This is a genomic window from Photobacterium sagamiensis (genome assembly GCF_050337085.1).
Lineage (GTDB): Bacteria > Pseudomonadota > Gammaproteobacteria > Enterobacterales > Vibrionaceae > Photobacterium > Photobacterium sagamiensis.
Window position 1 is genome coordinate 1 of the sequence record NZ_JAKJSP010000057.1, and the last position, 46,732, is coordinate 46,732.

43 protein-coding genes, 1 pseudogene and 1 riboswitch are annotated in these 46,732 nt (G+C 44.2%); of the genes and pseudogenes, 28 read left to right on the forward strand and 16 right to left on the reverse strand.

Translation table 11 applies throughout. The features are described 5' to 3' along the window. The 7 genes from L4D76_RS23080 to btuD form a co-directional block, all read left to right on the forward strand. Positions 1–181: transposase (locus L4D76_RS23080; RefSeq protein WP_428443217.1), on the forward strand; the 181-nt coding region annotated here is incomplete at its 5' end. Positions 182–767: 586 nt separating this feature from the next. Further along, positions 768–1,751 (forward strand): phenylalanine--tRNA ligase subunit alpha, encoded by a 984-nt coding sequence (gene pheS / locus L4D76_RS23085; protein ID WP_428443218.1) that lies wholly within the window; start codon positions 768–770, stop codon positions 1,749–1,751. Positions 1,752–1,769: 18 nt separating this feature from the next. Beyond that, positions 1,770–4,157, forward strand: coding sequence for a phenylalanine--tRNA ligase subunit beta (pheT, locus tag L4D76_RS23090; RefSeq protein ID WP_428443219.1), 2,388 nt, complete (start codon positions 1,770–1,772; stop codon positions 4,155–4,157). A 510-nt stretch (positions 4,158–4,667) separates the two neighbouring features. Then, positions 4,668–4,964, forward strand: a complete 297-nt coding sequence (gene ihfA, locus L4D76_RS23095) for an integration host factor subunit alpha (protein ID WP_107282389.1) — start codon at positions 4,668–4,670, stop codon at positions 4,962–4,964. 289 nt (positions 4,965–5,253) lie between these two features. Then, positions 5,254–6,300: a succinylglutamate desuccinylase gene (gene astE / locus L4D76_RS23100; protein WP_428443220.1), complete on the forward strand. Its 1,047-nt coding sequence runs from the start codon at positions 5,254–5,256 to the stop codon at positions 6,298–6,300. A gap of 104 nt (positions 6,301–6,404) precedes the next feature. Next, entirely contained in the window at positions 6,405–7,397 is a 993-nt protein-coding gene (btuC, locus tag L4D76_RS23105; protein WP_428443221.1) for a vitamin B12 ABC transporter permease BtuC, read from the forward strand. Positions 7,398–7,412: 15 nt separating this feature from the next. Further along, entirely contained in the window at positions 7,413–8,174 is a 762-nt protein-coding gene (btuD, locus tag L4D76_RS23110; protein ID WP_428443222.1) for a vitamin B12 ABC transporter ATP-binding protein BtuD, read from the forward strand. 82 nt (positions 8,175–8,256) lie between these two features. Here btuD and L4D76_RS23115 read toward each other — a convergent pair whose 3' ends face one another. From L4D76_RS23115 to L4D76_RS23145, 7 genes are all read right to left on the reverse strand, one after another. Further along, positions 8,257–9,945 carry a methyl-accepting chemotaxis protein gene (locus L4D76_RS23115; protein WP_428443223.1) on the reverse strand — a complete coding sequence of 563 codons (1,689 nt, stop codon included), beginning with the start codon at positions 9,943–9,945 and terminating at the stop codon, positions 8,257–8,259. Positions 9,946–10,263: 318 nt separating this feature from the next. Then, positions 10,264–11,922, reverse strand: coding sequence for a putative transporter (locus tag L4D76_RS23120; protein WP_428443224.1), 1,659 nt, complete (start codon positions 11,920–11,922; stop codon positions 10,264–10,266). Between the two features lie 498 nt (positions 11,923–12,420). Next, positions 12,421–12,771: a hypothetical protein gene (locus L4D76_RS23125; RefSeq protein WP_428443225.1), complete on the reverse strand. Its 351-nt coding sequence runs from the start codon at positions 12,769–12,771 to the stop codon at positions 12,421–12,423. 131 nt (positions 12,772–12,902) lie between these two features. Next, complete coding sequence (locus L4D76_RS23130) at positions 12,903–13,592, reverse strand: TSCPD domain-containing protein (RefSeq protein WP_428443226.1); 690 nt, start codon at positions 13,590–13,592, stop codon at positions 12,903–12,905. A 30-nt stretch (positions 13,593–13,622) separates the two neighbouring features. Continuing rightward, the gene (locus L4D76_RS23135) at positions 13,623–15,773 is read right to left on the reverse strand and encodes an adenosylcobalamin-dependent ribonucleoside-diphosphate reductase (RefSeq protein WP_428443227.1); all 2,151 of its coding nucleotides are present in this window, start codon (positions 15,771–15,773) and stop codon (positions 13,623–13,625) included. A 464-nt stretch (positions 15,774–16,237) separates the two neighbouring features. Next, positions 16,238–17,272, reverse strand: coding sequence for a porin (locus L4D76_RS23140; protein ID WP_428443228.1), 1,035 nt, complete (start codon positions 17,270–17,272; stop codon positions 16,238–16,240). A 482-nt stretch (positions 17,273–17,754) separates the two neighbouring features. Next, a complete protein-coding gene (locus L4D76_RS23145; RefSeq protein WP_428443229.1) occupies positions 17,755–18,381 on the reverse strand; it encodes a thiol:disulfide interchange protein DsbA/DsbL in 627 nt (208 codons plus the stop codon). Positions 18,382–18,622: 241 nt separating this feature from the next. Here L4D76_RS23145 and yegD point away from each other — a divergent pair, with 241 nt between their 5' ends. Both yegD and L4D76_RS23155 read left to right on the forward strand, forming a co-directional pair. Next, positions 18,623–19,975 carry a molecular chaperone gene (gene yegD, locus L4D76_RS23150; RefSeq protein WP_428443230.1) on the forward strand — a complete coding sequence of 451 codons (1,353 nt, stop codon included), beginning with the start codon at positions 18,623–18,625 and terminating at the stop codon, positions 19,973–19,975. Positions 19,976–20,323: 348 nt separating this feature from the next. Continuing rightward, positions 20,324–20,734, forward strand: a complete 411-nt coding sequence (locus tag L4D76_RS23155; RefSeq protein WP_428443231.1) for an ester cyclase — start codon at positions 20,324–20,326, stop codon at positions 20,732–20,734. Between the two features lie 58 nt (positions 20,735–20,792). Here L4D76_RS23155 and L4D76_RS23160 read toward each other — a convergent pair whose 3' ends face one another. Next, a complete protein-coding gene (locus tag L4D76_RS23160; protein WP_428443232.1) occupies positions 20,793–22,181 on the reverse strand; it encodes an alanine/glycine:cation symporter family protein in 1,389 nt (462 codons plus the stop codon). An 81-nt stretch (positions 22,182–22,262) separates the two neighbouring features. Next, positions 22,263–22,381, reverse strand: a riboswitch (glycine riboswitch). A gap of 835 nt (positions 22,382–23,216) precedes the next feature. Here L4D76_RS23160 and L4D76_RS23165 point away from each other — a divergent pair. From L4D76_RS23165 to L4D76_RS23175, 3 genes are all read left to right on the forward strand, one after another. Beyond that, complete coding sequence (locus L4D76_RS23165; protein ID WP_428443233.1) at positions 23,217–23,921, forward strand: response regulator transcription factor; 705 nt, start codon at positions 23,217–23,219, stop codon at positions 23,919–23,921. 317 nt (positions 23,922–24,238) lie between these two features. After that, entirely contained in the window at positions 24,239–25,369 is a 1,131-nt protein-coding gene (locus L4D76_RS23170; protein ID WP_428443234.1) for a molecular chaperone DnaJ, read from the forward strand. A 192-nt stretch (positions 25,370–25,561) separates the two neighbouring features. Beyond that, complete coding sequence (locus L4D76_RS23175; protein WP_428443235.1) at positions 25,562–26,227, forward strand: hypothetical protein; 666 nt, start codon at positions 25,562–25,564, stop codon at positions 26,225–26,227. A gap of 171 nt (positions 26,228–26,398) precedes the next feature. Here the strand turns inward: L4D76_RS23175 and ptcA are convergent, their stop codons facing one another. Next, positions 26,399–27,445: a putrescine carbamoyltransferase gene (gene ptcA / locus L4D76_RS23180; RefSeq protein ID WP_428443236.1), complete on the reverse strand. Its 1,047-nt coding sequence runs from the start codon at positions 27,443–27,445 to the stop codon at positions 26,399–26,401. A 556-nt stretch (positions 27,446–28,001) separates the two neighbouring features. After that, positions 28,002–28,637 carry a TetR/AcrR family transcriptional regulator gene (locus L4D76_RS23185; RefSeq protein WP_428443237.1) on the reverse strand — a complete coding sequence of 212 codons (636 nt, stop codon included), beginning with the start codon at positions 28,635–28,637 and terminating at the stop codon, positions 28,002–28,004. Between the two features lie 609 nt (positions 28,638–29,246). On the opposite strand from L4D76_RS23185, the gene L4D76_RS23190 reads away from it, so the two are divergent. The 8 genes from L4D76_RS23190 (at position 29,247) to L4D76_RS23225 (ending at position 37,009) form a co-directional block, all read left to right on the forward strand. Further along, positions 29,247–30,653, forward strand: a complete 1,407-nt coding sequence (locus tag L4D76_RS23190) for an APC family permease (RefSeq protein ID WP_428443238.1) — start codon at positions 29,247–29,249, stop codon at positions 30,651–30,653. A gap of 31 nt (positions 30,654–30,684) precedes the next feature. Then, positions 30,685–31,776, forward strand: a complete 1,092-nt coding sequence (aguA, locus tag L4D76_RS23195; protein WP_428443239.1) for an agmatine deiminase — start codon at positions 30,685–30,687, stop codon at positions 31,774–31,776. Positions 31,777–32,102: 326 nt separating this feature from the next. Further along, positions 32,103–32,888: a transporter substrate-binding domain-containing protein gene (locus L4D76_RS23200; RefSeq protein WP_428443257.1), complete on the forward strand. Its 786-nt coding sequence runs from the start codon at positions 32,103–32,105 to the stop codon at positions 32,886–32,888. 277 nt (positions 32,889–33,165) lie between these two features. Continuing rightward, positions 33,166–33,765 carry an HAD family hydrolase gene (locus L4D76_RS23205; protein ID WP_428443240.1) on the forward strand — a complete coding sequence of 200 codons (600 nt, stop codon included), beginning with the start codon at positions 33,166–33,168 and terminating at the stop codon, positions 33,763–33,765. Positions 33,766–34,035: 270 nt separating this feature from the next. Next, entirely contained in the window at positions 34,036–34,524 is a 489-nt protein-coding gene (locus L4D76_RS23210; RefSeq protein ID WP_428443241.1) for a hypothetical protein, read from the forward strand. Positions 34,525–34,624: 100 nt separating this feature from the next. Continuing rightward, the gene (locus L4D76_RS23215; RefSeq protein WP_428443242.1) at positions 34,625–34,954 is read left to right on the forward strand and encodes a hypothetical protein; all 330 of its coding nucleotides are present in this window, start codon (positions 34,625–34,627) and stop codon (positions 34,952–34,954) included. Positions 34,955–35,228: 274 nt separating this feature from the next. Beyond that, positions 35,229–35,870, forward strand: coding sequence for a class I SAM-dependent methyltransferase (locus L4D76_RS23220; protein WP_428443243.1), 642 nt, complete (start codon positions 35,229–35,231; stop codon positions 35,868–35,870). A gap of 2 nt (positions 35,871–35,872) precedes the next feature. Then, positions 35,873–37,009 (forward strand): HNH endonuclease, encoded by a 1,137-nt coding sequence (locus L4D76_RS23225; protein ID WP_428443258.1) that lies wholly within the window; start codon positions 35,873–35,875, stop codon positions 37,007–37,009. 85 nt (positions 37,010–37,094) lie between these two features. Here L4D76_RS23225 and def read toward each other — a convergent pair whose 3' ends face one another. Next, on the reverse strand, positions 37,095–37,622 hold the full coding sequence (def, locus tag L4D76_RS23230; RefSeq protein WP_428443244.1) for a peptide deformylase: 528 nt from the start codon (positions 37,620–37,622) through the stop codon (positions 37,095–37,097). Positions 37,623–37,755: 133 nt separating this feature from the next. Beyond that, positions 37,756–38,151, reverse strand: coding sequence for a VF530 family protein (locus tag L4D76_RS23235; protein WP_428443245.1), 396 nt, complete (start codon positions 38,149–38,151; stop codon positions 37,756–37,758). Positions 38,152–38,383: 232 nt separating this feature from the next. Here L4D76_RS23235 and L4D76_RS23240 point away from each other — a divergent pair, with 232 nt between their 5' ends. After that, positions 38,384–39,196, forward strand: a complete 813-nt coding sequence (locus L4D76_RS23240) for a tetrahydrofolate dehydrogenase/cyclohydrolase catalytic domain-containing protein (RefSeq protein WP_428443246.1) — start codon at positions 38,384–38,386, stop codon at positions 39,194–39,196. Between the two features lie 142 nt (positions 39,197–39,338). Then, positions 39,339–40,652: a ferredoxin reductase family protein gene (locus L4D76_RS23245; RefSeq protein ID WP_428443247.1), complete on the forward strand. Its 1,314-nt coding sequence runs from the start codon at positions 39,339–39,341 to the stop codon at positions 40,650–40,652. Positions 40,653–40,740: 88 nt separating this feature from the next. Here L4D76_RS23245 and L4D76_RS23250 read toward each other — a convergent pair whose 3' ends face one another. The 4 genes and pseudogenes from L4D76_RS23250 to L4D76_RS23265 form a co-directional block, all read right to left on the reverse strand. Then, positions 40,741–41,235 carry a hypothetical protein gene (locus L4D76_RS23250; protein WP_428443248.1) on the reverse strand — a complete coding sequence of 165 codons (495 nt, stop codon included), beginning with the start codon at positions 41,233–41,235 and terminating at the stop codon, positions 40,741–40,743. A 29-nt stretch (positions 41,236–41,264) separates the two neighbouring features. Next, the gene (locus L4D76_RS23255; protein ID WP_428443249.1) at positions 41,265–41,699 is read right to left on the reverse strand and encodes a MarR family winged helix-turn-helix transcriptional regulator; all 435 of its coding nucleotides are present in this window, start codon (positions 41,697–41,699) and stop codon (positions 41,265–41,267) included. Positions 41,700–41,793: 94 nt separating this feature from the next. Next, the gene (locus tag L4D76_RS23260) at positions 41,794–41,976 is read right to left on the reverse strand and encodes a hypothetical protein (RefSeq protein WP_428443250.1); all 183 of its coding nucleotides are present in this window, start codon (positions 41,974–41,976) and stop codon (positions 41,794–41,796) included. Then, positions 41,973–42,110: pseudogene (locus tag L4D76_RS23265) on the reverse strand (cytochrome b/b6 domain-containing protein); the annotation flags it as partial. The pseudogene L4D76_RS23265 and the gene L4D76_RS23260, both read right to left, overlap by 4 nt. 148 nt (positions 42,111–42,258) lie before the next feature. Here L4D76_RS23265 and L4D76_RS23270 point away from each other — a divergent pair. The 6 genes from L4D76_RS23270 to L4D76_RS23295 all read left to right on the forward strand — a co-directional run bounded on the left by L4D76_RS23270 (position 42,259) and on the right by L4D76_RS23295 (position 46,365). Continuing rightward, a complete protein-coding gene (locus L4D76_RS23270; protein ID WP_428443251.1) occupies positions 42,259–42,738 on the forward strand; it encodes a c-type cytochrome in 480 nt (159 codons plus the stop codon). 39 nt (positions 42,739–42,777) lie between these two features. Then, complete coding sequence (locus L4D76_RS23275; RefSeq protein ID WP_428443252.1) at positions 42,778–43,227, forward strand: hypothetical protein; 450 nt, start codon at positions 42,778–42,780, stop codon at positions 43,225–43,227. 232 nt (positions 43,228–43,459) lie between these two features. After that, a complete protein-coding gene (locus L4D76_RS23280; RefSeq protein WP_428443253.1) occupies positions 43,460–44,005 on the forward strand; it encodes a glutathione peroxidase in 546 nt (181 codons plus the stop codon). An 11-nt stretch (positions 44,006–44,016) separates the two neighbouring features. Continuing rightward, positions 44,017–44,856 carry an alpha/beta hydrolase gene (locus L4D76_RS23285; protein WP_428443254.1) on the forward strand — a complete coding sequence of 280 codons (840 nt, stop codon included), beginning with the start codon at positions 44,017–44,019 and terminating at the stop codon, positions 44,854–44,856. A gap of 214 nt (positions 44,857–45,070) precedes the next feature. Next, entirely contained in the window at positions 45,071–45,691 is a 621-nt protein-coding gene (locus L4D76_RS23290) for a hypothetical protein (RefSeq protein WP_428443255.1), read from the forward strand. A gap of 392 nt (positions 45,692–46,083) precedes the next feature. Next, a complete protein-coding gene (locus tag L4D76_RS23295; protein WP_428443256.1) occupies positions 46,084–46,365 on the forward strand; it encodes a hypothetical protein in 282 nt (93 codons plus the stop codon). The last annotated feature ends 367 nt before the right edge of the window (positions 46,366–46,732 follow it).

A 46,732-nucleotide genomic window follows, 5' to 3' on the forward strand; every position in this document is an offset into this window, starting at 1 on the left:
TTACATGATATTGGTCTATCTTCCGGTATACAGTCCGGAATTGAATCTGATCGAAATCCTTTGGAAACAGGCCAAGTATTACAGACGCCGCTTTATTACTTGGAGTAAAGAAACACTGGAAGCAGAAATCGCTGCCTTGTTAGATGGCTATGGCAACTTATTTGAAATAAGTTTTTCTTAGTTACTTAAGATAAATAGCATTGTGCTCAACGCCGCCGTAAGAGTTAAAAATTCCGTAATGAATGATGAATATTGCCACAATACCCAGTAATTTTAGGCTATCAAATGCGTAAATTCTTTTCATTTTCTCTCCGATAAATAGGTTCATCTAAGTTGTACAGAAAGGTCGATTTGACATTAATTGAGTCCGCATATCCTGACTTGGATCAAACTGACATCGTGATCGTCTGGGCTGGAATAACGATAAATAATGGTCTGTCGTATCTCTGCAGTCTTTGCGGCACAGTCAATAAGGGTGTAGTTTCATATTGTTGGCAATTTCAACATATTGTTGTACATATTCAAGCGTCATATTGACGTTTCATGACATTTCATGACTCCGCGCGAGTGATTACTCGATTACTATTGTGTTATACCCATGAGAGAAGTTTTGGCCGGTTCACAACAACAAAGCGGCATTATTTTTGTTCAATTCCCTCTTTTTATTACGATTCGATTTGGATTTAGACGCGTGTTTCTTTAGTATGTATCGTTACGCGAATTTATATCTCCCGAAAGGACGCCACCTGTGGGTGGATGAGGAAACGATGCAACATCTAGACGAGATTATTGCCAATGCAACGGCAGCTATAGAGCAGGCTGAATCATTAGTCGCTCTGGACGAAGTCCGAGTTCAGTACCTAGGTAAAAAGGGTCACTTAACCCTTCAACTACAACAACTAGGTAAACTACCACCAGAAGAGCGTCGCACTGCGGGTCAAGAGATCAACAAAGCGAAGCAAGCTGTTCAGGCACTACTCGTTGAGCGTAAAGACGCTCTACAGCGTGCTGAGCTAGAAGCGAAGCTTGCAGCAGAAACAATCGACATTTCTCTTCCGGGTCGTCGTATTGAGAACGGTGGTCTACACCCTGTTACCCGTACGATCGAACGTATTGAAAGTTTCTTTGGTGAGCTTGGTTTTACTACTGAAGCTGGCCCAGAAATCGAAGATGCTTTCCACAACTTCGATGCATTGAACATTGCTGAAGATCACCCAGCACGTACGGATCACGATACCTTTTTCTTTAACCCAGATTTGATGCTTCGTACGCACACCTCTGGTGTTCAGATCCGTACTATGGAAGAAAGCCAGCCGCCGCTACGCTTTATCGCGCCTGGCCGTGTTTATCGTAATGACTACGACCAAACACATACGCCAATGTTCCACCAGGTGGAAGGCATGCTAGTTGACGAGAACGTTAACTTTGCACAGCTTAAAGGCATTCTTCACGACTTCCTATGTAACTTCTTTGAAGAAGAAGTGGAAGTGCGCTTCCGTCCATCTTACTTCCCATTCACAGAGCCTTCAGCTGAAGTTGATGTGAAAGGTAAGAACGGTAAGTGGTTGGAAGTACTAGGTTGCGGTATGGTTCACCCGAACGTACTTCGCAGCGTAGGTATTGACCCTGAGAAATACTCTGGCTTTGCATTTGGTATGGGCGTTGAGCGTCTGACTATGCTTCGTTATGGTGTAAACGACTTACGTGCGTTCTTCGAGAACGACCTTCGTTTCCTAAAACAGTTTAAGTAATCCAGAGGTTTAATCACTATGAAATTCAGCGAATCATGGCTTCGTGAGTGGGTTAGCCCTGCGGTTACTACTGACGAACTAACACATCAAATTACAATGGCAGGCCTTGAAGTAGACGACGTTCTACCAGTGGCAGGTTCATTTACTGGCGTTAAAGTGGGTCAAGTTGTTGCTTGTGAACAACACCCAGATGCAGACAAACTGCGCGTAACCAAAGTCGATGTAGGCGCTGAAGAGCTGCTAGACATCGTGTGTGGTGCGTCAAACTGTCGTCTAGGCATCAAAGTGGCTGTTGCTACTGTTGGCGCAGTACTGCCTGGTGATTTCAAAATCAAGAAAGCAAAACTACGTGGTCAACCATCACACGGTATGCTTTGTTCTTTCTCTGAGCTGGGTATTGATGTCGAGTCTGACGGTATCCTAGAGCTAGCAGAAGACGCAGTACTGGGTACTGACTTCCGTGAATTCCTAGGTCTAGATGACGTGACTGTTGATGTTGATCTAACAGCAAACCGTGCTGACTGTTTCAGCATTCGCGGTCTTGCGCGTGAAGTCGGTGTACTAAACCGTGCTGACGTGACCGCGCCTCAGTTTGACCTGGTTGCGCCATCTATCGATGACACTGTATCTATCGAAGTTAAAGTGGCTGATGCATGTCCACGTTACCTTGGCCGTGTGGTTAAGAACGTGAACATTAAAGCTGAAACACCATTATGGATGCAGGAAAAACTGCGCCGTTGTGGTATCCGCTCTATCGATTCTATCGTTGACATCACTAACTACGTGATGCTCGAAATGGGTCAGCCAATGCACGCGTTCGACCTTAACAAGGTTGAAGGTGGAATTGTGGTCCGTATGGCTGAGCAAGATGAGATGATCACGCTGCTTGACGGTACGGAATCTAAACTGAACAGCGATACCTTGGTTGTTGCTGATCACGGCAAAGCGCTGGCCATTGCCGGTATCTTCGGTGGTGAGTTCTCTGGTGTTCACGCAGATACAAAAGACGTACTGCTTGAGTGCGCATTCTTTGCACCTGACGCAATTCGTGGTCGTGCACGTAGCTATGGCCTGCATACAGATTCATCATTACGTTTTGAACGTGGTGTTGATTCAACATTACAAGTCGAAGCAATGGAGCGTGCAACACAGCTTCTAGTTGAAATCTGTGGTGGTGACGTAGCGCCTGTTGTTAGCGTTGAGTCTGAAGCAGATCTGCCTAAGCCAAACACAGTAGCACTACGCCGTACAAAGCTTGATAACCTGCTAGGTCACCACATCGCTGATGCTGATGTTGTTGAAATCCTAGAGCGTCTTGGCCTAACTGTTGAAACAACAGCGGAAGGTTGGATGGCAACGGCACCAACATGGCGTTTTGATATTGCTATCGAGCAAGACTTGATTGAAGAAGTTGGCCGTATTTACGGTTACAACAACATTCCAAATCAGTCGCCAGTTGCTGCGCTAAGCATGAACGACCATAAAGAAGCGAACCTGCCGCTTAAGCGCGTACGTGACCTTCTTGTTGACCGTGGCTACCACGAAGCAATTACTTACAGCTTCGTTGAGCCAGAGCAGCAAAAACTGATTGTTCCAGGTGTTGAGCCGCTAATTCTGCCATTCCCAATTTCTGCAGACATGTCAGCAATGCGTCTTGGTCTTATCCAAGGCCTATTGAACACTGTTGTCCACAACCAGAAGCGCCAGCAGCCACGTGTTCGTTTGTTCGAATATGGTCTACGTTTCATTCCATGTGAATCTGCTGAAAACGGCATGCGTCAAGAGCCAATGCTGGCGGGCGTTATTGCTGGTTCTCGCAGCGAAGAACACTGGGACATCGAAACTAACACGGTTGATTTCTTTGACCTGAAAGGTGACCTGGAAGCGGTACTAGAGCTGACTGCAAACGACGTTGCATTTGGTTTCAAACCAGCGAAACACCCAGCACTACACCCTGGCCAAACAGCAGCAATCGTTGTTGATGGCAAAGAGGTGGGTGTGATCGGTACGGTTCACCCAGAGCTTGAGCGCAAGTTTGGCCTAAATGGTCGCACTATTGTGTTCGAAATTGAATGGAATGCGATCAACACGCGTGTACTACCTGAAGCTGCTCAAGTGTCTAAGTTCCCTGCAAACCGTCGTGATATCGCGATTGTTGTGAACGAAGATGTAGCAGTAGGCGACGTAGTAGAAGTATGCCGTGCAAACGGTGGTGAGCTACTAACAGCTGTTAACCTGTTTGATGTTTACTGCGGTAAAGGTGTGGAAGAAGGCAATAAGAGCCTTGCTATTGCACTGACACTACAATCTGCTGAGCGCACGCTTGAAGAAGCTGATATTGTTGGTGCAGTTGATAGTATTGTTGCAGTTCTTGCTGAGCGTTTTGGTGCAAGCCTGCGCGACTAGCTTCATACTAGAGTAAATACTTGATTTATAACTGAGTAATAAAATAAACATTGTCTTTTTAAGTCTTTGTTTTGAGAAAGCAGCCAGAAATGGCTGCTTTTTTTTGATCTAAATCTAAAAAATTCTAACATTCTGATTGTTAGTGATATTTTCTGAATTATGCGATTACTTTGGAGGGTTGTGCTGTATCTTGCTGTTTTATTAGGGTTTATTATTTGTTCAATTCGATTTCAAGCTCAACCAGGTGCATGGAAATGGGGCCAGCCTCACCCTCTAAATCAATAATTTGACACGAACGTCACTTAAAAAAGTTGGCGGAAATCAGCAAGTTGGCTTAAACTTGTCCTAGTTGAGGTCGAACGGGTATTACCCGAACTTAACTGCATATCATTTTGATGATATGCATGTTTCGGCCCAGCCAAACTAATTCGCAGTGATACGCTAACTTGTACTAATACATATTCGAGTTGTGTGCACTATCCATTCAGCATAGTCTTGAGGGAGTTATCAATGGCGCTCACAAAAGCCGATTTGGCTGAGGACCTGTTTGAGAATGTTGGATTAAGCAAACGGGACGCCAAGGATACGGTGGAAGTCTTCTTTGAAGAAATCAGGAAGGCTCTTGAAAATGGCGAGCAGGTAAAGTTGTCAGGTTTTGGTAACTTCGATCTGCGCGACAAAAACGAGAGGCCGGGACGTAACCCGAAAACGGGTGAAGATATTCCAATTTCTGCACGCCGTGTTGTTACTTTCCGCCCTGGTCAGAAACTTAAAGCTCGCGTAGAAAGTATAGATATCGAAAAATGAGAGCCTTAAGTTAACGCTTAAACCACACAATAAAGACCCAAGCGAAACGTGTAGATTCGCTTGGGTCTTCTTTTTATACTCTTCCCACAGCCCACAGCCCACAGCCCACAGCCCACAGCCAATTTCATAAATTGCGATATCCCGCAGAAAAGCAAGCGTTACAAAGATGTAGCTAGCTTGTATAGTAAATGGGATTGGCATGATAACTCTGGTTGGATTATACCGATTGGTATTAGATAGTTATCTCGATTGGCATAACAATATGATTGGCATGACACGGAGGTTGTAAATGACATTGCTACAGTCGGTGAAAGAGGGGGAGTTCTTAGCGGCAACACTGGATCTTTCCCTACCTTTTGAAGCCAGTGAATGGACGTTGGATTCTGGTGTGCGCTGTTATTTGCCTCATCGAGGTGTGTTGCACATTACACCCGCAGAGTTGAATGATTCTGTTAAGGATATCGTAATTTCTTCTGGTGTTCATGGTGATGAAACAGGGCCGATAGAACTCGTTCAGCAACTGGCACAACAAATTCTGCAGGGGAAAATTGAACCCAAGCATCGGCTATTACTGATCATTGCGCACCCTCAGGCAATTAACGCTCATACACGTTTTATCGACGAGAATATGAACCGTCTTTTCGCTGCTCGAAATGATGACGCTAATGTTGATCGTGTTGTGGCTAATCAGTTACAAGACGCCGTTGATCATTTCTTCGAGCAAACCTCTGCCAGTCATCCAAATCGTTGGCATTTGGATTTACATTGTGCCATCCGGGATTCTGTCCATCATACGTTTGCTGTCAGCCCTTATACTGAGAATAAAACCCGCAACCAGGCGTTGTTTGCTTTCTTACAGCAAGCAGACATTGAGGCGATCTTATTATCTAATTCCCCGTCTCCGACATTCAGCTGGTATAGCGCCGAAAAATTTGCGGCGCAGGCGCTGACGATGGAATTAGGTAAGGTTGCAGCCTTAGGGAAAAATGACTTAAAACAACTTGCGCCTTTTGCTGAGGCCATAAAACAGCTGGTCTGTGAATCAGAGCTTCACAGTGAATGGAAGGCGGGAATACCACGGGTTTATCGTGTTACCAGGACATTAGTGAAGCACACACCGTCTTTTGCCTTTAACTTTCCTGCGCAACAGGCCAATTTCTCATTTTTTGAGCATGGCAAACTATTGGCACATGATGAAGGCGTGGAATACTTCTCTTTAGAAGGGGGAGAAGCCATTGTTTTCCCTAATGCCAATGTCGCGACAGGGCAGCGAGCCTGCTTACTGGTTCAGCAGACGGAAGTTGTTACAGGCGATCAGGTTGTCGCTAAAATCTAAATTGCATCCCAGTTGATGAAAAGAAGACCATTTATCGCTGGTCTTCTTTTCATTTAATCATTGAGAAGGTATTGTTAGCGCAATATTTTTTATCGCGACTTCCAATGCTATTAAACGATCTTATTTTACGTCAGCAAGCGAAATGGAAATTCAGCTTTTGGATTGTTTCGGCCTTATTGTTGGCAACTTGCCTGTTTTCACTTGCTATCGGTGAACTATGGATCCTGCCATGGTCACCAGATGGTGCCCTCGAACAACAACTGTTGCTTCAGTTACGTTTCCCCAGATTGATCGCAGCATTAGCGATTGGTGCCTCTCTTGCTGCTTCTGGTTCAGTATTGCAAGTGTTACTGGGTAACCCTCTGGCAGAACCCGGGGTGCTTGGTATATCCGGTGGCGCGAGCCTGGCATTGGTGATTCTGCTCTTTGCTCTGCCTTTTGCGCCAACCCCGATGTTAACCATGTTCGCTGCGATGGCCGGCGCCTTATTGTTTACTATGGTGTTAGTGGGCTTATCCCGTCGGCGGAAGGTCTCAACAGCACGCCTGTTACTCATAGGTGTTGCATTAGGGATATTATCGGGCTCAGTCGTGACATGGGCGTTTTACTTCAGCGATGATCTGAACTTGCGCCAGCTTATGTACTGGTTGATGGGCAGTGTTGGCGGCGTAAGCTGGTCACAACTGTCTGTATTATTGTTAGTGGTGCCGGTTTTATGCTGGCTCTGTATTCAGGGTAAGAAACTGGATTTACTGATGTTGGGCGAAACCCAGGCCAGGCAGTTAGGACTGGATGTAGCTTCGTTGCGCTGGCGGTTTATTCTTATTGTGTCGTTGCTGGTCGGGGCTTCTGTTGCGCTGGGTGGAGTGATTGGGTTTGTCGGCCTCGTAGTGCCTCACCTGCTGCGCTTAAGCCTTGGTACTGAAAACCGCTACTTGTTACCATTATCGGCACTGTGTGGTGCTTTGTTACTGGCTGTAGCCGATACGTTATCCCGAATTGTGTTACCGTCAGCAGAGCTGCCTGTTGGTGTGCTTACCACCACCATTGGTGCCCCGGTATTTGTCTGGATGTTGCTTCGTTCTCAATTTGATTAAAACTCGGTAGATACCATGATATTAGATGTACAAAATCTGGCGATGCCACCGCGGTTACTTCCGGTTTCCTTTTCGATTGAACCAGGTGAGATCGTTCACTTCATCGGCCCTAATGGCAGCGGTAAAAGTACCGCGATTTCGATGCTTTCCGGATTATATGAAGGGCAGGGGAATATTGAGTTTTTGGGCCAGCCTTTAGCGGATTATGATTTGCCGTCACTTGCCCGGCTACGGTGTTACTTAGCGCAGCAAGATCGCCCGGTGTTCTCTGTTGGGGTGCATCACTATCTGGCGCTCTCATTATCTGCTTTAAATAAGCCGGATGAGTTGAAAGTGCAACAGGCGCTGGATGAAATATGTCATGCACTGAATATCAGCGACAAATTGAACCGGAATATTCAGCAGCTCTCTGGCGGTGAATGGCAACGTGTTCGTCTTGCCGCCGCCTGCCTGCAAGTGTGGCCGAGTATTAACCCTGAAGCGCATCTTTTGTTATTGGATGAACCGGCTGCAGCACTTGATATCGGTCAGGAAGCAGCAATGTATAAGTTGGTGCGGCGCATGGCTGAACAGGGGGTTGCAGTAGTTATGGCAAATCATGATCTCAATCGAACCCTACGCGAAGCAGATAAAGTATTGCTGCTCAATAACGGGTCATGCGTTGCCAAAGGGCACCCGAAAGAGGTAATGACCGTTGAACAGCTTGAAACAACTTTTGCGACTAAGGTACAGCGCATTGAATATGATGGCCGTAGCTGCCTGCTGTTTAATGACTAACAGTTAATATCAGCTGCTAAAACGGCAACTCTTGAGTTGCCGTTTTATCGTTTGCAGGATATGAACTTGGTATTGCTTAGTATTAGCTGGTTTTAAACTGGCCAACTAATTGTTTCAGCTCGCCTCCTGCTTGGTTAAGTTCATTGACGACTTGCTCTGAGGTGCTGCTAGAGTGGATGAGTTCAGAGACAATATCTTGAATGGCAACCATGTTGCGGTTGATTTCATCTGTGACAGAGCTTTGCTCTGTCGCTGCCGTTGCAATATGGCTGGTCATATCGTTAATCGCTTCAACCGCGCCAGTCACAGAAGACAAGCTATCGGTGATGGAGTTAGCAGCATCAACAGCCTCGTGACAGGTTGATTGGCTGTGGTCCATCGACGATACGGCCTGAGCGACCAAGCGATGCAACTCATCCAGCATTTCTTTTATTTCTTTCGTGCTAGATTGCGTGCGGCTTGCAAGCCCGCGAACTTCATCAGCGACAACCGCAAATCCCCGGCCTTGTTCACCAGCACGTGCGGCTTCAATGGCAGCGTTCAGCGCCAGCAGGTTAGTCTGCTCTGCAATTTCACCAATGACCTTCAGCACATTATCAATTTTTTGTGACTGCTGGTTGAGGGAATGAATATGTTGTCCGGCCTGATCCACTTCCTCGACCAGAGCGGTGATAGAGACAACAGAAGTATCAACACGCTGTTGAGCAACCAGAGAATCCTGACTAGCATTGCTGGTGGCGTTTGACACTTCGTTAGCATTCATCGCCACTTCACTGGCAGCAGAGCTCATTTCTGTTACTGCGGTAACAACTTGCTCGGTTTCATTGTTGTGAACCTGCAATTGGCGGGTCAGGGCGATGGTTTGATCGTTAATGTTATTTGCGGCACCAGTGACTTGTTCAGTAACATCAGCAACCTGGCTGATGATACTTTGCAGCTTGGCGGCAAAGCGGTTAAACGCATGACCTAACTGGGCAATTTCATCGTTACCTTTAACGTCTAAACGACGGGTAAGATCACCTTCACCGTCGGCAATATCATTCAGAGTATCGACCATACTCTTCACCGAGCGTGTTATGCGGTTGGCAATAAAAATGATGACGATAATGGTAAGAATACCAAGAATGAAAGAACTGAGCAGAACCAGCTTTAATCGTTCTTGCATTGCTTCCGTTGATAACAGCTGGTACTGCGCAACTTCAGTATCAACATCATCGATATAAATGCCTGTACCAATATACCAGTCGGTACCATTAACCGAAGCGGCATAGCTTAGTTTTGGCTGCGGGGTAGGATTGCCGTTTTTCGGATGAACATAGTTGACGAAACCCCCACCTTGTTGCGCGGCCTGGTATAGCTCCTTAAGAATTTTGACACCGTTCGGATCTGTCATACCCCGATGGTTTTTATCCTGCTTCTCCGGACTAGCGGCATGAACAATGTTGTTGTCATTCTTATCGTAAATAAAAATGTAGCCGGTATTGTTAATAGCAAATCTCAGCGGGAGCAGCAGTTGCCTAATTTGTTGAATCGCCTGATTTTTATCACTATTGGCGGCGAGGATACTCTCAACAGCATGTTTGTTAATATTAACCGCATCTTTCAGCTGGTTTTGACGCTCGCTGATTAACTGTTCTTTAAAGTGAATAACCTCTTCATCTAACGCTTTGTTTTCTAATGTGCTTATGATACCAATAGCGACGCTCATAATAATGAAAAGTGGAACTAAGCTGAGCAATAACAGTTTACTCTTTAAATTGAGTTTATGCATAACAACACATACCTATCTATAGTATTTATAATAATGGCGCGGGCTAGCTGTAGTTATTATATCGGCGAGGGAAGTTATATCTTTAGGTTTACTTGTTAATGACTTGTGGTTGTTAAGTTGTATTTAAATCAAGAAATTAGCGTTTATTTAAAGTTATTGCTCCAATAAATAATAAATTATTTAAGAATATAATCGTTGTTATTAATATAAATATTAAGAGCTAGCGTGCATATTGGAAACTATTGCGCATATTAATAAAAAACCACTGTCCTGAAGGCAGTGGTTTTTTATTGCAGTGCTTTTCTGGCTGCTAATGAATTACATGGTCCAGAGTAGCAGGGCGAGGATCTGGGGCGAGAGAATACGCAGACACATCACTAGGGGATAAACCGTCGCGTATGACAGGGCTGAGGCGCCGCTGGTCGCATGCAAGCCGTTAGCGAAAGCCAATGCCGGTGGATCGGTCATGGAGCCGGCCAGCATGCCGCATATTGTCAGGTAGTTCAATTGTCCGACGATCCGGGCAATAAAGCCAACCGTCAGCAGCGGAAATAAAGTAATCACAATGCCATAACCCATCCAGCTTAAACCATCGCCATTGACCAGGGTATCGACAAAGCCTCCACCGGATTTCAGGCCAACAACAGCCAGGAACAGTACGATACCCATTTCACGCAGGGCAAGGTTGGCACTAGGCGGCATAAACCAGTACATTTTACCGATACTGCCAATACGTGCCAGGATCAGGGCAACCAGTAACGGCCCGCCAGCCAGACCGAGCTTTATTGCGGCTGGAAAGCCGGGAAGATAGAACGGAATAGAGCCTAGTAACACCCCTAAACCAATCCCCACGAACACCGGGAGCATCTGGACCTGCTGCAGTTTTTGATGGGCGTTGCCGACAATGCCACTGACGGCTTCAATGGCTTCATGACGCCCGACCAGATTCAGGATATCGCCAAACTGCAGTGTCGACTGGCTGGTTGGCACCAGTTCAACACCGGCACGGTTTAGACGTGAAACCACCACATCATATTTTTCTTTCAGATCGAGATCGCGGATCTTTTTACCCAGCACAATTTCATTGGTGACCACTAGGCGCTGAACCCGTAACTCCGTTCCTCGTGTGGAAAGCGAAGTATCGACCTCTTCACCAATCACCAGACGGGCTTTTTCGAGGGCGCTTTTGTCGCCGACAAGGTGAAGCAGATCATTAGTTTCGATTCGGGTATCAGGGCGGGGAACATGCAGGGTTTCACCTCGCTTTAAGCGGGAGCAGATGATGTCACCTTCAGTCAAGGCCGGTACAGCCTGTAACTGTAATCCATTGAGGTTAGGGTTACGAATGGCCACGTTCAGTGTATGCAGGCTTTCCTTTTTATGACCGCTGTGGATTTCAAATTCTTCTGCTTCTTTATCAACGTTGACCTTAAACGCTAAACGAAGGATCCACATTGTCAGCAGAATACCGCAGATCCCGAAAGGATAAGCCACCGCATAACCCATACCCGTAAGATCGAGCATACCGTCCTGAGCACCTAATTCCGTTAAGATCTGCTGGCCAGCACCCAATGACGGCGTGTTGGTCACGGCACCTGAGAAGACGCCTAAAATAACAGGAAGCGGGACATCAAAGATCTTGTGCAGGCCGATGGCAACCATACAGCCTAATAAAACGATCAAGGCAGCAAAGCCGTTGAGTTTAAGGCCGGAGCTTCGCAGTGAAGCAAAGAACCCCGGGCCGACCTGGATCCCGATAGTGTACACAAACAGGATCAGGCCGAACTCCTGAATGAAGTGCAAGGTATGTGAATCGAGAGCGATGCCCCATGCGTCGGTAAAGTGACCTACGAAAATGCCGCCAAACAGCACCCCGCCTATCCCTAATCCGACCCCACAGATGCGCCAGTTCCCAATCCATAAGCCCAGCACCGCAACCAGCGCTAATATGCTGATAGATAGTGCAATGTCACTCATGGTGAGTCTCCGTAGTTTTCTTAAATGAAATCGTTTTCATCATAACAGCAGAGATCTGCCGAAAATTCGGTGAAAGATCTGCGTCAGGGGTAGGCTTTGGGACTCAGTAAGGACTGATTTCGCTCTTAGGCGAAAGGAGTGAATAGGGAGTTAATGTCTACAGCTGGTGATGGATCATTTTGGTCACTAAACCCAATCGAATAATCATATAATCACCTGATTATTCAGTTAGCTACTAGTAGGCAGCAATGCTCTGCTATTGTCTTTGTTTCATATTAATAGCGCATTATTATTAATGTTTTAAGCGGGTTTCCCTATAAATGTGCGGTTGCCCACGATAAAGATGTACTGGGATAAGTGCTTGTTAAACAATGAAATGATTTGTAATACAATATGTTTTTGAATTGTTAACGCTGACGTCGGTTAACGATAGAAATGCCAGTACTTCGACTGGCATTGTGATGATAGTGGTTTGGGTATATTGGGTATAAAAGAAAATTACTGACGTTTGGGTTGCTGGTAAGTACGGCCAGCCGCCTGGTAAGTGTCTTTATGCTTTATCTCGAACATAGCGTAGAAGAACCACGCAATAAACTTCAGCATCTCATCGCCATCGTTCATTACCCATTCAACATATTCCTGTTCTTCACCTTGTTCATTCTCTTGGGTGAAAACGTGGTAGATACGTTTCTCACCTTCGATTTCCGCAAGCTGGAATTGGCCGGTTAATGATGCCGCAGCTTCTGCTACCTCCAGCTCTTCTGTGGTTTGAAGTGCTGCTAACACTTGCGGAAGACTTTCTTTCTGGCATAGCGCTTTAACTAAAATTTCAAATTCGTTTTGTTGCATGACTTATCAACTCAATTGTTTAATGCCAGTATTGTATCAGATTGTCTTACTCTGACTATTTTGAATGACTTGGTATAAATATAAAAAGCTGCCGGAAGGCAGCTTTTTTTAGTCACGAACGCTAAGAAGCATTAGCCGCACTTAGATTCGCCGCAGTTAAGACAAGTCTGACAGTTGTCTTTAATAATGACGGCCTTGTTATGGCATTTGTAGCAAAGCGTGGCACTGCGTGGAAAACTTCCTGTGCTTTCTTCGTCAGCGTCATCTTTTTTACCTTCCAGTTCCGCTTTTTTAGCATCTAGAAATGCCTTCTGATGCTCGTCGACCTCGGGTTCTCCCAGCATGCCGATTTTAGTCAGGTGCTGTTCGATGATGTTACCGATCTCTGCGATAAGCGAATGAACATATTTCCCTTTATTCCAGTAGCCACCGCGCGGATCAAACACCGAGCGTAGCTCTTCAACCAGAAAGGTACAGTCGCCGCCTTTACGGAATACCGCAGACATAATGCGGGTTAGCGCAACAATCCACTGATAGTGCTCTAAGCTCTTAGAGTTAATGAACACTTCAAACGGTCGACGTACCTCGTGTTCTGTGCCTTCGTTTAGTACCACATCGTTAATGGTGATAAACAATGAATGCTCAGAAATATGCTCGGGCGTTTTTAGCTTGTAAGTCGTGCCCAGCAGTATATCAGGCCGCGGCATGCCTTCATGCATGTACTCAACCTTCACTTCAGGTTGTGTTGCCTGCTGTGATAGATCTTGTTCCTGGCTTTTAACTTGGAAGCCAACAATTTTGCTGTCAATTTTTTTGACCATGATTCTATGACCTGTCCTGATTGGTATTGCTTAATACTTACCGTAGTAGCCTTCTTTAAGGGCATCGTAAAGGTTTGCCGCAGTGTGGGTTTCACCGTCGTACTCGATCTCTTCGTTGCCTTTAACTTCCAGCGTTGACCCGTCTTCGAGGTTGAAAACGTAAGTGGTATTTTCCAGATCACTCTCTTTGACAAGTACGCCCTGGAACACTTCCGGGTTAAAGCGGAACGTTGTGCAGCCTTTAAGACCTTTATCGTAGGCATCCATATAGATGTCTTTGAAGTCTTCAAACGGGAAGTCGGTTGGTATGTTAGCTGTTTTTGAAATTGAAGAATCAATCCAACGCTGGGCAGCAGCCTGTACATCTACGTGCTGGCTCGGCGTAACATCATCAGCAGTGATGAAGTACTCCGGTAGTTTTGTTTCTGTTTCAGTGCTGTATGGCATGGCTTTGTGGTTGATCAGCTCGCGGTAGGCCAGTAGTTCAAAGCTATACACATCAACATTTTCTTTGGTTTTCTTACCAGTTACGATCACATTACGGCTGTAGTGATGGGCGAAGCTTGGCTCAATACCATTACTTGCATTGTTTGCCAGTGACAATGAAATAGTACCGGTTGGCGCAATAGAACTGTGATGGGTAAAACGTGCACCTGTTTTTGCTAACTGTTCAATCAGTGCTGGTTCAATCTCAGCAACCTGCTGCATGTAACGGCTATATTTAGCGTGCAGCACTTTACCTTTTACTTTATCGCCAATCTTGATGCCATCTTTTGCCATTTCAGGGCGCAGACGCAGCATTTTTTCCGTGATTTCGAATTCTTCATCCATCACCGGGGCAACGCCTTTCTCTTTTGCCAGGCTCAGTGCTTCTTTCCAGCCGGTGATTGCTAATTCCTGGGCGACTTGTTCTGTGAAAGCAACCGAGGTTGCACTGCCGTATTTATGGGTCAGCATAGTGATAGTAGACCCCAATCCTAAGAAGCCCATTCCATGGCGACGCTTATGCGTGATTTCGTGGCGTTGTTTTTCAAGTGGCAGCTGGTTGATTTCAACTACGTTATCCAGCATACGAGTGAAAATAGCGACAACGCGGCGGAAGCCATCCCAGTCAAATGCGGCTTTATTTGTAAAGGGGGCACGTACAAATTTAGTCAGATTGATGGAGCCAAGCAGGCAGGCACCGTAGGGTGGCAGTGGCTGTTCACCACACGGGTTAGTGGCACGGATCTCTTCACAGAACCAATTGTTGTTCATCTGGTTAACTTTATCGATCAGGATAAAGCCAGGTTCAGCGTAGTCATAGGTTGACGTCATAATGACGTTCCATAAGTTGTGAGCAGGTATGGTGCGGTGAACCTTGCATGCAACCCGGCCTTCATGACCTTCAACCAGGTTATCTTTTACAGGCCAGTCAGCCCAGACGATCGTCGGATCGTTATTAAGATCCAAGTTATCCTGTTTTGCTTCTTTTGCGGTGACAGGGAAGATCAATTGCCACTCATCGTCATTTTTGACTGCCTGGATAAATTCTTCAGAAATTAGCAGTGAGAGGTTGAACTGGCGCAGACGACCGTCTTCGCGTTTGGCGCGAATGAATTCGATGATGTCAGGGTGGCGAATATCCATCGTACCCATTTGAGCGCCACGGCGTCCTCCGGCAGAAGAGACGGTAAAACACATCTTGTCATAGATATCCATGAAAGAGAGAGGGCCAGATGTGTAGGCTCCCGCACCTGATACAAAAGCACCACGAGGACGAAGGGTGGTGAAATCATAACCGATACCGCAACCAGCCTTCAGGGTCAGGCCTGCTTCGTGGACTTTGCCTAAAATGTCGTCCATCGAATCATCGATGGTTCCGGAAACGGTACAGTTGATTGTTGATGTCGCAGGTTTATGTTCGAATGCGCCTGCGTTAGACGTGATACGCCCCGCAGGGATTGCGCCATTACGCAATGCCCACAAGAATTCGTTGTACCAGTGTTCTCTGACTGTATCTTTTTCTAAATCGGCTAACGCGCGAGCAACGCGTTTGAAGGTATCATCAAGCGTTTTATCAATAGCTTTTCCATGCTTTGATTTCAGACGATACTTGCTATCCCAAATCTCCATTGAGGTCGATTGGAAGGCAATATCGATTGCTTGAGATACTTCAGAAGCCGTTGGGTTTTTCGCCATTATGAATGCACCTTAATATTTGTCGTAATTCATGCACGATGGAGACAGAACGATAAGCAATCCAGAGCTTAAATCTGTTCCCTGTACCTCGACATTGAAGAGGTACTTGTGGCAGATGATAGATTAAAGCACTACATGTAGTGCTTGGCAAGTGGCCATGCCACAATATCTGCTCTTGTAAGTATGGTGTGAAATGAGATGAGTGACTTGTATATTTCACGTTTTGATAATGTGAGCAGCTGAAGATTATGGATCAGATTACGATAGGAATGATTAGAGGTTGATCAAAATGGCTGAAAATAGTTGCAGTACACAATGAGGAATTGTGACCATTACGCAATGGATCTGACTGTATCAACTTATCACGCGGTAAGTGGGAAGGAATGAGTCAGAGGCCTGAACAAGTGTTTAGCCACTGCAAACAAAGGTGCTCCGAAGAGCACCTGTGACGACCTTTGGTGAGGTTAGAAGTTGTAACGTACCAGCAGGGCTAAGACATCGTCTAGGTCAGCATCAGAGCCGTTGCCATTTTTACTGCTGATATCCATCTTGTATTCAGCCGACAGGATAACAGGGCCGGTTAGGTAGGCCGCTCCAACTGTTGCGTATGCGTATTTAGCTTGTGAGTTGTCATCCTCAAGCTGGTTATAGCCACCTAGAATTTGGAACTGATTGATGTTGTAAGAACCGAACAGTTCTAGGCCTGTTGCTTCTTTAATTGCGCCGTCTGCTGTTGTATCAGCATCTGAGAAATAGCTTTCACCTTGCTGGTGGTTACGAGACTGGTTGTAGTTTGCAGCAAGGTATAAGCCATTGTTCTCATACTTGACGACAGCATTTGCAATTTTAGCATCTTCACGATCGTTGAACTGAGTTTCAGCATATACCGCACTCAGACCGAGGCCGAAATCAAAGTCGTAACCTGCCATGGCCTGGTAGCCGTAGTCACGGTGAAAATCGGAGTTATTATCTTCGAACTGATACTGAACACCAATTTGCAGCCCGCCAAAGTTGTTGCGATATTGCAGTACGTCATCAGCACGACCAGTACCGTGCGGTCCGCCGTCGCTTACAATACCGTCATAGCTACCTGCTGTGTCACCACCGAAGATCCAGAAACGGTCAGTGGCACCAGCTACATCATAGTGAACAGACCAGGCTTTACCCAGAGTAAAGTGACCAATGTTTTCTTTATCAGCAGTGATGTTACCTAATCGGTTGAAGAACAGATTGTCTTTACTGCTGTTAGATAGCGCATCGAATCCCCATTCTGCTTTTGCACCGATATCCCAGCCACCTTCAAGAGCATGCGTGAAACCAAAATTGATACGAGAAGACTGGCTACCGAGACTATTTTCGCCATCAGAAAATTTGGCACTTGCGGCAAGACGACCGCCAACGGAGAGCGTACTGCTGTCATCGTTATAAATTTCTAGTGCCTGAGAAGAAGTTGAAGCTGCCGCTGCTGCAATTGCTAGTGCAATGATTTTCTTGTTCATTTTAATGCATCCTACATTATTCTGTTGTGTAGCATTTTCTATCCGAAATGCTTATTCACTTTCAGGGATATAGGCGGTTCAGCGTTAGTAAAATGTTCTCAATTGATATCACCATGATGATTGATGAGTATATGTGTTTAATATCATGTTGTTACGTATATTTCGTTACAAAATTTACAACTATAAATAGTGCTAAAACGGAATTATTTGCGGCTCAGAGCCTGCTGATAAGAAGGAAAAATATTGTTTTATATCGTTTGTTGATTTGAGTGATTTACCGACTACTTGGCATGTTTTTGGGTAATGCCTTGCGAGGATGTTAGTGGTGTTGAGCCATTCCGAGTTGGTATTTGGGAAGGGTTGCCTGGGTATAGTTATGAAGGGGTAAAAACGCGGTTAAGTAGGGAATTAGCAGGGAATAAGAAGATTAACAATGCTCTGATACCAACATCAAAGCATTGTTGTTGTAGGTTTTGGCAGATTTAGTCGACTTGCGTGTTGAGATAACGGATCGTATTGGCAATATCTTCGAGGCTTTCGTGGGCATCTGTTTGTATCAGGTATTTGCCTTTGACTAAAAATGCAGGAACAGAAGCCACTTCAGCATTTGCTACCAACGTTTCAGCAGCGCTGAGCTGTTGATACACAGTTTTATGTTGCTCTTCGCTGAGTTCATAAGGGCTCAGCAAGTCATATTGCTTAAAGATTTTTTCTAATGATGCTCTCTTTTCTTCAGGTGATAAGTTTTCATCACTGTCTTGAACATAGGCAAACAGATCTTTTACCAGTTGCTCGCTGGGTTTATCGCTAGTTTGAATGGCTGCGGTATAGAAAATATATGCGGCGAGTTGAGCACCTTCATTAAACGTGACATGGACTTTCTCGATATCAACCTTGGCCATCGACTGTAATTCAGGCAGCATCGCTTCCATATTACGGCAGTGGCCACAGCCTAACGAAAAGATCTCAATAACATCTGCTGTGTCAGTCATTGGCGTTGGAATTATGGTGTATTTATCCCCTTCTTGAGGGACGTTGGCATCACTGCAGCCTGTGATGGTGAACAGGGCGATCAGCAGAGCGAAAAATGGTTTAGAAATAGACGTCATCGTTTTTATATCAATCAACAAAATAAAGACTAATTATGAATGCTAATGAACAAAAATACCTAGCATCCCGTCAAAACAATTTATTTTGTTATCAATAAGCGGTTAGTATCAGACTCTTATCTGCTCTGTCAGAGCTTGCATGAAGCAATTGATCAAAATTTGTCATATTGATCAATCGTAAAGGTAGTGCTGGACGTAAAATCAGGATAAAATCGCCGGCTTTTTTATGGGGAGGTTCGGCATGTACATCGGGTTTGATTACGGAACAGCAAACTGCTCTGTGGCAGTGATGGAGCAGGGGCAACCGCGTATGTTGCCGTTAGAAAAGGGTAATCAGTACATCCCTTCCACCTTATGCGCGCCAACCCGTGAAGCTGTCAGTGAACATTTATTTCGCCATATGGGGATTTCACCATCGGACACTGCGGGTGAGCAAGTACTTCGCCGGGCAATCGCGCTAAATCGCGAAGAAGATATAGATGTCGAAAAGGGGGACTTGCAGTTTGGTCAGGCCGCTTTAGATCTTTATCTGGAAGATCCAGAAGAAGTTTACTACGTAAAATCGCCTAAATCGTTTTTGGGTGCGAATGGTTTACGTGACGTGCAAATCAGCTTTTTTGAAGATTTGGTGTGCGCCATGATGGTAAACATCAAGGCCAATGCTGAGTTAGCGACCCAACAGAGTATCACGAGTACTGTGATAGGCCGCCCGGTGAACTTCCAGGGCAGTGGTGGTGATCGTGCCAATCAGCAAGCTGAAATGATTTTAACTCAGGCCGCGAAACGTGCCGGTTTTAATAACATTGAATTTCAATTCGAGCCCGTTGCGGCAGGCTTAGAGTATGAAAGTACCTTAACGGAAAACAAAACCGTGCTGGTGGTCGATATTGGTGGTGGTACGACAGACTGCTCACTGATTGAAATGGGACCGGAATGGCGTGGCCGTACTGATCGTCAAGGCAGTTTACTGGCACACAGCGGTCACCGGGTTGGCGGCAATGATTTAGACATTCATTTAGCGTTTCGTCAGCTGATGCCATTGCTTGGTTTGGGGAGTCAAACGCAAAAAGGCATCGACATGCCAATTAGCCAGTTCTGGAACTCAATCGCCATCAATAATGTCGTGGCACAAACGGATTTTTATAGTGCTTCTAATCTAAGATCGCTGGATCAGCTAAGGCGAGATGCGGCGGAACCTGAAAAGCTGCAACGTCTGATCCAGGCTTATCACGAAACACTGGGATACCAGATAGTTAGAAAAGCAGAAGAAAGTAAAATTGCACTGTCAGAAGCAGCAACGAATAAAGTGCAGCTGAACATGCTTTCTGAGCTGCTTGAAGTGACGATTAGCCAAAATGATATGGCTGAGGCGATTGAATCACCCAAAGAGAAAATGAGTGGTTTGGTAGCAGAGGCCATGGCTCAGAGCGGAAAAAAACCAGATGTGATTTATATGACGGGCGGCACTTCGCGATCGCCAATATTGCGTTCATGTATTGAGCAACAATTACCTGATGTTCAGATAGTGAGTGGCAGTTACTTTGGTTCCGTGACTGCAGGCCTGGCTCGTTGGGCAGAGCACTGCTTCGCGTAACAACACCATTACCAGGCCGTCTTCTCACAGTTAGCCCTCTAATTTTATCTGACCATTTAGAGCGTCTCTCGGAGTCTAGTACTTCATCACAGAAGTTTTGACGAGTTCAGTCACCACACTTCGTCATTCCGTAAAGAGAGGCACGAACTTATACGGAATCTAAGGAGCCCAAAAACAACATTTTAGTGAAAAATGTCGACATTTCCCCAGTTTTTTTGTGATTTTCTGTCTAATCTTGTTCAAGTAGAGGTATCGGTAATTGCGTGCACTTAAACTGCAGGCAACACTCTGAATTGAGCTGAGAATTGTCCCGATTGATATGATCCAAGTGATCTGAGGTATAGGCGTATGAATGAAAATGACAGGGTGAGTTACTGGTTTAATGAAGTGTTAGCCAAAGCGAACGGAAGTGTGCTGGCCGAATGTGCGACAGATCCTTTTAATTTTCATCTCTCTGGTGGCCGCTGTTTGGCGCTGAGCCATGAAGATTACCTTTCCTACTTAGTTATCTGGAATAAAAGGTTTAAAAATGTTCAGTTTACGATTAATCAGATAATTAATGATGAACAGAAAACCGTTGCCGTTTATAAATGCAATGCGACCTACCATGGTGGCTGGCTCAAAATACCGGGGAAAAACCAGAATGTTACAATGACAGGAATGTTGTTGTTTAAGATGAAAGACGGTTTGATGACGGATTGCTGGCTTGAAGACAGTAGCTTCGATTTGTATCAGCAGTTAACACGGTATCTGGAATAGAAAAAGCGGTATCCTCACAATACCGCTTTTAATAAACATATATTTGTATCTTAAAAGATTAAGCTGCTTGTGCTGTGCCCTGAGACGCTGACTTTAGCTGGTCAAAGTAAGCTTTACTTTCAGAGATAACGACTTTACGCAGTAAGACCAGACCGATCAGGTTTGGCACCGCCATCAGGCCGTTGACGATATCTGCGATGAGCCAAATCATATCGAGCTTTAAGAAAGCACCGCCGGCGACCAAAACCAGGAATATAATTTTGTAAGGTAAAATCGCCTTCACACCGAACAGATACGTGATACAACGCTCACCATAGTAGTTCCAGCCAAGAATCGTGGTAAAGGCAAAGAACATCAGGCCAACGGAGACCATCAGCGGGCCCCAGTAGGCAGAATCTAAACCTGCAGCAAACGCATAGGTTGTCATCGCGGCACCGGCATAGTCACTTTGCCATGCACCCGTAACAACCAGAGTTAAACCTGTCATGGTACAGATAATGATGGTATCGAAGAAGGTACCAGTCATTGATGTCAGTCCCTGATGGACGCAAGAGTCGGTTTTCGCCGCTGCTGCAGCCATTGGTGCACTACCCAGGCCAGACTCATTCGAGAACACACCACGCGCAATACCAGATTGAATTGCCAGCATGATACCTGCACCAACAAAACCACCGGTTGCAGCCTGGCCGGTAAAGGCCGAGCTAATAACCAGAGCAACGGCGGCAGGCAGGGCGTCGGCTTGCGATGTCAGTACTAGCAGGCACGCCAGAATATAGAAGCCCGCCATTACCGGAACGACCTTACTGGCAACGTTTGCGATAGATTTAATACCACCCAGAGTGACCGTGGCGACTAAAATTGTCAGTAATACGATGGTGTATTCTTTGGGAACCTCAAAAGACAGGTAGGCGGCATCAACAATTGCATTAACCTGTGGGAAGGTACCAATGCCGAAACAGGCCACGCCCAGAGCAAAAAAGGCAAACATTTTTGCCAGCCATTTGCTGCCAACACCTTTTTCAAGGTAGTACATTGGGCCGCCGATCATCTGGCCGTTTGCATCTTGCTCGCGATATTTTACCGCCAGCAGGCATTCAGCATACTTGGTCGCCATTCCAAATAAAGCGGCGATCCACATCCAGAGAAGGGCGCCTGGTCCGCCAAGTTTAATAGCCGTCGCAACACCAACAATGTTACCGGTACCGATGGTTGCTGACAGGGCAGTGCAGAGTGCCGCAAAACTGGAGATATCTCCCGATCCCTTAGTGCGGTTCTTATTTGAAAATACGTAGCTTAACGCTAATGGTAAATAGCGAATTTGTATAAAACCCAGGCGAAGTGTGAGGTACAAGCCTGTGCCCACCAACAGCAATAGCAGAGGTGGTCCCCAAACGAGGTTATCAATTACTTGAAGTGTATTTTGTAGCGTATCGTGTAGCGGATTCATTATTCCCCCTTTAAACATCAAAGGAAGAGATACAGAACAACAGAAACGTGGGATTGACAGAAAAAAATTCTGGCTGTTGAACTTATCTCCTCTGTCCTTTTGCCTGAGAGTTTCACCTTCCTGCGATGTACAAATAGTGCAACGCGGGTCGGTTTGCTCCTTCGGCGCCCGATTTAACGGGTCTCTCCAGAGGCTCCTCCAACAACAGTCCATACCGTAAAAAACGGTGCCTGAAAGATTAACGTTTTGTGCTTGAACAGTAACAAGCGGGTAAAACGCTTACTTCTTCGGCGGGCTAATTATCTATTTGTTAATAGATAAAGCGCCACTCTCCTGCTGTCTTCATCGGAACTCAATTTTCGAGCCGCAATACTAATTGATAAAAAAGTGATTGTCTGCAAAAAAATACATGCAAAGGCTAAAAAATTCATAATGCTGAAAGCTAAGAGGTTTAGTGCGAATTTGTTGGATATAACGAGTACAGGTTAACGGCAGCAGCGAACAACGGAAGAATTGATGCTCTTGTGAGCATGGTAAAGCGTTAAAAAACTAAGACATAATCTCTTAGTATCACTTTTTTATGATTCAGTCTTTTTTTTACGACTCTATAAATTAGAAAAGTGATAGTTTATTTTGGAATAACAAGTCGAATTCTTTATTCACTTTCGATATATAAGTGTTGTTTTTTAACATATATTGTTCGCTAACTGTTTGATTACAGCAGACTAGCAGAATTTTATTTTTTTATTGCTTAATTTTAAGACACATTTCCCATACTGGATTTATTTGGTTTTTTGACCGTTAATTATTCATATGTAAGGAATTTTTTTGTCGTATATTTCATACATTTACTTATGATTTTCTATACATTCATCGACACGGAGTGTCTATTACAAATAGATTTGCCTAGTACTAAGTTGTGTAGTTCATATTAGTTGCATATCCGGTAAATCAATTTGTAATTAACTTGGTATGTACTTACTTGTCCTTATGGTGAGATGCATGAGTTTATGGCGCTGGTAGTAAGGTGAGATTGTGATTTGGGTTAGTTGTTGTCATCAAGATAAGCAGACTGAAGCGAAAGAAAACCTGAAGCTGTTTCATAGCGTGGTTGATGTTTCGCCTTTTGAACTTTTGTCAACAATGACAGGGCATGAGCTGATTTTTCTTGAGGTGGTGAACTCATCGTCAGAAGGTTTTGAGCTGTTACAAGCCGTTAAAAATCGTTTTCCATCAACAAAAGTGGTAGTGGTTTACCATGACCTGGATGCTGACTTAGCCCTGAATGTGTTACGAGCGGGTGGGGAAGATGTATTGAGTGCAAGAGCAACACGGCAACAGCTGGAAGAATGCTTCAGTCGCATGCATACGCATACGATTGAAATGGGGGACGATGACGACTATGAACATCGCGAGTTATCCATCAAACCAGCACTGAAAATTATTGATGAAAATATAAGCGCCCCACTCAGGGAACAAGATTTAGCCAACGCCTGCCATTATTCTCCCACTTATTTTTCCCGCCTGTTTCATAGCATTATGGGGGTGACCTTAAAGCAGTACATCATTAAGAAAAGGCTTGATTTGGCTTGTGGTTTATTAACCTCAGACAGAGGGAAAATTGCCTCTGTAGCCACTTCTGCAGGCTTTAAAGATGTTTCATATTTCTCTCGGGTTTTTAAAAAGCATATAGGCTGCTCTCCGGGTGAATTCCGGATGAAAAAGCATAATTTGAATTGAGTTAACTGTCTATTGCACCTAGTATTTCATCACAATAGTTTTGACGAGTTCAGTCACCAACTTCGTCATTCCGTAAAGTGAGAAACGAACTTATACGGAATCTAAGGAGTACACAGTTAGAACTGGATCCCGGATATCTCGTCCCTCGATTCCGGGATGACAGGTTTAGGAGCTACAACTATTCATAATTTATGAGAAACAGAGTATTAGTGTATTTGTCCCGTGTTATAACGCTTAAAGTTGTTCGATATATTGTCGATAAAGAATTAGAATATACTCCCTATAGGGACTCATCGGCATTTAATTAGTACGGCAGAATGGCATCTTTCCACGATATTTTAGGCACAGATAACAATACCTCCAGCGATGAAGTAAAGCGTCGTTATAAATTGCTTTCCACTCGCTTTCACCCTGATAAGGGGGGATCGAAGGTGCTCATGCAGCTTGTTTCTCAAGCCTATGATCAGATAGGAAAGGGAAAAGGGCATGAAGAAGCTGTGCACACGATCCATATCCAAGATCCTGCGATAGATAACTACGTGGGGAAAATTCTGCGACTGGAGAGAGATTATAAGCAGCTTAAAGAGTCTAACGACACTCTGAAACAAAAGTTGAAACAAGCTCATCAAGAGAGTCAGCCAAAGTATAGTTCGGATGCAAGGCAATCTAACGCAGAAAGAGAAGAGAAAAAACTGCGTGCAGAAAATGATAAGTTAAAGGAACAACTGGCAGAGGCCCGGCGAGCGCTGAGTGAAAAAAGCCGTGATATCAAGCCATTTAAGTCGGATTCAGTCGACAAATCTGCTGCCGTCTTGTCACAGAAAGTGTCAGCACAAATCCAATCAATCGGGCGGTTTAACGTTCGTCGCTTTGCCGTATTTATGATCTTTCCGGTCATCTTTCTGACGCTGATGTTGATGCTGGGCAAAGAGCCCTGGCTGGCGCTTTACGCCATGATTGAAGAGCCAGCAGACAAGCCGAAAACGTTAGTGACAGTGTTAGATATCAACCCGGATGATTTGGTCTCTCAGCAACTGCCACAGCAAGTCTCAGAGCCGGTAACATTGGCACCGGCCAAGCCGAAGCCAGGCGCAAGGATCAAAATGGCACAAGTAGCGGGCTCTTGGCAGTACCGGCATTTTGAAAATACTCAGCAGTCATATATTTCGGTCAGGAGTGAAAAGGGATCATATATTGTCAAAAGCTGTGAAGGCGGCTTTAAATATTATCGTAACGATAACCTTCGTTCACGTCGTCTGCCTGCCAACATGATTTTTGAGCGTCGAGATCGTCACTTTACGATCTATAAGCTTCCTTATGGTAACGGCTCATCGGTTGCGAATTGGTCTGAAAGTAAAAGCTTGCTGATTAACGAAGAATATTTTCCGAATAAAGGGTTTGCTGATTCTTACTATCAACTGACTAACGCATGTTCATCGACGAGTTAAATTACATTTTATTTGTCTTTTTTTGATCACTGAGCTCTGACATTATACCAATTTGAGCAATTACACTAATTGCTGTTCTTCACACTTTTTGTTGAAAAAATAACCATGTAGATAAACACAGTTTCCCTCAGCGGAAACAGTAAAAGTGGATTTTTCGGTTATCATTTAGCAAATAATTGCGAGGGATTAGCTATGACAATGATGAGCTCAAATGTAAGTAAAAAGAAAGCAGTAGACTTTCAGTTTCAGAGTTTTCAAGGCTGCGATGAGCAATACTTGCTATCGCTGTTTAATGAGCAAAAAGCGACGAAAGAAGAACAAGATGCAGCCTATTACCTGGTCTTCGAACAAAACGTACCGTGCTTTCATTCATTAAAAAAACAGCGCATTCAGCTTGATGATGAAAATCGCTTTCCGATCAAAGAGATTGCCACTGATAGTGCCGTCGCAGAGATCGAAGTCGATTTCCCCTTAGCATTTTATCGCTCGTGTCAGCGTACCGAGATTTTTGATTTGCTGCTGTCGTTAAAAGAGCAGTGCAGTCATTATACTTTCAACCTGCGTTTAAACCTGGATGATATTGCCTCCAATTACGAAGTTAATGACATTGCCAAGCTGTGTATTGTTGCAGGGGCTGACAACTTGACTCTGGCCGTTGACGGCAAACTAACCGAACAAGAAGAATCTTATATTATTTTGATTTCTAACCTTTTGAAGAGTCTTTTTGTTGCCGACAGCTGTGGCCTGATTTATGCGGGTTTGACCGCCCCAAAAGAGATGGACAAATTGGTAGCACTGTCGAAAGAGGTGCTTGGTGAAGCCTGGGTAGCAAATAAACAACTCAGATTTGCGTATTAAATAACAAATAACAAATAACTAATAATTAATAACGAATAAAAAAAGAACGGTGCCCGAGAGCACCGTTTTTTTGTATTTACGTATAACAATCACAATCAAATTTCGTTTCTGATGAGCCCGATTTGATTGGAAGGTGTTTCATCACCATTCATTGATGATCAGAACATGTCGTTATAGGTTATTCAGGAATCCTTCAATTCTTGTTTTGTGTGCCATTACAGTTTCTTCTGATGGCACCTTATTGTGGTGATAAGTCAGGTAAACCAGCAGCGCCATTTGAGCCGTTAGGCGGTTTTCTGCCTCGTCAAAGATAATAGAACGGGGAGATTCCATCACTTCACGGGTACATTCACGTTGGTCATTGGCAGGCAAGCAGTGCATGAACATCGCATCCGGCCCTGCCTTCTCCATCAAATCTTCAGTGACTACATATTCTGGGATGAAAGTCGATAAGCGAATTTCTTTCTCATCTTCCTGGCCGAACCAATAGAAACTATCGGCAACGATAACATCGCAACCGGCAACTTGATCTGTGTCATCTGTAAGTACTAATTTGCCACCCGATGATTCGCAGTTTTCTAAAGCAATATCAACCCATTTTTGCGGCGCTTTGAAACGCTCAGGACAGATATGTTTAAATGTCATACCAAACTTCGTGCAGGCAAACATCAATGACGAAGCGACATTCGTTGCATCACCTACAAAAGCAACAGTCAGATCACCCAATGATTTACCTTCCGGCAAGTGTTCCATCATAGAAAACAGATCGGCCATGATTTGAGTGGGATGCAGCCAGTCACATAATCCGTTAATGACGGGAACGCTTGCATGCTCTGCTAATCCGGCAACGGTACTGTGTTCGTCAACACGCGCCATGATCACATCAACCATTCTTGAAAGAACGCGGCCAGTGTCTTCTAACGACTCTTTTGCACCAAGGTGAATGTCTTTAGGTGATAAGAACAGGGCATGGCCACCCAGCAGCGTTGCAGCCGTCTCAAATGATACGCGAGTACGGGTAGACGGCTGCTCAAAAATCATCGCAACAGATTTGCCTTTGAAAAGCTGAGGAATAGCATTGTCACTACGTGCTTGTTTAAGCATAGCCATCAACTCAAGAATATCGGTCAGATCTTTTTTCGTAAAATCCTGAGTTTTAAGGAAATGACGTAGACCTTCTTTATGTAAATTTGTTGCGCTTGAAGATGGTAGTTTCATAATATATTCCTACTATTGTTTGTTCTCACGAATGTTATTTCAACATTCTGAGCGGGTTGTCTATGATAGTTATTTATTACGGTTGAGATATTTCTGACAGAGTTTTGTATCTCATCCATCGGGGTATGGCGCAATTATCTGTTAGGTGAGCGCTGTTTTCTGAAATCAGAATCACTAATCGGTATAGCGGACACGAACACAATAATATTTTCGTGCTTTCTCACATTTTTATTAATCATCATGACGTGATTGTCGATATTTGATTCTAATGATGACGAAGAAATAAAAACAAAAATAAAGGGCTAAGACCAATCTGATTAGTCAGATTGCTCTTAGCCCTGATAGGATTTTCTTGTTAAGGCGAGGAGACTAGTATTTAATCACAGAAGTTTTGACCAGCTCAGTCACAAAACTTCGTCATTCCGTAAAGTGAGGAACGAACTTATACGGAATCTAAGGCGCACACAGCTAGAGCTGGATCCCGGATATCTCGTTCCTCAATTCCGGGATGACGTGTTTAGGTACTCCAACTATTTACATTTTATGTGAAAGAGTACTAGTGAAGTGAAATATCTTCAGCGATCACTTCTTCAGATTTAGGCAGGTGCTTAGGCAAATAGACACCCAAGTAAGCCTCGGTCAATATTACCGCTTCTCGGGCCATTTCTTTGGGAATATTGCCATTTTCCCGATAATTCATAGAGTAAACTTTATCTGCAACCTGAAGGGCGATTGCGAATATATTCACATCTTCAGGCAACTGAGGCAATTTGAAATATTTACGATAGATACTCTCGACTTGCTCAGCCAGAATCACATCATTTTCAGCATCGGCATGCCTGATTGATGAATATGTGTGCTGACCGAGTAAAATTCTTTGCACTAAAGGGTTGCTGCTGTAATAGTCAACAAATCCTTGTTCAACCATGCGGTTAATATCACTCCAGTGGTGAATGTCTTCTGGCTTTATCGCAGAGGTCAGTACTGACTTGAAATCTTCAAAGATGTCTTCCATTAACCGATAGACTAAGGCTTCCATATTGGGGTAGTGGTGGTACACCGTTGATGTTGCAATTGCAGCTTCCTTGGCAACATCATAAATTGAAATATTATTAATGTCTCGGTTTGATACCAAGGTTGTGACAGCCTTATGTATTCGATCTAAACGCTCTTGAGTGGATTCTTTTTTCATCTTGGCCTCCATAATCTGCGGGCAAATCCATTGCCGTATTTTCAACATGGCTGTAATCACTAAGCTCGAATATGTGTACCCGATGTGTGACCCTTCATGACATACACTACCACCATCGGTCAGTATCATAAAATTTTCTATGCCTGACCAGCATAGCTAAGACGGAGGCGGTGTAGTTCCAGCATCTCTGTCTTTATCTGTGTTGACAAACATACCGCTCTATACGCAGTGAGTAATTTGATCAGAATCAATTTTCTGCTTTGTACGCCATTATGGACGATTTTTTATCTTAGCCATCACGAAGTGAGCGGTGCATTTAAAAGCAATATCGATAAGTGATTTTAATAACAATAAATCAAGATATATTTTGATTAGATAATTACCAGTCGAGCTAATCAATTTATGAAGGATTAATATTTAAATTCAAGTTCATGGTTATTGGTTTTAATGATGGTTCCAATTCAAGTATTGATTAAAGAAATAAAAGTAAATCGTTGCTAATGAAATAAAACTTAATGGATTGCTGAGTATGGTCGTCACAGGTAAATACAGAGACCTGTATTTATGTGGAACCTGATGTACTGGTATACAGCAGATGGAGAAATAGATATGGAAACGCAAACATCTACAGGAAAAATGGGGGTCACAAGCTTAGCGTTATTTAGCCTGTGTGCAGTTATTGTTGTTGACACATTAACAGCCTCTGCGTCAATCGGAGTAAGTTCTATTGGCTGGTGGCTGATCACTTTGTTCGTTTTTGTTATCCCTTATGGATTGATCACCTCAGAGCTTAGTACAACGTACCCAGGTGACGGGGGGATTTATGATTGGGTCAAACAAGCGTTTGGATATAAATGGGCGGTTAGAACAACCTGGTTTTACTGGATAAACGTCGGTTTGTGGATGCCTGCCGTCTATATCATGTTTGCAGGAATGTTTGCAGAATTATTTATGCCAGACCTTTCTTTATTGTGGCAGATTGCCATATGTATCGTCTTAACCTGGTTAACTATTTGGGTCTGTAATGTTTCTGTTGATGTCGGTGTCTGGGTCACCAACATCGGCGCGGTATTGAAGATAACGGTTATTAGCGTTCTGGGTTTTGGTGGCTTTATTTATGCCGCAAAAAACGGGGTAGCCAACGAATTTAGTTTCTCCGCAATCATGCCGACGCTCGACACCGGGGTCGCTTTCCTGCCCGCTTTGGTCTTTAACCTGATGGGTTTCGAATTAGTCGCGACCATGACCAAAGAAATGAAGGATGTGCGTGATCTTCCTAAGTCGATATTCTTAGCTGCAATAATTACGGCATTCCTCTATGTCTTTGGCACTGTCGGTATTTTATTGGCATTGCCTGTTGAAGACATCGGTCTGGTAGCCGGAATTATCGACACCTTGAGGAAACTGTTTGGTGAGGGCGCGTTTGGTCAGTTCATGGTGTACGCCATTGGTACCATGGCCTTATTAACCTTCATTGGTAACATGGTGACATGGACAATGGGAGCTAGCCGGGCAGCCGCAGAAGCCGCCAGCGAAGGAGAGCTACCTGCTGTCGTCGGAAAAATGTCTGAAAAACATGATACCCCAGTTGGAGCCAATACTATTACGGGTATTGTTTCTACTGTCGTGATTATTGCCTACGCCTTGTTTGCTCAAAACAGTGATGAACTGTTCTGGTCAGTGTTTGCATTCTCTAGTTGTATTTTCTTGTTGCCATATCTGTTCATGTTCCCTTCTTATCTGAAATTGCGTATCAGCGATGGCGATCAGGAGCGTCCGTTTAAAGTACCTGGCGGTATAGCGACGCAGTGGAGTCTCAGCATTATCTGCTTCCTTGTTATTGCTCAGGCCGTGTTGCTCTTCATCTTCCCGGATCTCATAACATTGACGGTCGATTGGGTATATAGCGCCCCGGTACTGATTGGAGTCATCGTCACCATCGCGATTGGTGAGTACTTACTAAAGCAGGCAACAGCCAGAAAACAGCAAAGTGAATATCAAGAAGATATTGCGTAGTTATTGGACTGAAATCTAAAGGTGGAAAAAAATGAGTAAGCAATTAAAAACAACACCCAAACAAGATGGATTCCGGATGCCGGCAGAGCATGAACCACAATCCGGCATATGGATGGCATGGCCAGAGCGAACTGATAACTGGCGCTTTGGTGGCAAACCGGCGCAAGTAACCTTTGTTGACGTTGCTACAGCAATTTCAAAAACAACAAAAGTAACCATGGTAGTCAGCGCCGGTCAGTATGAAAATGCGCGTTCAATGCTTCCTGAAAAAATACAACTGCTGGAAATGAGTACTGATGACTCTTGGATGCGCGATATTGGTCCTTCCTATGTGATTAACGACAACGGTAAACGACGCGGTGTTGACTGGCATTTCAATGCTTGGGGCGGCCTAGAGGATGGTCTCTATTTCCCGTGGGATAAAGATGATGCCGTTGCACGTAAAGTCTGTGAGGCTTTAGGTGATGAAAGCTACCGCGCTCCTGTCGTGTTGGAAGGGGGGTCTATTCATGTTGATGGCGAAGGGACGCTGTACACGACCGAGGAGTGCCTGTTGCACCCAAGTCGAAATCCGGATTTATCAAAACAAGAGATTGAAGAAACACTGAAAACGTACTTATCTGTTGAAAAAATCATTTGGATCCCCGAAGGGCTGTATAACGATGAAACCAATGGTCATGTCGATAATTTAATTCATGTGGTTGGTCCGGGTGAAGTCGTTTTGACCTGGTGCGATGATGAGTCTGATCCCCAGTATGAGATTTCTCGTAAAGCGCTGGATGTCTTATCGACGGAAACAGATGCCAAGGGGCGTCAGATCAAGGTGCATAAATTACCAATGCCTGGCCCGCTCTATATTTCTGAATCAGAAGCAAGCGGCGTAGATATTTCAGATGGTATGGAGCGCGTACCAGGTGAACGTCTGGCTGGGTCATATGCAAACTATCTGGTTTCTAACAAGCATGTTATCTACCCGCTACTCGATCCTGAATGTGACGCTGAGGTTAGTGTATTGCTGCAGCAGCTTTATCCCGGCTATGCAATCACAGGTGTTGACGCGCGAGAAATCTTATTGGGAGGTGGCAATATTCACTGTATTACCCAGCAGATCCCAGCAGTATAACTGGTAAGTAAAACGCGCAATCCCTCTCAACGTCATTGTTGGCAATCTTGTTAACGACCCGTTGGGAGGGATTGTTCCGTATGTGTTCTATATAAGCAACGAATCAATTCTTTAAAGTGCTCTCCAGCCTGCAATAGCCTGAAGCTCTCTGCTGACGGGTAACCGAATACAATGCATGTCGTCGTTTAAAACGCATCATTTTCACACTTGCTCAATTGTGACTCTTTTGTTAATGACTGTGGCAATTAACTGCTATGTTTAATTGTATGTACTTGAAAAGTTCATCAGTATTAGCTTGAGAGGTGTATATGAGATCGTGGCATTTCATGAAGGCTTGTTCATTGGTTCTCTTTGTTACCATGTCGATATTCTCACATCACGCATTTGCGGCATCCAGTCGACTGCAACAGGTGCTCGATCGCGGCGTGCTCAAAGTGGGAACCACAGGGGATTGGAACCCGATGACAATTCGCGATCCAGCCACGAACTTTTACAAAGGTTTTGATATCGACGTCACCACCGAGCTCGCAAAAGATCTGGGGGTGGTTGTAGAATACGTTGCTGCAGATTGGAAAAATCTGGTTAATGGTGTCATTACCAAGAAATATGACATCACCGGCAGTGCCTCACTAAACATGCACCGCGCGAAAGTTGCGGGTTATAGTCATCCTTATTTCTACTTAGCTTTTGTACCTGTCGTTCAGGAACAGAATGTCTCTCGTTTTCGTAACTGGAGTGATTTTAATTCCACCTCAGTGACAGTTGCTTCAACATTGGGAACCGTACAAGAAACCATGGTGAAAGAGTTTTTCCCCAAGGCCAAGCATAATGTGATTGAAACCCCGATCCGGGACTATCAGGAATTACTCGCCAATCGGGCAACCGTGATTGTGACCTCGAATGTTGAAGCGGCCACGTTGACCAATAAATTCTCTCAGTTAAAAGTCGCAGAAGTGGCGGTGATGCGTCGCCCGACGCCCATTGCGATGCTGCTTCCTCGCGATGATCAAGTCTGGATCAATTATATTAATCACTGGATCGAGCTTAAACAAACCCAAGGCTTTTTTGATCGCACCGCCAAAAAATGGGGATTAGTGCACTTAGAGAAATGATGCAAAAAAACAAATAAATTCATTATAAAAAAACTTTGCTATATTGCCTTTAGAACCTAGAACTCTTTCACATAAATTATGAATAGTTGAAGCACCTAAACACGTCATCCCGGAATTGAGGAACGAAATATCCGGGATCCAGCTCTAGCCGTGTGCTCTTTAGATTCCGTATAAGTTCGTTCCTCACTTTACGGAATGACGATGTTTGGTAACTAAATCGTCAAAACTTCTGTGATGAAGTACTAGAACCTAGAACCTGCAACTTAAGGAAAAGGGCATGGATTTATCAGCATACAAAGGCATTATTTTCGATATGGACGGCACATTGATCGATTCAATGCCGGTTCATATTTACGCATGGAAGACGACCTGTGAAGAGTTTGGTATCCCCTTTGATTATCATTGGTTTTACAGTCTGGGCGGCATGCCGACGATTAAAACTGCAAGCGCGGTTAATGAAAAATATAAGCTTGATTGTGATCCCACTTTGCTGGCTGAAACCAAAATTTGCTATTTCGATGCAATCGACCATAAAGGCGATATCATTCCGGAAACGTTTGAACTGCTAAAGCAGCACAAAGTCGATAAAAAAATCGCAGTCGGAACGGGATGCCAGAAAAGACATGCCGATGAATTGCTGGAAGTAACCGGCATTCTGCCACTGTTAGATGCGTTGGTAACCTCGAATGATGTCGAGAATCACAAACCCGCCCCAGACACATTCTTAGAAGCAGCCAAGCGAATTGGCCTGGCACCTGTCGATTGTGTGGTCTTTGAAGACACTGATTTAGGGCGATCTGCCGCGCTGGCTGCGGGAATGGATTGCTACCTGGTTGTTGATGGTAAGATCACCGAGTTCACGCCTGCGAAGGCATAGAAAGCGTTAATACTCTTTCACATAAATGATGAATAGTTGAAGCTCCTAAACCTGTCATCCCGGAATCGAGGGACGAGATATCCGGGATCCAGTTCTAATTGTGTGCTCCTTAGATTCCGTATAAGTTCGTCCCTCACTTTACGGAATGACGAAGTTTGGTGATTGAACTCGTCAGAATTACTTTGAAATCGGTCAGCTATTACTCTCATCTCGCAACTTGTCCCTCTATTGGGTATTCTTAGCGGTCTGTACCGACACTCGACTGCCGCAATGAAAAAAACAGATGAAACGCCAGAGTCACAACACACATTTTCTCATTCAGAAAGAAAAGGAAAGGGAGATCGCAAGGGTGAAAAACATCCAATCTCCGAAGCTCGTTTCTGGACGCAAAGATTAAGCAAAACAGGCTTACGTGCACTGCATATCTTAGGCGTTGCAGCGTCTAGTGGCGGAATACTATATGGCGTCGATAAACACCTGTGGGTAGGCTGGTGGATGTTAGCCATGTCGACAGGCCTGATCATGATGACGCTGGAAATAACCCGTTCGCGCCTGTGGATCATTCAGCTAAAGGGCGTGCTGACCTTCGTTAAACTGGGATTGTTAGCCTCGTTCTGGCTGATCCCTCAACACAAGCCTGCGTTATTTATTAGCATTCTCGTTATGTCTGTCTTTATTGCCCATGGTCCGGCGGGATTGCGGCATTATTCCATCTGGCATCGACGCCGTATTGATGAAAAACGTAATATTAACGGCTGAAACTATAAGTATAAAACATAATTTTTTTGCGTAAGCAAAATTCTACTATTACAATGATGTATATAAAACAATAGTTTCTGACACCGACAGGAGATAGTCAGTGAAAGCAATTCTTAGTGTCATTTTTGCAGTTTTAGCTTTATCAGGGTGCTCTAAATCAGTCGACGAGCAAGCGGATGACTACGTTGATGTCAGCTTTTCTTTGTGTGGAACCAAAGTAAAAGCCTATTCGCAAGGAGACGACGGTAAAATCCGTGTGATCTGTGATAACGATAGCTACTTTCTTGTTAAGAGCGAAGAAACCTTAACTTATATGCAAGAGCTGAATGGCGCATACTGCCATGGCAAAGGGTTCTCGTTGTTTAACGAGCGTAAAAATTATTACACCTTTACCTGCGCCGGTGACAAAAACTTCAACATTCCGAAGTAATCGCGATTACAGGCATATACCTTGATTATGAAAAAAGCAGCTTAACGCTGCTTTTTTTATGAGTAACTGAACCTACTTCAGCGATTGTCGGGGGATCCATTTTAGCTGCTGGTAACATGCCAGCGCGGCGCGGGTTTCAATCACCTTCTTGTTATTAACCATCTCGTAATCCAGCCGTTTGAGTTTATAAGAGCAAGGATAAAGTGTGCGTTCGTTAGATAACTTTCTATCTTGTTGATGCAATTAATAATTGTTGGGATTAGAATGAGAGCAATTGCATAAAGTAAGCGCATTTGCTGTGAACCTGAATATAAACTTCTACCATCGAAACGCCTCAAGCCTTGCTGATAGCTATCAGCAGCTTTCCTTTGAGGATGTCCACGCAAGCTGGAAGCCATATTGGCCTGTTGCTGCAGATGGACAACAGCCACACCGAGTATTGGATGTAGGGGCGGGCTGTGGACGAGATGCCAAATGGTTTGCACAACATGGCAGCGAAGTATTTGCGATTGAGCCAGCTAAATCCCTAAGTCATCTAGGGCGCAAACATACCGATGGCCTCGAAGTCACTTGGCTTGATGACACTTTACCCGAATTAAAGAAAGTCATAGATTTGGGTATGCGCTTTGATTTCATTCTTGCTTCGGCAGTTTGGATGCATATCGCCAAATCAGAGCGCAAGCGTGCTTTCCGAAAGCTGGCGAATCTACTAGCTCCTAATGGCAAACTGGTTATTTCTCTGCGTCATGGCAGTTTTAGTGATGGTCGAATAAACCATGGTGTTTCAGTCGAAGAACTAGAGCTGCTGGCTAAAGATCATGCCCTACATGTTTGTCATAAATCGGAGAGTTCCCCAGATGCCATGGGCCGAGAGGATGTGCAGTGGCAGACGGTAGTGATAGGGCTCGGGAAATAGTTATGTCGCTTTCTTATTACGTAGAAAAATTTAAAGCTCTCAATACAGATCGTTCAAGTGGTCACAGTAAACCGCATAAAGTGTGTATGTTATTAGCTGTTATAGATCTAATTGAAGTAGGGCATTTTCATTCAAATAAAATTTATTTCAGTGATCAACTGAAAAGTAGATTTAGTTATTACTTCGAGCAGTTCAAGCAGGGTGATGATAAAGACACACCAGAGAATCCTTTTTACTTTCTTCGCTCTGAAGGCTTCTGGTACCACAAAGGAAAGCTAACAACAGAAACACTAGTACTTAAATCAGTATCTAAAAAATCAATTAAAGGAAATATTGATTACGTTTATCTTGATGATGAGCTTTTTGATTATATGAAAAGCACCATTGTAAATGGTGAACTTAAAACTGCATTGACTGTAAATCTCGACAACTTAGCTGATTTATATGCAAGGTGGGCAGCAACACTTGGAAAATCAGATAAGACTGTAAAAAATTACCTTGGTGCATTGAGAGGAAGTATTTCCAATTGGATGGCTGATGAAGGACTATTAAATCAACCACTTACCAAAGTTAATAGTTTTCATGAATATAAACGTTTAACAATGCAAGCAATGCAGCTAGAAGAATTTAAGAAAAAAGATGCGAAAGGAAAAGGTATGTACAGTGCTGCAATCAAATCCTATGGCACCTTTTTAGCTGATGTCGGACAAGTCGATATAAAATCAGATGTTCAACATATCCTCGAAGATACGGCATTGAATGAAACGGAAAAGTCGATCATGATCAGTACCAGAGTAGGACAAGGTCGTTTCCGTGAACAGTTGATTGATTATTGGCATGGGTGCGCACTTACCCGTTATCCAAAGTTGCCTATGCTGGTGGCCTCACATATTAAGCCATGGTCGAAGGCAAAAAACACAGAACGTTTAGACCCTTTTAATGGCTTGTTGCTGCTCGCCAATATTGATAAAGCGTTTGATCTTGGATTTATATCATTTAATGATAAAGGCCGTATTTTAATTTCAGAAGCTTTAGAAGATCATGATGTTTTAGGAATTAATGGAGATATGTCTTTCATTATTGATAGCAGACATAAGCACTACCTTGCTTACCATCGTGAAAATTTGTACATCAACTAAAAAAACAAAAAGGACATAAGTGAAAGAGAGAGCTTTTTTCAATCTTGCCCCGAACACTACCCAGTAATGCCAAAGAACTCTGCCTTTACTGGCTAATCCCCATCAGCTTCTGAAACTCACTCTCAGTCACTACATCGAGTTTTTCTGCTTTGTCGAGGAAGACAATACCGTTAAGGTGGTCGAGTTCGTGCTGGAAAATTCGCGCAATAAAGCCGTCGAACTCCGTTTCAATCACTCTGCCTGATTCGGTTTGATAGCGAACCTGTATACGTTTGTGGCGGTTCACTTTGGCTCTTATTCCCGGAATGCTCAGGCAGCCTTCCCAGTCCTTTTCCATCTCATCGCTTTGCCAAAGCAGCTCGGGATTGAGCATCACTGTTGGCTCCATCAGTGGGGCATGGGGGTAGCGTTCGTTAGGGCGTGAGGCCACAATAAAAGCGCGTATAGACTGGCCAACTTGAGGGGCGGCAATACCGACCCCCTGATATTTGCGCATGATCTGTTTAAGCGATTCAAGGAAGGGAGTAGATAGTTCGATCTGCACAGACGTCAGGGCTGCTGCCTGTGCTCTTAAGACAGGGTTGCCGAGTTGGATAATGTCTAAAGATGGCATTGTCTTATCCCTATCATTGAAGAACTAACGTTAATACTAGGCGATAGTGGTGTGGGCGAGATATCAAAAGCAGCCTCGCTGTTAGTGGAATATCCTCTAATCGCCTGATTTCTTCATGCACAGAGTGAAGCGTCTATCGACGTCGAGGGTGTCTGTGTGATGATCTTTCTTTATGGGCAGAAGCCGCTTTTGCCTGAGAAAGCAGAATTGACTCAACGGTTAGTACCATCGGTTCACGTGGCACGACACCGACCGGAAAAGTACGCTTACGAGGTGGTAATGCAAAGTCTTCTTCGCTTGCTCTTGGCATGCGCTTAAAACGGGATAAATAAAACGCTTCTAATTTTTCGCGTGCCCACTCTGTTTTGCGAAAAAACTTAAGGCTGCCTGCAATGGTGGGGTTCGTATTAAAACAGTTGAGACGCATAGCCGTGTCGAGGATATCCCAGCCATAAAAATCGACAAGTTCTGTGAGTAAAGTTTCTAATTTAAGGCCGTGTAACGGGTTGTTTTGTTGTTCTTCTAGCATTGCTGTTCCGGGTATATTGCGGGATCTACACACATTATACTGCTTACTGATACGTAATGGATACTCTTTACTCCACTATAGCGTTGAGGGGCTAAGCACCGGTAAGATAAACAAGCGTATGTGTTACTAAATATTGATATGTGACCCGAAACACACTTTCATTGTTCTAACGCATAGTGTTATAAAAATCAGTTGGTTATAAAGTCATAATCAGCCACAAGTGTGAATAACAATGAAATCAGTAATCAATACAATCTATGAATCAAAAATGGAAGAGCTTAAAAGTAAAATCACGACTTTAAGCGTGCCTGTTCAACTGACTATCGTTACTGTCGGTGACGATCCCGCCAGTAAAGTCTATGTCCGCAATAAAATTCGTCTTTTTGATGAACTCGGCCTTGAATGCCATCACCTCACACTGGCGGAAGAGACAACTGTCCAGGCGGATCTTGATGCACTTGCAGCAAATGCGGATCATCCTATTTTATTCCAGCTGCCATTGCCGAACGGACTCACAGCCCCCGATCTACCTGCCGACATCGATGTGGATGGATTTGGCTCTGAGTCACTAGGTCTGCTGGTACTGGGCCAGAACACCGTCCTTCCTTGTACCGTGCAAGCGACGATAGATATTATTTCGGCCCATTGTGGCGAACATAATTTTGCCGGCTTGAAGGTGGCTGTGGTCGGTCGCAGCAATATCGTTGGCAAGCCTTTGGCTATTGAGCTTATTAACCGTCAAAGTACGGTCGGCAGCTTTAACAGCCGTTCAGATCTCGCTGTGGTAGATTGGAATAAATATGATGTCATCGTAGTTGCAACCGGTGCTCACGGTATTTTGGATAACTCACAGTTTATCGAAGGCCAGCTTATCATTGATGTTGGTATCAATCGCGTAGACGGAAAGTTGGTCGGCGATATTAAGCACCATCATGGCATGGTAACGGCGGCATCAATTACCCCGGTTCCCGGTGGTGTAGGTCGACTTACCTGCCTGCATGTTCTGGGCAATGCCGTGAAGCTGATTGAGTCTTATCAGGAATGATGGCCTTTAGGCTGGCTATGTAAAGGAGCGTAAACTTGTTTGAAGCTAAGTAAAGCCGCTTCTATCCCTCGCGAGAGGGAATATTATATCTCTCATAGATTTTTTATTACTGATATTAATATTCCAGCGAGAAGCTACCGCTATGTTGAGATTTACACTGATACTTGTACTGTTATGGTCTCCGGCCTTATTGATGGGCTATGACGAAATGGGAGACTTCTTCTTCTGGCGTCATCAGCTCACTATGTTGTCTGGTATTTTTGGCCTTGGGTATATGAGCTTTGCCGTGCTTATTGCCGCAAGGTTTCGCTGGGTTGAGTCCAGGTTGAATGGGCTAGATAAAGGTTATGCGTTGCACAAAAAACTTGGAATTGGTGCGACGGTAGCCTTAGTTCTGCACTGGCTTTGTGTTCAAAGTGCCAAGTGGTTCGTGCAGGCAGGATTGTTAGCAAGGCCAACTATAAGCCGGCCCGCTATTGAAGGGATCAACTGGCACCATGTTGCCAACGAAATTGGCGAGCTCACCTTCTATGCATTTGTTCTCTTCAGCATTATTAGTTTGGTGCAAGCTATCAGCTATAAGAAGTTTAAGTTCACCCATAAAATCGGTGGCTTGCTAGTTATTGCAGGCGTACTTCATAGTGTTTTACTGCTTGACTGGAATGGTCAATCAATACCGATGAATATCGCTATTGCTGGTATTTCTTTCATTGGTATCTGGTGCTCTTGCTTGTCACTAACCGGAAAAATTGGTGCTAGTTACAAATCAGCAGGAGAGGTGGTGCGTGTTGAGCCATTTAAGGCAAATACAGAAAGTAATATTGCGATTCGCGTTGGCATTAAGTTAGATTCAGCTATTCGATATAAAGAAGGTCAGTTTGTATATTTGAATTTTCATGATGGCGAAGCCCCGCATCCCTTCTCAATCCTCAATTATGATGCCGAAAGGAAACTCATCGAGTTTGGTATCAAAGGTTTAGGTGATTATACCAATAAGATGGTCAATCATTTAACGGCCGGACAAAGAGTGACAGTCGAAGGTGGTTACGGTTATTTCCAGATACCAGAACAAGAAACGCAAGTCTGGGTTGGTGCGGGTATCGGTATTGTACCGTTTATGTCTAGGCTCTACTGGCTAGAGCGTAAAGCCCATAAAGAAGACCTTGAGTTTAAAAAGATCCATCTCTTCTACTGTGTAAATACTAGGAATGAAGCTTTCTTTGAAAAGGAAATCCTGGCTATTCTGCAGCGCTTAGATTTTATTGAACTTGAAATACTTGATGCTGCCGAGGGGGAGTTCCTGAGTGCTGAACAGATACTAAGTACAACCGATAGCAAAGAGTTTGATGTTAGCTTCTGTGGGCCAGAGGAGTTTGGCAAGATCTTGAGTACGCATTTAGCCGCGGCTGGTCTAGGAAGTGAACGCTTTCATAGAGAAATCTTCAAAATGCGATAACACTAGGACTTAATAAGCTGATTAAAACCGGAGCACAGGCATTCTCGATATTGAATGTCTGTGCTATTCACTGTTATTGGAAACGGTTTTACGCCGCAGGCATCAATAGCTGCCCCAGGTAGCGAACAACATGCGCGGCATCTTGTGCGGCGCGGTTTACTTTGGCAATAATCGCTTGGGCGCGCTCGTCATCAGCTTGCAGGCTTGCCTTCACCTTTTCGTTCATGGCTTCGGCCATTTCTAATTTTTGTTTGCAGTCTTGAAACAGTGCAGATAGGAACTGCATATCTACTTCACCGCCCTTAGAGAACAATTCAGCCGCAATGTTATAAACAGTATGAAATTTCGTTGCCATGTCTTTTTTGTCAGCCTGGCTTTCTTTTGCCCAGTCAGTTGCCCAAACTTTGAAGATAACGGCGATTTGTGGGTTTGGGGCGATGTTAGTTTGTTGCATTGCGTATTTGTCCTTGGGTTCGTCTGGAACGGGCATAGTAAAGTAGCAAAGAAACGGTTTAAAGCAATAATCTTTTTCCAACGCGTTGGCTGAATGAAAAACAGCCAGCACCAATGCGGTACTTCGCATTGGTGTGTGGATTCATTCCGTTTAGCTGATCAAACGTCGATGTCATGAACCATTTTCTGTAACAGGCCAATCATCTGCGCTTGCTCTTTGCTATCGAGGGAAGACAACACAGATTCGTTAACCTGGGTTGGCAGGTGAATTAACGTATCCTGAAGGGCGCGGCCTTCGTCGGTTAAGTAAATTCTGAACGAACGGCGGCTGTTTGGATCGTCGCGGCGTTCTACCAGGTTCAACTTTTCAAGTTTGTCGATAGTTCGTGTCGTGGTCGAGCTTTCTACTTTAGATTTTATGGCGATTTCTCGTTGGGTTACGCCTTCTTCTTCCCATAAACACATCAAGGTTGGCCATAGCGCGATGGTTAAACCGTGTTTTTTTAGCTCTGTGTCAAAGTCGTTTTTAAGTTTGGATGCAACAACATTGATGAGCCAGCCTAAACTTGACTGTCGATTGAATGATGTACTCATTTTTCTGTTCTGTCTTCTGCGTTTAGTGAGAAACTTGCTTCCCGTACTATAAGGGATAAGTCGATGATAAGCGATATCAAACCGGCATGCAGCATCACACAATGCCGGATGATTCTAATGCGGCAAAAACCAATCCCATGCTGGCTAATAAACAGATAAATGCTAGCCAGTTTTGTTTGAAAACAACCCCGGTAGGATCTGTGATGTTCGGTTGTTTGCCAGTGAGCATCGCTTTTACTAAAGGCATACGTTTTAGTTTGTAAAAAGTGATAGCCATAAGACCAAAATCAGTAATGTGATGCCGATCACTTCGTGCGGTCCATTTCCGCTAAAGCCCGATGCGAATAATCCTAAGCAGAACAAGGCCTGAAGCCAGTGGTAGAGGCGTGTTGGCAGATCCCAGACTTTCATGATTTCTCTCCGTCAGTAAATTCTTTTTAGACAATTTACACTGCAATTGTTGCGTACGCAATGATTGCGGTGTAAATTAAGCGCAAATAAAGCGTTTCAAAAGAACACGCATTTAAACACCCACAAAGAAAAGGAAGAGGATCGAAACATGGCCAAACAGACAATAGCTCAACGTTCATCAGCAATGGCTCAAGTTGCTATCGGTATATTACTGGGTGCAATTAGCATGACGGCTACCGCGAACGGCGATCCGCAAAATGAGCAAGTGATTGAGGCTCGTCAGCAGGATTTCAAAACCATCGAGAAAAATATGAAGCAGTTAGCTCGTGCGTTAGATGCAAAAGATCTGGACTGGAGTCGATTGAATACATGGGTAAATGAAAGCCGCCAGGCGGCCAGTGATTTACAAACGGCGTTTCCCGTCGGGAGTGATGACGGTAGTCGTGCGAAATCGGCAGTGTGGAACAAACCGGCTAAGTTCAATAACTTGATGGCACAAATGGAGCAAGGCTACGACGACATGTTGAAAGCCGTAGCGAATAAGAACACAGCTTTCGCCAAGCAAGGATTAAAGCAAGCGGGTGGAACGTGTAAAGGATGCCATCGTCAGTATCGTTCGTTGTGGTAAGGCTGAATAAAAACAGACAAAGTAAAAAGAGAAGGAAAGATGATGAACAACTTAACGATGAAACGTATTCATAAAACGGCAGCGATTATTGCGTTTTTACTGATCATTTCTTTTTTCACCAGCAGTGTGTTGGTGGATGTGTTCGGTGATCATGTGGCTATCGCACAGGTTAAACAAACCATTTTATACAGTGTGGGTCTGTTGGTTTTAGCCATGATGACCACGGGGATCAGTGCCAACCAATTATATCGCGGCAAAATGAAGGGTGTGTTTGCGGTTAAGCAGAAGCGAATGAAAATTGCAGCGGCAAATGGTGTGTTGATTTTGATCCCTGCGGCAGTGGTATTGGCGAGGTGGTCTGGCACGGGGCAGTTCGATTCATTGTATTGGACAGTTCAAGGGCTGGAGCTGATTGCCGGGGCAACAAATGCCACTTTGTTAGGTTTGAATATTCGTGATGGCATCGCTGTTAAGAGACACAAGTCGTAATCAGTGAAACTTACCCTTTGCGGTCTCCTTTTAAAAAACACGTATTCATAAAGCGGGTTTGAAAGGGATCGCCATTCCTACATACATTTTGTACAAATGGATTTCCTGAGGAAGCTCTGAATTTCGCATCATTCGATGGTTTGTGTATATGTCTATAAGCAATTTTGTGCTTACACTTAGTTAAGTGCGAAAGCAAAATTGTATTTAGCCAAAGGAAGGGGGGAATTACAGGATGCGTAGTAAGCAGCTATTGATTAGTGGATTATTGCTAAGTTGTTCATTAGGTGTGCAGGCCGCTGAGGGATGCCCTGAAATCTTGAACCATTCATTTAACAAGCTTAATTCATCCGAAAAAGTGGCGATGTGCCAGCAGTTCAAAGGTGAAGTGCTGCTTATCGTCAATACCGCCAGTCAGTGCGGATTTACCCCGCAGTATAAACAGCTGGAGCGGATCCATCAGAAATATAAAGATAAGGGCTTTAGTGTGGTGGGTTTTCCTTCCAATGACTTCAAGCAAGACAGGGGCAGCGAGGCCGATACGGCGAAGGTTTGTTACCTAGATTACGGTGTCACTTTTCCGATGATGGAGCGGACCAATATTAAAGGTGAAACGGTCAATCCCGTATTCCAAAGTCTGGCCCATGAAACGGGTGTGGTGCCGCAGTGGAATTTCTTCAAATATGTGATCGACCGGAAAGGGGATGTGGTGGGTGTTTTTTCCAGCCGGATAGAACCTACCGATGACACAATTATCGACATGATTGAAAAGCAATTGTAACTGATAGCATAATGAGAAGGTTGTTAACGTTATTGATATTTTCCGTACTGATAACAGGCTGCGTAACAGCTAATGAGCGAGAATCACCTGTTTGCGGAGTAATAAAAGAAAGATTCATGTTTTGGCTTTGGAGTTCGTCTGCACCAGAGCCGGATGAATCACGAGTCAACGCCATTGAACATGTAGAAAATATCGAGTTCACAACCTCAGACAACAAGAAGCTGAACGGTTATGTCTATCTCGCACACAACAGACTCAAAGATGAAGAGCAAGCCAAAGGCTATATTCTGATGGCGCTCGGTAACGCTATGATCTCAGATCAAATGATCGGGTATTTAAGCAGCTTTGCCGAAAAGGGCTATGATGTTTACATCTACGATTACCGAGGTTACGGCTCTTCTGAAGGAAAAAGAAGAATTAACGCGATCATTGAAGACTATAAGGAAATTATTGTTTTTCTTAATAATAGATATGACCGACACCTGTTATACGGGATCTCACTTGGAGGTGCCGTTATCATGAATGCAATTGGTTCTGGAGTCCAATTCGACAGGGCGGTGATTGATTCCAGCCCTAGCCGATTTTCCCCGTTTGGTTGCCCGGAGCAATTCGATCCCATTAACAATCTCCCAGAAGACTCAAAAAACATATTGGTGATCACCGGTCAGTTAGATCGAGTGCTAAAACCGGAATTGACATCAGAACTTAGAATTGCGGCAGGAAATAGAAACGCCAGGGTATTTGACGGTAATGAGTATGACCATCCCTTTATGGATAAATCCCAGGAAGTACACAAAGAAAGGATGGCAATGATTATTAAATTCTTGAGCGGTCAAGCTGAAGAGAATTAATGTCGTTTTCGGTGTTGGACACCCCCTAGCCAATAGCATGCGCCACTCACTTCCCATCGCCACTTGTCGCCCTTGTATTTTTGCGAGCGAAATCACAAAATGTGCCATATCACCTTAATATACTAACTCTGTTGCATATCAAAATTGTTGTTTGTTGGAATTCATGAAAGCTATCGTATCGTCGATGGCCGGTATCACTGTGAGTAAATGGTAGATGGATAAGACCACGAACGGAAAAAGTATATTGTTGCTTGGCATATTCCTAATGACTTCCATTGCTAATGCAAGCCCTCTTGTTGGTAAAATGTATGACTACGAAGGAATTGGTGAATCATTTACCAAGCAGCTCGTTCATGTACTCGCTTTTGAAGGAAGGCTCGAAGCCATTAAAAGTAATAAATTGGCCTTTTTGACTGATAGCCAGATAGTGAAGGTAAATAATGCATTAACCAAAATTCGTCATATAAAAAAAATTCACGGAAAGGCCGATAAAAATCAGTTTTATATTCTTGGACGAGACATTGTTGCATCCTCATTCAGCAATATTAATTGCGTAACTCGTATTGTCTCTCTTGCCACAACAAAAACCATCCAGCTTAACTGCAAAGGTTTGGGCTATGAAATTGAAGGCGACGACCTTTTTGCTGAATACGAATATTCAGATTTCTTTTTAACGACAAAAAGAAGTGACGGGGCGGTTGTTGTTTCCTCATATGTCGATGGAAGGCTAACGCACCTTGAACAACAAATTACGGTTCTTGATGATGAGGTATCCCGTGTATACGCACCAATACTGCAGGCAAACAAGAGAACTTTTATTACCCCCAAGTCTTGAGGTGGCATGGGTATATAGCATGAGAGTTAACATTATCGGTATATTTTCAATATATTAGTTGCAAACATGTTGCAAGCTACGCCGTAACGTACTACTGTGTATATAACCAGTGTGTATACCCAAGCCACTTCATAATGCAGAGTTCAGCGAGAATTCAGTGGCTTTTAGGCAAGGCAGCCATATGAATGAATAGTTGTTCTATTTGGAGTATGGCTAACGCAGTATAAAAGCCACTGAAACACGCCCTTTGGGAGCTCCTCTGGAAACTCACTTCAGCGCAAAATGTGCTTGAAAGGGAATACCATTCCTACACACATTTTGCTTGAATTGAATTCCCAGAGGAAGCTCTGAATCTCGCATCTTGAAGTGGTTTGGGTATATTGGAGGCGCTTATGATTAAAGTTAACTTCGAACTGGCAAAGCAAGCGTATGCAAAAGTATTGAAATATCCTTACGGCGGTGAGATTGAGCAGCATGAATATCAGGCGTTGAGGATGTTTAAGTGGGATCTCGCCCGTATAGGAATGCCCATAGATAAAGCCTTCGATTTACGATTAAAAGCCGCTGGTTCTCGTAATATTGCCACTCGGCCAGCTAAGGCGCATCGACCACTTCCAGCCTGTGTATTAAATCAAATGAGTGAGAGCTGGAAACACGAGCATGGTTATTATTAATCGGTGAAAGCAAAAGGCTTCGGAATCGGAGGCCTATTTTAGTTCTGCATTTTCTGGTGCTAGTACCTTGACTCATTAATTATGATTGATTGAACAGATTAGTTTTTTATCGATGAAGCTAAACCGTCGTCATCCTTGCTCTTCCCTCTTTGTCATCCATTGAAGCGCTTAATGTTGATCTTTTCATTATCGATTGGATTTACAGTAGCGATTATCGGGGATCCACAGTCCACTGAACCTTCCGTGCATGATGGATCCCTGATAACCGCCAGGTGAGTTTTGAGAAAGCCTGCAAGTTCAGTGTTTGGCGGTTTCTGGGATGACGGACTTCGACTGTTTTAATCAATCATCTTCACTGTGTTTAGGT

Bases quoted from the DNA above. Each gene is read 5' to 3' on its own strand.
- L4D76_RS23210 (WP_428443241.1), top strand. From the start codon at position 34,036: ATGAAAAAAACAGATGAAACGCCAGAGTCACAACACACATTTTCTCAT.
- yegD (WP_428443230.1), top strand. From the start codon at position 18,623: ATGTACATCGGGTTTGATTACGGAACAGCAAACTGCTCTGTGGCAGTG.
- btuC (WP_428443221.1), top strand. From the start codon at position 6,405: ATGCTATTAAACGATCTTATTTTACGTCAGCAAGCGAAATGGAAATTC.
- L4D76_RS23235 (WP_428443245.1), bottom strand. From the start codon at position 38,151: ATGCTAGAAGAACAACAAAACAACCCGTTACACGGCCTTAAATTAGAA.
- L4D76_RS23125 (WP_428443225.1), bottom strand. From the start codon at position 12,771: ATGCAACAAAACGAATTTGAAATTTTAGTTAAAGCGCTATGCCAGAAA.
- btuD (WP_428443222.1), top strand. From the start codon at position 7,413: ATGATATTAGATGTACAAAATCTGGCGATGCCACCGCGGTTACTTCCG.
- L4D76_RS23135 (WP_428443227.1), bottom strand. From the start codon at position 15,773: ATGGCGAAAAACCCAACGGCTTCTGAAGTATCTCAAGCAATCGATATT.
- L4D76_RS23185 (WP_428443237.1), bottom strand. From the start codon at position 28,637: ATGAAAAAAGAATCCACTCAAGAGCGTTTAGATCGAATACATAAGGCT.
- L4D76_RS23190 (WP_428443238.1), top strand. From the start codon at position 29,247: ATGGAAACGCAAACATCTACAGGAAAAATGGGGGTCACAAGCTTAGCG.
- L4D76_RS23285 (WP_428443254.1), top strand. From the start codon at position 44,017: ATGAGAAGGTTGTTAACGTTATTGATATTTTCCGTACTGATAACAGGC.
- aguA (WP_428443239.1), top strand. From the start codon at position 30,685: ATGAGTAAGCAATTAAAAACAACACCCAAACAAGATGGATTCCGGATG.
- L4D76_RS23275 (WP_428443252.1), top strand. From the start codon at position 42,778: ATGATGAACAACTTAACGATGAAACGTATTCATAAAACGGCAGCGATT.
- L4D76_RS23155 (WP_428443231.1), top strand. From the start codon at position 20,324: ATGAATGAAAATGACAGGGTGAGTTACTGGTTTAATGAAGTGTTAGCC.
- L4D76_RS23255 (WP_428443249.1), bottom strand. From the start codon at position 41,699: ATGAGTACATCATTCAATCGACAGTCAAGTTTAGGCTGGCTCATCAAT.
- L4D76_RS23260 (WP_428443250.1), bottom strand. From the start codon at position 41,976: ATGGCTATCACTTTTTACAAACTAAAACGTATGCCTTTAGTAAAAGCG.
- L4D76_RS23145 (WP_428443229.1), bottom strand. From the start codon at position 18,381: ATGACGTCTATTTCTAAACCATTTTTCGCTCTGCTGATCGCCCTGTTC.
- L4D76_RS23280 (WP_428443253.1), top strand. From the start codon at position 43,460: ATGCGTAGTAAGCAGCTATTGATTAGTGGATTATTGCTAAGTTGTTCA.
- ptcA (WP_428443236.1), bottom strand. From the start codon at position 27,445: ATGAAACTACCATCTTCAAGCGCAACAAATTTACATAAAGAAGGTCTA.
- L4D76_RS23170 (WP_428443234.1), top strand. From the start codon at position 24,239: ATGGCATCTTTCCACGATATTTTAGGCACAGATAACAATACCTCCAGC.
- L4D76_RS23160 (WP_428443232.1), bottom strand. From the start codon at position 22,181: ATGAATCCGCTACACGATACGCTACAAAATACACTTCAAGTAATTGAT.
- pheS (WP_428443218.1), top strand. From the start codon at position 768: ATGCAACATCTAGACGAGATTATTGCCAATGCAACGGCAGCTATAGAG.
- L4D76_RS23250 (WP_428443248.1), bottom strand. From the start codon at position 41,235: ATGCGAAGTACCGCATTGGTGCTGGCTGTTTTTCATTCAGCCAACGCG.
- def (WP_428443244.1), bottom strand. From the start codon at position 37,622: ATGCCATCTTTAGACATTATCCAACTCGGCAACCCTGTCTTAAGAGCA.
- L4D76_RS23200 (WP_428443257.1), top strand. From the start codon at position 32,103: ATGAAGGCTTGTTCATTGGTTCTCTTTGTTACCATGTCGATATTCTCA.
- L4D76_RS23115 (WP_428443223.1), bottom strand. From the start codon at position 9,945: ATGCATAAACTCAATTTAAAGAGTAAACTGTTATTGCTCAGCTTAGTT.
- L4D76_RS23225 (WP_428443258.1), top strand. From the start codon at position 35,873: ATGTCGCTTTCTTATTACGTAGAAAAATTTAAAGCTCTCAATACAGAT.
- L4D76_RS23175 (WP_428443235.1), top strand. From the start codon at position 25,562: ATGACAATGATGAGCTCAAATGTAAGTAAAAAGAAAGCAGTAGACTTT.
- L4D76_RS23270 (WP_428443251.1), top strand. From the start codon at position 42,259: ATGGCCAAACAGACAATAGCTCAACGTTCATCAGCAATGGCTCAAGTT.
- L4D76_RS23240 (WP_428443246.1), top strand. From the start codon at position 38,384: ATGAAATCAGTAATCAATACAATCTATGAATCAAAAATGGAAGAGCTT.
- L4D76_RS23295 (WP_428443256.1), top strand. From the start codon at position 46,084: ATGATTAAAGTTAACTTCGAACTGGCAAAGCAAGCGTATGCAAAAGTA.
- L4D76_RS23245 (WP_428443247.1), top strand. From the start codon at position 39,339: ATGTTGAGATTTACACTGATACTTGTACTGTTATGGTCTCCGGCCTTA.
- L4D76_RS23120 (WP_428443224.1), bottom strand. From the start codon at position 11,922: ATGAGTGACATTGCACTATCTATCAGCATATTAGCGCTGGTTGCGGTG.
- L4D76_RS23140 (WP_428443228.1), bottom strand. From the start codon at position 17,272: ATGAACAAGAAAATCATTGCACTAGCAATTGCAGCAGCGGCAGCTTCA.
- ihfA (WP_107282389.1), top strand. From the start codon at position 4,668: ATGGCGCTCACAAAAGCCGATTTGGCTGAGGACCTGTTTGAGAATGTT.
- L4D76_RS23130 (WP_428443226.1), bottom strand. From the start codon at position 13,592: ATGGTCAAAAAAATTGACAGCAAAATTGTTGGCTTCCAAGTTAAAAGC.
- pheT (WP_428443219.1), top strand. From the start codon at position 1,770: ATGAAATTCAGCGAATCATGGCTTCGTGAGTGGGTTAGCCCTGCGGTT.
- L4D76_RS23205 (WP_428443240.1), top strand. From the start codon at position 33,166: ATGGATTTATCAGCATACAAAGGCATTATTTTCGATATGGACGGCACA.
- L4D76_RS23290 (WP_428443255.1), top strand. From the start codon at position 45,071: ATGGATAAGACCACGAACGGAAAAAGTATATTGTTGCTTGGCATATTC.
- astE (WP_428443220.1), top strand. From the start codon at position 5,254: ATGACATTGCTACAGTCGGTGAAAGAGGGGGAGTTCTTAGCGGCAACA.